Raw genomic sequence first — 57671 nt, 5'->3', positions numbered from 1 at the left:
ACGGAGCAGGTGACCTTGGAGCCGACGCGGGCCGTGCCGGTGACCTTCGGCGCGGTGGTGACCGAGGGCGCGCGGAGCTTGACGGTGAGCGCGACCGCGGCGGAGGTCGAGCCGGTGTGGTCCGCCGGATTCGCGGGCGTGAACTGCGCCTTCAGCGAGTGGGCGCCGACCGCGAGAGTGGTGGTGGAGAGGGACGCCGTACCGTTCGAGACGGTGACGGGCGAGCCGTACGGAGTGGTTCCGTCGAGGAACCGCACAGTGCCGGGCGCCGTGGCGGGCGTGATCTTCGCGGTGAGCTTGACCGCGGTGCCCTGGGTGACGGAGCCGGACGGGGACACGGTGAGGGCCGCCGTCGTCGGCTGCGCCGGAGCGGTGCTCTGGTACGCCGTGTTCGAGGTGAACCAGATGGAGCCCTTGAAGTCACCGTACGTCGTGCTCCCGAAGGCCTTGCGGCAGGTGACCGTGAACTCGTAGCGGCCCTCGAGCGTCTTGAAGCCCGCCGTGTTGGCGTAGTCCCGCATGGTCTCGGTCAGCGGCACCTCGAACCCGTCACCCACGACCGGATAGATGCTGATGTCCGAGTTGCCCACCACGTTCTGGCCCTCGGCCGGGAAGCCCGCGCCGGTCACCGAGACGAGGATGTGGTCCGCGGGCTCGGGGCAGAAGCCCGAGGTCCTCAGGTTCACGCCCGAGGTGTCGGTGCCGGTGGCCGGCGACGGAGTGAGCGTGCCCAGGGTGTCGGCCTGCGCGACGGGCGCGCCGAGCAGCACGAGCCCGCTGAGGACGCCGACGGCGCCGGTGAGCAGCGCGGCGAGCGTCTTACGGGCCGTCATCGGTTGCCGCCGTTCGCGAAAGTGAGCAGTCCGCGGCGGCGGGCCCAGAAGACGGCGGCGGTGCCGAGGCCGATCAGGGCCGCGGAGCCGACGCCGAGGAGTCCGGCCTGGGCGCCGGTGCTGGCAAGGGCGCCGCCCGTACCGCCGGAGGCGACCTCGGTGGAGACATCGGTAGAGCCGCCGGAGGAACCGCCGTCGGAGGCGCCGCCGTCCGAGGAACCGCCGTCGGCCGTACCGCCGTCCGCGGTGCCCGGGTCATCGGGCAGACCGGTGTCGGACGGCTCGACCGAGTCGCTCGGCGCCGGGTCGTCGGTGGGCTCGGTCGTGTCGCTCGGCTCCGTGCTGGGCTCGGTGCTCTGCGAAGGGCTGGGCGAGGTGCTCGTGGGCGGGTCGGAGGGCCCGGCCGGGTCGGTGGCGGTGTAGGCGGTGTTCGAGGTGAACCAGATGGAGCCGGTGAAGTCGCCGTACGTGGTCTCACCGAAGGCCTTGCGGCAGGTGACGGTGAAGTCGTAACGGCCTTCCAGCGTCTTGAAGCCGGCGATGTTGGCGTAGTCCCGCATGGTCTCGGTCAGCGGAATCTCGTATCCCGCGTCCGCGACCGGGTAGATGCCGACCTCCGAGTTGCCGACGACATTCTGGCCCTCGGCGGGGAAGCCCTTGCCCGCCACCTTGACGATCAGGTAGCCGGCCTCCTCCGGGCAGATGGCGGAGGTCGTCAGATTCACGCCCGAGGTGTCGGTGCCGGTGGCCGGCGTCACCTTGACGGTGCCCACCGGGTCGGCGGCCTGCGCGGCGGGCGCGCCGAGCAGCAGCGCACCCCCCGCGGCGGTCAGCAGAGTGGCGGCGCCGAGGGCGGCCGGCCTGGAGAAACGCTTGGTCAGCATGGAGGTCTTCACTTTCTTGGACACGGAGTGGGACACGGAGGCGGCCCCGGAAGCGGGCACGGAGTCAGGCACGGAGGAGAGGGATTCGGAGGCGGCGGGCCGGGTGGGACGCCCGCGCCGGCGGCGCTGCCGCAGCCACACCGCGACGCCCGCCGCGAGAACCAGCAGCAGGGCGAACAGCGCCCAGGGCACGGTCCAGAAACCGGCCGAGTGGGTGGCGCCGGGCAGGGCGGGATCGATGTCACCGCTCACCGGGACCGGATCGACGGTCACCGTCGCCGTCGACCGCACGGCGGGGAACAGATCACGCACGGAGGCGGTCACGGTGACGGAGTTGCCCGGCAGCAGCTCCTTGATGTCATGGACGCCGGGCGCGCGCACCGGTCCGGTGACCGCGTTGCGCACCCGTACGGTCTGCCGCGCGCCGAGCCGTACGTTCCCGGTGTTGCGCACCGTGTACGTCACCGTGGCCGAGCCGCCGCCGAACGGATTGAACGTTCCGTCGTAGGTCGCCTTCAGGTTCTCCACGGTGAGCTTCGGCTTGAGCTCGCCGGCCACCCTGATGTGGACCCGCGCCCCGACGCGCTGCTCCACGGCGACCCGGTCGCCCTCGGCACCGGTGCCCGACGAGCTGAGCGCGGCGACGATGCCCGCGGCGTGATCACCCGGGCTCGCACCGCGCGGAACGGTCAGTGTGAAGGGCACGATGACGCGCGAGCGGGCCGGGATGACCACACTGCTCTTCTTGACCACGACCCAGGTACCGGCGTCCTTCGACGGGCGTCCCGCGGCCAGCAGGTCGAATCCGCCGTCGGCGGTGTTGAACGCGTCGCTCGCGTAGACCTTCAGCTTCAGCGGCCTGGTGCTGTGGTTGAGGACGGCGAGATGGTCCTGGACCGCGGCGCCGGGCGTGGCGCTGTACGAGAAGCCGCTGCGCCGGTCCGGCTTCTTGGGGCCCGAGGGCTGCACGCCGAAGGTGGTACGGCCCTTGCCGTCCTCGGCCGGGGCCGACGCGTGGGCGCCGGGAGCCGCGGTGAGGGCGAGAAGGCAGGCGAGGAGGCACGCGAGCAGCGCGGTGACGAGGGTGCGGGCACGGAGGCCGCGGGCCAGGAGGGTGGTGGTCATGTCGGGGCGTCCGATCGGGGCCGTTTCTTCAGCGGTGAGGTGGCTTCGGTGACGTGAAGGCTTGACGTGGAGGCTTCGGTGATGTGGGGCTTCGCAGTTCGCAGGAGGAGATGTCGTCGGGCAGGGCAGTGAGGATGGGCGGGACGGGTGGGGGCACCCGTCCCGCCCACCTCAGCGACCGCGAGATGCACGGTCAGACAGCGGTCAGATGGCCGTCAGGGTGAGCGTGGCGGTGTACGTGCCGGCCACCGTGGACGTCGGGACGTTGAGGTTCAGATCGGCACCGAGGTGCGAGGTGCCGAGGCCCTTGCCGTTGGCGAGGGTGTGCGAGGACTTCAGTCCGGCCGTGCCGTTGTCGGCCGGCTCGGCGCCCGCGGCGGCACCGACCTGCGCGCCGGCCGTGACGGTCTGGCCGGAGACATGGTCGATGACGCTGGGCGTCCAGCCGAGGTTCTGGCCGTTGATGGTGTGCGTGGCGCCGTCGGAGAAGTCGGTCACCTGGCCGCTGACGGTCCAGCCCGGGTTACCGGCGCGGGTGTCGGTCAGGGTGACCGGGTTGAGCGCGCCCGCCGTGGTCAGCAGTTCGCCGTTGGCGTCCAGCTGCGGCGAGGGCAGGGTGACGTGCGGGTCCTCGACGCTGATGACCAGCGCGCCGGACTCGACGGTGGTGGTGATGTCCTCGGAGGTGGAGACACCCGCGAAGGCACCGATCTTGAACGGGACGTTGCCCGAGTCGGAGGCGAGGTACGCGGCGCTGTTCTGCGGCACGAAGGTCGCCGTGAAGGAGTGGTCGCCGGGAGCCAGGCTGCTCGTGGTGAGCGCGGCCTGGCCGCCCGTCACCGGGACGGTGCCGAGCGTGGTGGCCGTACCGCCCACGGTGTCGGTGAACTTCACCGAACCCGCCGCGCCCGCGGGCGTGACGGTCGCGGTCAGCGAGACCGGGCTGAACTGCTCGGCGGTGTCCGCCGGGGACACGGCCAGCGCGGTCGTGGTGGCCTTGGCCGCCGCGGCGTTCACCTGGTGGGTGACCGCCGTGGAGACGGAGGCGTTGTACGAGCCGCTGGAGGGCGTGAACTCGGCGGTGAGCGAGTGGCTGCCCGCCGTCAGGTTGGTCGTGGTCAGCGTGGCGGTGCCGCCGGTGACGGCCACCGGGCTGCCCAGCGCGGCGGCGCCGTCACGGAACTGGACCGTACCGGCCGCGCCCGCCGGAGCGACGGTGGCGGTCAGCGTGACCTGGTCGCCCTGCTCGGTGGTGCCGGACGGCGAGACCGCGAGGGCGGTGGTGGTGTCGACCTTCACGTCCGGGTCGTTCGCCTGGTACGCCGTGTTCGAGGTGAACCAGATCGAGCCGTTGAAGTCACCCAGGCTGGTCCCGTTGAACGCGGTGCGGCAGGTGACGGTGAACGCGTACTCGCCCTGGAGCGTGCTGAAGCCGGCGATGTTGGCGTAGTCGCGCATCGTCGACGACAGCGGGATGAGCATGCCGCCGGCGGCCGTGGTGTTGTACGTCTCGATCGGCGCGTTGCCGACCACGTTCTGGCCCTCGGCCGGGAAGCCCGAGCCCTTGACCGAAACGATGACGTACGAGGCGGTGTCCGGGCAGGCACCGGAGGTGGCGAAGTCGATGCCCGACTCGTCGGTACCGGTCTTCGGGTTGATGTCGATGGTGCCGATCTCGGCGGCCTGCGCGGACGGCGCCACGACCAGGCCGGCCGCGAACACGGCGACAGCCGTCACGGCAGTCGCGGCGAACGCCCGCACGGATCTGCGGGACGACACGGATCTCTGGGAAAACACGCTGGAAAGCTCCTTCTCCGTAATCAGGAAAACCGTGTCGGGGTCAGGGAGTCTGCTTGGACGTGTCGCCACAGTCCGGGCTGGTCGCGAAGCCATAGGTGTTGATCACGCCGGGCTGCTTGCAGACAAGCGAGTCCTTGCCGACGAAGACCGTGCTCCAGGGAGCCGTGGCGATCTTGCTGGTCGGGATCACGTTGTAGACATCACGCTTGACGGAGAAGTCGCTGTTGAGCGTCGTGGCGCTCTTGCCGTCGATGGAACCGAGCAGCGCGCGGCCACGGACGTCGGCCACGGTCTGCGAGGCCTGCGCGATGTACTGCGCGATGGAGAACGGCACGATGGACTTGTCGTCCAGCACGCGGCCGTCGTGCTCCTGGATCGGGGTGTTGTTCTTCTTGTCCTTGATGCAGGGGTACACACCGGCGACGACATCCGCGTCGGTGATGCCGACCTGGGCCTCCCAGAAGCTGCGGGTGCCGGAGCCGGCCTGCGGCAGCAGGACGTTCAGGTTGTAGTTGGGGCCGGCGCCCACGAAGGCCGGGTCACAGTGGTAGATCGCCTTCAGATCGGCCAGGGTGAGCTTGCGCGGCAGCACGCTGGAGGGCGTGATGGCGTACGAGACACCGTCGACCGCGAACGGGACATAGGTGAGGCCCGGGTTGGCCGCGCCCAGGCTCAGGCTCGACGACCGCGCGAAGTCCAGGCAGCCGTCATTGGCCTGGAGCGAGTTCAGCAGCGCGGTACGGCCGGCGCCGGAACCGTTCGGGCGGGTCATGGTGCACTTGTTGTTGACCGCCGGGTCCTTCGTGGTGATGCTCGCACCGCCCACGGCGTTGTACGAACCGAGCACCTTGGTGCCGTTGATGGTGACGACCTGGGACAGGCCGTTCAGCACGTCCTGCGTGGTGTCCGAACCCACGCCGGAGAGCTGCCGGTAGGTGGGCGTACCGCTGGGCTCGGCGGAAGCGACGGTGCCGAAAGTGGCCGCGAGCAGCAGCGCTCCGGCTGCGGCCGTCAGGATCTTCTTCTTGTTCACCTTCGTGTACCCCTCAGATAGGCTTGCGCCTGGTGTTGAAACCGCGATCGCTCGCGGGTGGCCGGGTTCCGGCCGTTCCGGAACATCCGGCCACCGGCCGGGGGTGGTGGCTGCCGCCCCCGGCCGGTCGTCTCAGGTGGTGTCGTCCTCCCGCCTCAGTGACCGCCATCCGGCCGCGACGACCGGCGCCAGCCTCGGCAGGAGCGGGCCGCCGATGGCTGCCGCGATCCCGGTGATGAGGACGATCAGCACGACATAGCGCACGGCTCCCAGCGCCCAGGGCGGCGTCGGCGAGGAACTCGCCTCGGCCGCCGCCGGCTTCGGCGACGCGGTGGAGACGCCGCCGGACGGAGCGGGCTTCGGGGAGCCGGAGGGCGCGGCGCTCCCCGCGCCGTCACCCGCGGGAGCGCCGCCCGGTGTGCCGGCCGCGGCACCGCCCGTACCGGAAGCGGCTTCTCCGCCGCCCGCCGCTCCCCCGCCGCCGCCCGAGGCGGACCCGGAACCCGTGGAGTCCGGGCCGTCCTCCGGCGGGGTCTTCCCGGCCTGGGCCGCGATGGTGGCGGCAGCCTGGACGGTCTGGGCGCGCAGCGCCTTGGGCAGCGGCGCGTATCCCTCGGGCAGCTCGCCCGCCGCGACACCGGGCCGCTGGCCGTCGCCCGCCGCGTAGGTGAGGAACTCGGCGTAGTCCTTGCCCTCGGCGGCGGTCAGCCGGGAGGGCACGGTCGCCGCGTAGGTGAGCGAGGTGAGCGGATAGGCACCCTTGGCCTTGGTGGCGGGCGCGGCCTCGGCCACCGACTTGACCGGTCCCGGCCGCATCGCCGCCTGACCCGCCAGCAGACCCGCGGTGGTCGGCGCGACATACTGCCCGGTGCCGTTGCGGAGCTGGGCCGGGATCAGTCCGTAGCGCAGGGCCGTCGCGCTGTCGGCCAGGGCGAGCATGGCGCGCTGTCCGGCCGGCTGCGGCGGGTCCTTCTTGTACGCGGGCGGGGTGGTGGTCTTGTCCCAGGAGGTACGGGCCAACGAGTCACCACGGCCCGCGGCGCGGGCGGCGCCGTGCATGTCCAGGGTGTACGGATGCTTGTCCTGGATGCAGAGCGGATTGTCGGGATGGTCCTCGAACTCCTGGCAGAACGGATCGCTCTTGGGGAAGTGGTCGACCGGAAGATCGAGCTTCTTGTAGTGCGGGTTGACCGTCATCCCGGAGTTGGCCGCGTCACCGTACTTGCCCTTGTTGTCGGGGGTGCCGTCGAGGAACTCGCGCGCCGCCGGATCCTGGTCCACCCAGTTCCACAGCAGCCGCGCGGAGTCCGAGAGCGCCTCGGGCACGAGGATGTCGCCGAACTTGCCGCCGAAGTCGAGATGGGCGTACTCGGGGTTGAGCCGGGTGAACTCCGGGTCGCGGCCCAGGTTGAACGGATTCTTCTCGGTGCTCGGCGCGAAGCGGGAGTTGCCGTCCTGGTACGACTCGGTCAGCAGCTTGGCCACCAGACGCTGGCTGAGCTTGAGCGAGGTGATCCTGCGGCCGTTGCGCGCCTTGACCTCGTCCGGTGCGGAGGTCGGCGCCTGGCTCTCCACGAGAAAGCCGATGGTGAGTCCGGACAGGGCCACCGGCGCGTACACCGGTGTCTGGTCCGCCGGTATCTGATCGGCGGTGGCCGGCTCGTTCAGGAACACCATGCCCGGGGTGCCCGAGCCGAGCTTCCCTCGCGCGGTCGTGTCGGTCACCTGGGCATAGCCGAAGATCGTCTTGCCGCCGGTCTGGCACAGGGCGGGCTGCCAGCGGCTGACGACCTCGGCGACCATCTCGTTGCCGAGGGTGGGACGTTCGTCGGCGCCGAGCGGGCAGAAGTTGCCGAGCGGCTCGAAGTGCAGCGGGACGACCAGCCGCTGGGCCCAGTTGGTCGCGGAGAGCGGCGAGGACTGGAGGAGGCCGCTGGACTGGGCCGTGTACCGGGTGCCGTTGACCTCGGTCTCGCCGCGCGGTACGACCACCAGCCAGCACTGCCGGCCCTCGGTCTGGGCGGTGTCCCCGGCCTCGGCCTCGCCGCAGCCGAGACCGGGTGCCTCCAGGGCGGTCTGGGCCTCGAAGTACACCTCGCCGGTGCCGTCGGGGTTGGTACGGGCGTACGGGACCTCGTTGGTGGTGTTGGAGTCGAAGAAGTCGTTGGAGTTGCCGGTCGGGGTGATCTGGCCGCCCACCGAGTGGAACGCCACATAGGAGATTCCGGAGGGCGACGGAGGCGGCAGGGTCTGGTTCTCGTCGGAGAGAGAGCCGTAGCTGAGCTGACGGGTGTTGGTGTACGCGCCCGCCGCCTGGTTGCCGGATCCGGGGCCGAGCGCCGAGGAGCCGCCGAACTGGCACTGCTCCGGGTCGGGTCCCGCCTTGTCGTCGCCCCAGCACTGCATGATCTGGAGGTAGTCGGCGGCGTAGGCGGTGTCCGAGACGGTCGGCGTCGCGCCGGTCCAGGAGACCTTGACGACCTGGTTGACCAGATGCCTGGTCTGCTCGACCTTGACCTTGAGCTTCGCGAAGTCGCCCTTGCCGGTGACGGTCACCGGTGAGCTGCCCGAGGCGGGATTGTCGGCCGCGCCCGCCGCGTCGGCGCCCGCGCCGACGAAGGCACCGGCGCTCAGGGCGCAGCAGAGCGCGAGGACGGCGACGGTGAGCGCCCGGTGGGCACGGGTGAACCGCGCGCTGATCCGGGTGCGGCTGATCCGGGTGCGGGTGGACTCGGTGCCGGTGTTGGGGCCGGTGCCGGTGGACTCGGTTCCGGGGATTCTCATGACGTCTGCTTCCTCGCCGTCAGATAGCGGGACAGCAGCGGAGGACCGACCGTGACCGCCACCAGCAGCAGGGCGGCCAGCACCATCAGGGCGAGCCGTACTCCGCCGCTGATCGTTCCCGAGGTGGAGACGGGCACGGCGAACGCGTCGCCGCCCGTGCCGACTCCGGCCGCGTCACCGGCACCGCCGGCGTCGGCGCCCGCCGCGATCGGCTGGCCGGTGTCCGGGTCGATGGCCGCTCCCGCGCCGCCTCCGGTGTCCGCGCCCGGTGTGGCGCCGCCGCCGGACGCGCCCCCGCCCGAGGTTCCGGAGGTTCCCGTACCGCCCGAGGCCGCCGTACCACCACCGGAGGCGCCGGAGGTACCACCACCACCGCTGCCGCCCGAGGCACCGCCCGAGCCCGCACCGCCGCCGCCCTGGGTGACGGTGGGCTTCTTGTCACCGCCGGTGCCGGTGGCGCACTGCGTCGGGCCCTTCTTGTCACAGGCCTGCGGGAAGGGCGCGCTCTTGGCGAGGGTGTTGGAGCCGTCGGCGGAGAAGGTCGGGTTGTGGCAGTTCTTGATGTTGACGTTCTCGACGTCGACGCCGGGGATCCTGCGCACCTGTTCGAGCCCGGCCTCGACAAGGTTCACCGGCAGCGGGGAGTAGCCGAGGTTGTCGACGTGCTGCTGTCCCTGGCAGAGGAAGTAGTACGCGAACGCGCCGAGCGTCTTGCCCTTCTGGGCGTTGAAGTTGGACTCCACCTTCGTCGGCACGATCATGTAGCTGTAGCTGGACAGCGGATAGTTGCGCCTGTCCTTGCCGTTGTAGACGTTGTCGAGGATCTGGGTCAGATACTTCGGGGACGAACTGTTCTTCTCGATCTGCGCGTTGAGCAGGGCCACCGCGACGTTCTTGGCGGTCGGCTCGGTGTAGTAGCCGGCCGCGTTGAGCACCTTCACCACCGGAAAGCTGGTGGTGTAAACGGCGTACGAGTACTCGACGTAGGTGATCGTGCCGATGTTGCCCGCCTGGGCGACATAGCCGGAGACACCGTTGGAGCCGGACTGGGCGACAAAACCGCCGCCCGGCACCAGCGGGTAGTTGGAGGTGGCGCCGCAGGGCGTGCTCCGTCCGGCCTTGGCGCAGTAGCCGTTCCAGATGGACGGGTACTGCTTGCTCATCCAGGTGGTGAGCTGGGCCGTCGTACCGGAACCGTCGGAGCGGACCACCGGGACGATCCTGCGGGCCGGGAGCGAGGCGGCCAGGGCCGGGTTGTCGGCCTTGATCGCCGCGTCGTTCCACTGCTTGATGCCACCGGTGAAGATCTTGGCGAGGACCTCGCCCGACAGCCGCAGATTGGTCACCCGCTGGTTGCCGATCTTCAGGTTGTACATGAACGACGTACCACCGGCCACGATGGGCATGTAGGCGTACTTGCGCGGCGGCGGCGAGTCGACGACGCCCGAGTCCGTGATGCCGTACGGGATCTCGGAGACGCCGTAGTCCACGGTGCCGTTGCGGAACTGGTTGCGGCCGTCCGAGGAGCCGGTGCCGTTGTAGTTGACCGTCATGCCGTACTGCTTGACGTTCGCCCGCCACTGGTCCAGCGCGTTCTGGCTCCAGGTGGAGCCCGCGCCGGAGATCGGTACATAGGTCGCGGCGGCGGCGGGGACGGGCTGGACGAGTGCCAGCAGCACCAGCGTCACAAGGGCGAGGGCCGCCAGGGCGGCGCGGACGCGTGGGCCTGGCAGCGGCGCCGGAAGGGTTCCGGACATCGGGAGACGACTCCTGTCGGTGGGGCGGGGCGGTTCTCGGTGGCTCGGCAACTCGACGGTGGCTCGGTGGCTCGCGCGTACGGGGTGGTCGGCCTGGCGGTCCGTGGGTTGTGGGGCGGGAGGCCGTGGGCCGGAGGCCGGGCGGCGTCCCCGGCCCGGAGAGGCGGGCCCGGGAGCTCGGTTGCCCGGCTCAGGTGCTCAGTTGCTCCATCGGCCCGGCCGGTCCGGGTGGCTCTGGTGGCCGGTCCGTGTACGTACTCCCGTCGGACCGTTCCACATACGTCCCTCCGCCCGGCCCGCTCTTCTGCCCTCCGCCCATCCGCTCGGCGTCACGGCGGGAGGCGAGAACCCGGCGGTGCGTCTGACGCCGGGTCAGCTCTCCGGGACCGCGTCCGCCGATGATCCTGGCGACGACGAAGAGCAGCAGCACCAGTCCCATCAGCAGCGCCGCGGAACCGAAGCCGCGGGCGATGAAGCTGGGCTGCGGGGACCGTACGAGTTCGAAGGTGGCCAGCGGCAGCGACACCTGCGGGCCGTGCAGCGGGTCGAGGTTCATGTCGGTGGTGTATCCGGCGGTGAGCAGCACCGGAGAGGTCTCGCCGATACCGCGCGCCGTGCCGAGGATGACGGCGGTGGTCAGCCCGGAGCGCGCGGTGGGCAGCACCACGGTCCACACGGTCCGCCACTGGCTGGCGCCGAGCGCGAGGGACGCCTCGCGCAGCGAGCCGGGCACCAGCCGGATCACCACGTCGGAGGCGCGGATGATGATCGGCAGCATCATCACTCCGAGGGCGAGCGCCGCGGCGAGTCCGGACTTCTCGAATCCGAGAAGGAGGATGACGGTGGCGTAGATGAACAGACCGGAGACGATCGACGGCAGCGCGGTCATCGCCTCCACGATGGTCCGTACGAACCGGGCGTAGGTGCCGGGGACTTCGCTGAGGAAGACCGCGCAGGCCAGTCCGAGCGGCACGGTGATGGCCAGGGAGATGGCCATGTGCTCGATCGTGCCGGCGATGGCGTGCAGCATGCCGCCGCTGGTGAGCGGCTGGACGGGCCCGGTGCGCGACATGTCGTCGGTGAAGAAGTTGAGATGCGGCAGCGCGGACCGGCCGCGCCACAGGGTGTACGCGACGACGAAGACGAGCGCGCCGACGACCAGCACGGCGAGGCTGTGGATGACGACCGCCGCCGCCCGGTCCCGTACCGCCATGCCGTTCTCGGCGAAGGACACCAGCACGGCGTACAGACCGACGAAGAACAGATAGGCGACGACGACGAAGCCGAGCGGCCCGTCGAACGGCGCAATGCGCGTAAACAGTACAACCGTCAGCCCGAGCGCGCCGGCCAGGGCGCCGAGCAGCGCACGGACGTCGCCCGCGCGCACGGTGGAGGTGGAGCGGCGGACTTCGGGTCTGCCGGTCCCGTCCGGCAGGCCCGGACGGACGGTGAGAGGGACGGGCTCGGCGGCCGAAGCGGGATCGGCGGCGGAGCCGGTGGTGGTGGAGGTGGTGTCGGGCGGCTGCACGGAGGTGGTGGTCCGGTTCATATCAGGCCTCCGTCCCGGCCCCGGAGCGGCTGCGGGCCACGATGGAGGAGGCGACGAAGTTGACGACGAGCGTCATGAGGAAGAGGGCGAGTCCGGCCGCCATCAGCGCCGACATACCGAAGTCGCTGGCGGAGCCGTACCGCAGGGCGATCAGCGAGGAGACGGAGTTGGTGCCGTTCTCCAGGATCCGCGGCTGGATGACAAAGGCCGGCGAGATGATCATGTAGACGGCGATCGTCTCGCCCAGCGCCCGGCCGAGACCGAGCATCGTGCCGCCGATGACACCGCCGCGCCCGAAGGGCAGGACGACCGTCCTGATCACTCCCCAGCGGGTCGCGCCGAGCGCGTACGCGCCCTCGCGCTCGCCGACGGGCGCCTGGAAGAACGTCTCGCGCATCACCGAGCAGGCGATGGGCGTGACCATGAGCGCCACCACGATCCCGGCGATGAACGTCGAGGAGGTGTAGACGGTCGTGGTCGCGAGCGGGTCGCCCGGGTCGGCGCCGTTGACCTTGAAGATCGGGATCCAGGAGAAGTACGTGGCGATCCACCGCGACAGACCCACGATGTGGGACTGGAGGAAGAACGCGCCCCAGAGCCCGTAGACCACGCTGGGCACCGCGGCCATCAGGTCGATCAGGCTGACCATGGTCCGCCGTACGCGCCGGGGCGCGTACTCGGAGATGTACAGCGCCGTGCCCATGGCGAGCGGCAGCGCGAGAGCGATGGCGACGAGCCCGATCAGCACCGTGCCGGTGAGGACGGCGGCGATACCGAAGTGATGGGAGTCGGGCTCCCAGGCGGAGGTGGTGAGGAAGGAGCCCTTGGAAACGCGCAGGGCCTCCCAGGCGCGGTAGCCGAGGAAGGTGCCGACGAGCAGCATGATGAGGAGCACCACACCGCCGCTGCCCCGGGCCAGCCCGCGGAAGAGCTGGTCGGGCAGGCCGGCGGAGCGCTTGATCGCCCGTGGCTCGTCATTCGTACCGAGAGCGGGTGCCGTGAACGTCATCGGGCACCCGCGCCTGCGGTACGCGTCTTCGGGAACTCCGGCAGGAAGCTCGGCGGCCGGTCACCGGGCGGGTGCGGCATACGCCTGGCCGAAAGAGACACCAGACCGGGCGCGAGCTGCGCCTCGGGCACGGCCTTCACAAAGTTGGCGAGGCTGTAGTGGCACTCGCGCTGGCGCTGGTACGACCGGCCGGCGAGGGCGACCGAACGTCCGTCGAGGTCGAGCCGCCAGATCCAGAGCCCGGTCGTCTCGGAGACGGTGACGACTGGCCGGGCCCTGGACATGCCTTCGCGCAGTGTCTCCACGGCGGCACGGCAGGCGACCAGTCCGGGCTGGCTCTCCCAGCCCTGACCGAGACCGCGATTGTTGGCGCCGAGCAGACGCCACACCACCGAGACGGTTCCCGTCTCGGTGTCGGTTCTCGGTACGAACAGAAAGCGCGGGTGATTCATGGCCCAGCCCCCCTCCCGGGCGCCCTCCGGCGGCCGGCAGATATTGGCCGATTCCCATCACCGGCCGACCTGACCATCACGGAGCCCGGAAGAGCGGCGGGCACGCATGCATGAACACCGGACATCCGAAAAAAGAACGAGGTGTGCAGGCACCGCGCAGGCAGCGGGCATCACTGGATCATCACGCGCCGAGGGCGCGTGGAGCCGGCCTGGCCGCGTCGAGCGGAAGGCAGGTTCTGCTTGTACCACCTCACGGGGTTGTACGTCACTTCTGTCTCGGATTGGATGGCGCTGATCCAATCCGGCCGACACCGCCGTCCACCGCCCGCGCCACCGCCCGTACCGCACCTCCGCACCTCCGCCGACGTACCTCACCCATCGACCCACCGGACGAACGGACCATGCAGCCCGACTCCCCATGGCGGTTACCCGACTTCCGCGCGCTGTTCACCGCGGTGGCCCTCAGTCAGCTCGGCACCAATGTCGGCTATGTGGCCGTGCCGCTCATCGCCGTCTCCGCGCTCGACGCGAGTCCCGGTCAGGTCGGGGCGCTGGCCACGCTGAGCACCGTCGCCTTTCTGCTCATCGGTCTGCCGGCCGGAGCGTGGGTGGACCGGATGCGCCATCGGCGGGTACTGATCGCGGCGGATCTGACCAGGGCCCTGGTCTTCGCGACCGTGCCGGTGGCCTGGTGGCTCGACAGTCTTACGCTCGGCCATCTCTATCTGGTCGTCCTGCTGAGCGGCTGCGCCACCGTCTTCGCCGACGTCGGCTCGCAGAGCGTCCTTCCGCAGCTCGTTGGACGTGAGGGCCTGGTCCGGGCGAACGCCGACATCAACACGCTCATGGCCGCGGGCAATGTGGCGGGCCGCGGCGCGGGCGGCGGACTCGTCACACTGCTCACGGCACCGGTGGCCGTGCTCTTCACCGCCGTGGCCTACCTCGGCTCCGCCCTCGGGCTCACCGGTATCCGCAGGACTCCGGCGCCGCCCTCGCCCGGTCCCGGCCAGGCCACCCGGCTCCGGGCACAGATCGCCGAGGGCGTACGGCATGTCTTCGGCAACGGCGAGCTACGGGCCCTCGCGCTGACCGCGGCCCTCGGCAACTTCGGCTCGCAGATCATCAACACCATGCTGCCGGTCGTCTTCGTCAGGGAACTCGGTTACTCCGGAGGCGCGTTGGGCCTGTTCTGGGCCGTCGGCGGAGCGGGCCTGCTGCTCGGCGCCCGCTGCGCCCGGCCCGTCGCCGCCCGGCTCGGCTACGGCCGCACTCTCGGTATCGCCGGACTCTGTCTGGCGCCCGCCGGACTGCTGGTGCCGCTCGTCGACCGCGGGCCCTGGCTCGTCGTGGCCGGGACCGGCTGGCTGCTGGCCATGTTCAAGGTGGGCATGGACAACGTACTCGGAGTCAGCCTGCGCCAGCGGATGACCGCGCACTCGCTCCTCGGCCGTATGAACGCCACCTTCCGCTTCCTGCTCACGGGCGCGCTCGCCATCGGCGCGGCGGTCTCCGGCGTGGTCGGTGAGCTGACGACCGTACACACCACGCTCTGGGTGGGCGGCGCCTTCCTGGCGACCGCCTTCCTGCCGGTCTTCTTCTCACCGGTCCGCACCCGACGCGCACTGCCGGAGCAGCGGACGCAGGACGCGCCGGCACGGAGGGAACCTACCGCCGCGACCGAGCCCTGTCCCGAACCCACATAGCCGCGGGCGTTGATTCATGCGCGGGCGTACGGGTGGTGCGCGTGCGTACGGGTGGTGCGCAGGGTCGGAATTAAGTCAGTCGCTTGCTTTACTCCAGCAAGGACAGTTAACTGATCACGTACTCAAGCCCGGCCTCAAGGAGGATGTGCGATGGGTCATGACGAGAGTGATCAGGTGCTCAGCTATCCGCTGCCCGGCGCGACCGCGCTGGAGCCTCCGGCAGAGTGGGCGGACCTGCGGGACAGGTGCCCGGTCGCCCGGGTGAAGCTGCCCAGCGGCGACGAGGCCTCACTCCTGACGCGCTACGACGACGTCAAGCAGGTGCTGTCCGATCCGCGGTTCACCCGTCAGCTCGACGCCCCGGACGCCGCGCGCGTTTCGGCCAATGAGTCGGGTGGAGTGTTCAACAGTTCGCTGGCGAGTTCCATCCCGCAGACGGGCGAGGGACATCAGCGGTGGCGGCGGATGCTCACCAAGTGGTTCACCGCCAAGCGGATGGCGGCGCTGCGGCCGGAGATCGAGGCGATGGCCGACCGGCTCATCGACGAGATGGTGGCGCACGGCCATCCGGCGGATCTGAAGGCGAGTCTCGGGTTCCCGCTGCCGGTGTGGGTGATCTGCGACCTGCTCGGCGTCCCCGACTCGGACCGGGACAAGTTCGCCCACTGGTCCGACACACTGCTCAATCTGACGCGGTACGAGCAGCCGGAGATCGACGCGGCGCAGAAGGAATTCGCCGAGTACATGGCTGCCCATATCGTGGCCAAGCGGGTGAAGCCGGGCGAGGATCTGCTCAGTGAGCTGATCCTCGGTACGGATGCCGACGGCGGCGGTCTGTCCGACGCCGAACTGGTGGGCACGGGCCAGGGACTGCTGGTCGCCGGGCACGAGACCACGGCGAACATGATCGGGAAGATGATCGGCATGCTGCTGGCCGACCGGCGGCTCTGGGAGCAGCTGGTGGCGGACCGGTCGCTGGTGCGCACCGCGGTGGAAGAGGCGCTGCGCTTTGACGCCAATGCCGGATTCGGCATCCCGCGGTACATCGGTGAGCGGATCGAGGTCTCCGGAACCGTGCTGCCGGCGGGTACGACCGTGGTGTGCAGCATGGCCGCCGCCAACCGTGACGACGCCGCGTTCGACGCCGCCGCGGAGATGGATCTGACCCGGAGTCCGAACGTTCATCTGACCTTCGGCGCCGGCGCGCATTCGTGTCTGGGACAGGCCCAGGCCCGTACCGAACTCCAGGCGGTGCTCACGGTGCTGCTGCGCCGGCTGCCCACACTGCACCTCGCGGTCCCGGCGCGGGATCTGCGCCCGGTGGAGGGCCTCGCCGTCGGCGGACTGCGTGAACTTCCTGTGCGGTGGTGACGGTGTCGGGCAGGGTGGTACGGGCGGAGCGCGGCGACGCGACACGGGAGCTGATCCTTGCGACGGCGGAGCGGCTGTTCGCCGAGCACGGTGTATTCGCTGTTTCCAACCGCCAAGTCAGTGAAGCCGCAGGGCAGGGCAACAACGCCGCTGTCGGCTATCACTTCGGCACGAAAGCGGATCTTGTGCGGGCGATCACGCGAAGACACGCCGAGCCGACAGAGCGGCTGCGCCTGCGGATGGTGAACGAGGCCGGCGGTTCCACGGATGTACGGGACTGGGTGGCCTGTCTGGTGCGTCCGGTGACCGAGCATCTGGCCGCGCTGGGCAGCCCTACGTGGTACGCGCGGTTCGGCGCGCAGGTGATGACCGATCCGGCCCTGCGCGAAATCATGATCCAGGAGTCACTCAGCGCGTCCTCGCTGTACCAGGTCCTTGAAGGGCTCGACCGGTGCCTTCCGCATCTGCCCGGCGAAGTACGGGCCGAGCGCGGTGACATGGCCCGCCAGCTGATGGTGCACATGTGCGCCGAGCGGGAACGCGCGCTCGCCCTGGGCGCCGCGACGCCGCGATCGAGCTGGCACGACGCCGGGACAGGCCTGATCGACGCGCTCGTGGGGCTATGGCTGGCTCCCGTCTCACGCCCTTGATGAGTTTGCGACCTCCCATGTTCTTCACCGAACCGCAGGCAGAGACCGAACCGCACAATCACCGACACACTCACCGGCCCCACACCCGCGCTGCGCTGACAGACACGTACGGCACTGACAACCCAACCGCGGGAGAGCCGCGGACACCCCCCTTGGAGCACTCGATGACCAGTACGGTTCATCCTCCGGTCAGTGAAAGCCCGTCCGGAGTACCGGAGTTCCCGATGGAGAGGGCGGCGGGCTGTCCGTTCGATCCGCCTCCGACCGCGACGGCGAAGCAGAAGGAGGCGCCGCTCGCCAGGGTCCGGCTGTGGGACGGCAGTACGCCGTGGCTGGTGACGCGGTACGCCGAACAGCGGGCCCTGCTCGCCGACCCGCGAGTCAGCGCCGACATCACCCGCCCCGGCTACCCGAACGGCGCGCCGCTCCCTCCCGGCGGCGGATCCATCAGCTTCATCCTGATGGACGATCCCGAACATGCCCGGCTGCGGCGCATGGTGACGGCGCCCTTCGCCATCAAGCGCGTACAGGCGCTGCGGCCGGCCATCCAGAAGATCGTCGACGAGCTGATCGACGCCATGCTGGCCGGCCCGAAGCCGGTCGATCTGGTCGACGCGTTCGCCCTGCCCATGCCCTCCCTGGTGATCTGCGAGCTGCTCGGAGTCCCTTACAGCGACCACGACTTCTTCCAGGACAACAGCAAGACCATCATCAACCGGGACACCGAGCCCGAACGACGCGTCGCCGCCATGCAGGCGCTGAACACCTATCTGGACGAACTCCTGGCCAAGAAACTCGCCGCGCCCACCGAAGACCTGCTCTCCGGCCTCGCCGAGCGCGTCAAGGGCGGGGAGCTGACGCGGCAGGAAGCGGCCCAGATGGGCGTGCTGCTGCTGATCGCCGGACACGAGACCACCGCCAACATGATCGCCCTCGGCACACTCGCCCTCCTCGAACACCCCGACCAGCTCGCCCTCCTGCGCGACAACGACGACCCCGAACTCGTCACCTCAGCCGTGGAGGAACTCCTCCGCTACCTCAACATCGTCCACAACGGCCGCCGCCGCGTCGCCCTCGAAGACATCGAGATCGCGGGCCGGACCGTCCGGGCCGGCGAGGGCCTGATCATGGCCAACGACATCGCCAACCGCGACCCCGACGCCTTCCCCGAACCCGACCGCCTCGACCTCACCCGCGACGCCCGCCACCACATCGCCTTCGGCTTCGGCATCCACCAATGCCTCGGCCAGCCCCTGGCACGCCTCGAACTCGAAATCGTCTACAGCACCCTCTACCGCCGCATCCCCACCCTCCAGCTCGCCACCGGCATCGACCGGATCCCCTTCAAACACGACGGATCCGTCTACGGCGTCTACGAACTCCCCATCACCTGGTAACCCACCACCCCCCACCGAAGGAGACCCCGTGAAAGTCACCCTCGACCAGGACAAATGCGTAGCCTCCGGCCAGTGCGTCGTCGCCGCGGCCGACGTATTCGACCAACGCGACGAAGACGGCATCGCCGTCCTCCTCAACCCCAACCCCACAGCCCAACAAGCCGACGACACCCGCCACGCCGCAGCCGTCTGCCCCGCACTCGCCATCCACATCCAGGAATGACACACCGTCCGAAGTGACGCCCCCGGGCTCGGGAACCAGTCTCCTCGTTCTCCGGCGGAACGAGGAGACTGTGACGCCTGATTCATCACTTTGCGTGACTTTGCGTGACGCACCGTTGTTCCGGGTGCCATGGTGGAGCCATGAAGATGATCAGGGCAACGCTGGCGCCGGGCAGAGGATCGGTGTCATCACCGCCTACTGCAAGGGCACGAACAAGTGTCCCAACTGGATCAACGAGTGACATCCATGGATGAAGAGATCGCGGAGCAGCAGGCGGACATCACCCGTCTGTTGCTTCATCACATCCATGCGCCGCTCATCGGCACCCAGTACATCCGGGGCATCCTGCCCGTGCCGCCGCCCGCCGAGGCCATCCGGATCGTCACCGGCACCGGCCCCGACCACACGCCGGACCGGCTGACCGCCTACGAGATCCCTCTGCGCATGGGCGAGGATCCGGTCATCGCGGGCGAGATCACCGGCATTCTGCGCACTTTGCACACCGGTACCCGTCTCTACTCCAGCGACAGCGTCAGCACCGTGATGGGCATGACACTCGTCCATGTGGACCTGGCGACCGTGGACGGGACCGCCGCCACTCCTGACGACAATGCCCTGATCATCCTGCGTGGCATCGCCTGCCCTTTCACCGAGGAACAGCCGGACCCGCGCCTGCGCGGTTTCCTGTTCCTCGGCCAGGACCGGCTGCGTCTCTATGTCGACACCGAGGACATCCCCGGCGTGATCGCCGCCGACGTCCGCCCGTCCGGCGCCATCACCGCCCTGCTCGCGGCCCTGCCGTCCTTGATCACCGAAAAGGAACGCATAACGCCGGCCGACACCGATCCCCATTGCTCCCACCTGGTGGACCTCACCGACTGGTAGGAGAACGCCGGAGGCCGGCAGCACGGTCGACGCGGCGTGCCTTCGAATGGCCCGACCACCGCGCGTGAGATTCGGCAGGACCGCTCCTTCAGCCCAGTGTGATCCGGGCCGCGACCGGCAGGTGGTCGCTGCCGGTGGCGGGCAGGGTGCGGATATGGCCGACGGTCGCCGAGCGGGCCATGACCTGGTCGATCCGGGCCAGCGGGAAGGCGGCGGGGAAGCTGAAGGCGAAGCCTCGTTCCGGCACGTTCATCCGTGAGGTCAGCGGGGCCAGCGCACGGTCGTCGACCGTGCTGTTGAGGTCGCCCAGGAGGATCACCGTTCTCAGCTCCTCGGCGGCGACAGCCTTGCCCAGCAGGCCGGCGCTCTCGTCGCGCCAGGAGGACGCGAGACCGCTCGCCCGGACACGGACCGAGGGCAGATGCGCGACATACGCCGCGATCTCGCCGTGCGGCGTACGGACCACGGTCCGCAGACCGCGGCTCCAGGCCTCCGCGATGCCTTGGGGTTTGATGTCCAACAGCCGGGTGCCGGTCAGCGGATGCTTCGACCAGAGTCCGACGGTGCCGTGGACCGTGTGGTACGGGTAGTCCGGGGCGAGAGTCTTCTCGTAGACCGCCAGCGCAGGACGCACCAGCTCCTCCAGCGCGATGAGATCGGGCTCGGCGTCGGCCAGGGCGCGGGCCGTGCCCGCCGGGTCGGTGTTCTCGTCGCTGACGTTGTGCTGCACCACGAGCAGGTCGTACGCGCCGGGCTCCGCCACGGGCAGGAGCAGCCCGCCGAAGAGGTACGTCCAGGCAGCCACCGGCAGCAGCAGAGCCGCCGGCGCGACGGCCGAACGGCGCAGCAGCGCCAGGCCGAACAGCACCACGACCACCAGACCGAGCCATGGCAGGAACGCTTCCAGCAAACTGCCCAGGCCGCCGACGGAATTGGGTACGGCCCGGTGAAACGCCAGCAGCCCGGCCGTCAGCACCGCAAGCACGGCAAGCACCCGCCCACGCACCCAGACCGACCGCGCCCTCGCCTCGCCCGGAGCCCAGCGCTCTGCCCACCGGAGCGCCGCCTTCACCGTCGGCGTCGCACCTCTGTCCGTCCGCACCTGCTCCACCATGGCCTCCCGTTCACTTGACCTTGTCCCTCAGGACGAGTCACCAGGTGAATCAGTTTCTGGGACGGCGCACCCCGCCGGTCTCGTCACGCGTTGAGTACGCCCGCGCCCAGGAGCCCGAAGAGCGCCATGCCGATGACGACGCGATAAACGACAAAGGCATTGAAAGAGTGCTTGGCGACGAATTTCAGCAGCCAGGCGATGGAGGCGTACGCGACGACGAACGACACCACGGTGCCGACCGCCAGAGGCAGCGCGCCCACGCCGCCGCCCGTCGCGTCCTTGAGTTCGTACAGTCCCGCACCGGCCAGGGAAGGGATGCCGAGGAAGAAGGAGAGACGAGTCGCGGTGACCCGGTCCAGATCGAGGATCAGACCGGTGGACATGGTCGCGCCGGAGCGGGAGAACCCGGGGAAGAGAAGCGCGAGGATCTGTGAACTGCCCACCAGCATCGCGTCCTTGAGCGAGGTGTCGTCCTCACCGCGCTTGTGCCGCCCTATCTGGTCGGCCGCCCACATCAGCCCGCTGCCGACGATCAGTGACCCGGCCACCACCCACAGCGAGGCGAGCGGCCCTTCGATGAGCGGCTTCGCGACCAGACCGACGATGACGATGGGAATGGTGGCGTAGATGACCCACCAGGCGAACCGGTAGTCGTGATGGTGCCGCTCCTCGCGATTGGCCAGACCGCGGCCCCACGCGGAGACGATCCGCACGATGTCCTTGAAGAAATACGTCAGAACGGCGGCGATGGCACCGACCTGGATGACCGCGGTGAAAGCGACGACCGCTTTGTCGTCCACCGGGATGTCCATCAGCCCTTCGGTGATCTTCAAATGCCCGGTCGAGGACACCGGCAGGAATTCGGTCACCCCTTCCACAATGCCGAGAACAACGGCCTGTCCAATGCTGATGGTGCTCAATTGTTCCGTCCTTGGAGTGTGGTCGACGGGTGCGGCGTGCGGCCTCCGCCGTACGTGACGGCCGACATCACGGGCCGGCGGGCATGCGTGGCAAACTCATGGAAGGCCGCCATCTTCTACGCGCGCGTAGAAGATGAATGTGACTGTAGAGGACGGACGAGGAGGCAGCCAACCTTGGACACGGATGAGCCCTCCGGGGCGTATGAGGCGGACCGCCGCCTGGCGAACGGCAAGCGCGAGGCCGAAGTACTGGCCGCGCTCCGGTCGGCGCCGGGTCCGCTCACGCCCCGGGAAGTGCTGGAGCAGATGGGCGGCGGCCTGTCGTACAGCACGGTGGTGACAATCCTCACGCGGCTCCACGACAAGGACGTACTGGCCAGGGAGCCGCGTGGACGGGCCTTCGCCTACGCGCCGGTCACGGACGAGCCGGGATTCGCCGCCCGCCGGATGCACCAGGCCATGAAGGAGGTACCGGACCGCGAGAGCGTCCTGATGCGATTCGTCGACGACCTGTCCGCCGTCGACGAGAAACTGCTGCGCAGGCTGCTGGACGCCGACCTGGACCTGGACCGGGCCGATCTGGATACGGGAGAGGCAGGCCTGGAACCAGGACAGTAGGAGTCGCCACAAAGACAACCTTGTCCGGTTCTTGAATTGGCAGGTGGCCGGGTACGTGGCAAGACTTGGGCGCGACACGCGAGGGGGACGCGGTGACGATCGAGTTCGGTGTGCTCGGGGAGATTCAGGCGCACAGCGACGGCGTTGCCGTGGATCTGGGTCCGGCCCGGCAGCGCAGTGTGTTCGCGGCACTGGTGGTGGACATCAACCGCACCGTGCCGGTGGATGTGCTGGTCGACCGGGTATGGGGTGTCCGTCCGCCGCAGCGCGCGAAGCCCACGCTGTACAGCTATATGTCCCGGCTGCGGCAGGTGCTCGACACGATGGCGGACGAGGCGTCCATGGACGGGGCATCCACGAACGGGGCATCCACGGACAGGGCATCCACGAACGGGGCATCCATCGCGCGGCGAGCCGCCGGGTACGCTCTGCTCGCCGACCCCGGCGTCGTGGACGTCAACATCTTCAGAGACCTGGTCGGGCAGGCGAGGGCGAGGGACGACGCCGGCGCGGCCACTCTGTTCGAGAGGGCGCTCGGGCTGTGGCGCGGTGAGCCGTTCGCCGGGGTGGACACGCCCTGGTTCAGCTCGCTGAGGGAGTCGCTGCTCGGAGAGAGGCACGCCTGCCGGCTCGACCGTAACGACGTCCAGTTACGGCGCGGGCACCATGCCACGCTGCTCACCGAACTGGCCGCCTGCCACGACGCCCATCCGCTGGACGAGCGCCTGGCCGCCCAGTTCATGCTGGCGCTCTACCGGAGCGGTCGCGCGGCCCACGCCCTGCGCTGTTTCGAACAGGTCCGGCGCGCGCTCGCCGAGGAACTGGGCAGCAATCCGAGCGACGAGTTACGGCGGCTGCACCAGCAGGTCCTCGACAATGACCCGGCGATCGGCGTACCCGCCCCGACGGCCGTCGCGGCGCCGGCAGCCGTCGCCGTGCCCACCACGGGCATCCCGTCGTCACGGGACCGCGCCCTCCCACGCCAGCTGCCGGCCGCCCCACGGTGGTTCACCGGACGGCAGAGTGAGCTCGCGGAACTCGACAAAGCCCTGGGGCGGGCCGGACAGCCCGGCGCGGCGGTGGCGGTGTGCGCCGTCAGTGGCAGCGGCGGCATCGGGAAGACCTCGCTGGCCTTGCACTGGGCGCACCAGAACGCCGACCGGTTCCCGGACGGCCAGCTCCATGTCGACCTTCGCGGTTTCGACTCCTCGGGAGAGCCGCTGGCGTCGGCCGCCGCGGTCCGGGTGTTCCTCGACGCGCTCGGGGTGGATCCGGGTTCGGTACCGGCGGACCAGCAGGCGCTGACCGGCCTCTATCGCAGCCTGGTCGCGGACCGGCGCATGCTGATCGTCCTGGACAACGCCGTGGACTCCGCCCAGGTGGCCGCGCTGCTGCCGGGCAGCACCGGATGCGCGGTCCTGATCACCAGTCGCCGCCGGCTGAGCGGACTCGCGGTGACCCACGGGGCACACCTCGTACCGCTGGATGTGCTGACCGTGTCCGAGTCCCGGGAACTGCTGGGCCGTCACCTGGGCGAGGACCGGCTGGCCGCCGATCCCGGGGCCGTCACCGCCGTGCTGGAACACTGCACGGGACTGCCCTTGGCCATCAGTGTCGTGGGAGCCCGCGCGGCTGCCGGGGCCGGCTTTCCGCTGGCCGCGCTTGCCGAGGAACTCCAGGACGAGTCCGCGCGGCTGGACGCGCTCGACACCGGTGATCTGTCTGCCAACGTCCGGGCGGTCTGTCTCGTGTCGTACCGTGCCCTCACCGGCGAGGCCGCGGAGGTCTTCCGGCTCCTGGGCGCGGCGCCGGGCCCGGAGATCGGTCTGGCAGCCGCCGGAAGCCTGCTCGGCCGTTCACCGTCCGCGGCCCGGGCGGCCCTGCGGGAACTGGAGACGGTCCACCTCGTGGAGCAGCCCGCACCGGGTCGTTACCGCATGCACGATCTGATCCGCCTTTACGCCGCCGAGCGGGCCGCCGAGGACCGGAAAGCGGAGTCCCGCGAGCGGGCGCTGCGGCGTGTCATGAGTTTCTACCTTCACACCGCCTATGCCGGTGACCGGGTTCTCAGCCCGCTCCGGCATCACCACCTGGAACTCGAACCGCCCGTGGACGGCGTGACTCCTCAGCCTTTGGCCGACCAGACGGCCGTCATAGCGTGGTTCCGCGCCGAGTACGCCTGCCTGCTCGCCGCCCAGCGTCTGGCCGAGCGGAACGGGTGGGACGTCCTGGTGTGGCAGCTGGCCCGGGTGCTGGACGGCTTCCTCTGGCGGCAGGGGCGGCTCCATGACCTTGTGGCCCTGTGGCGCACCGGTCTCGCCGCGGCCGAACGCCACGGAGAGGGAAGCGTCCTCGCCTGGGCTCACCGCCGTCTGGCCCACGCCTGGGCCCGCTCCGGCAACCACGACGACGCCGTCCACCACGGTGACCTGGCCCTCGCCGCGGCCGAGGAGGCCGACGACCTCGCCGAGCAGGCGCGCATCCATGACGTCATCGCCTGGTCATGGGCCCGGCAGGGCGACGACCGGCAGGCCCTGGCCCATGTCCGTCACACCCTGCGGCTCCAGCGCCTGGGCCACGACCCGCTGGCGCAGGCGAACGCGCTCAACGCCGTGGGCTGGTACGAGGCCCGTCTCGGTGACTACGAGCAGGCTCTGGCCCACTGCGAGGAGGGCCTGAAGATCCAAGGGCGGCACGGTTTCCGCGACGGGGAAGCCTGCACCCTCGACAGCCTGGGCTTCATCGCCCAGGCCGCGGCCCGGCACCACGAGGCACTCGCCTACTACCGCCGCGCCCATGCCCTCTTCCATGACCTCGGCAACCTTTACGAGGAGGCCAACACCCTCGCCAACCTCGGCGACGTCCATCTCGCCCTTGCTCAGTTGGACGAGGCCCGTCACCACTGGCACCGAGCCATCAGCCTCTACGATGCCCAGCATCGCGCGGAGGACGCACGCCGCCTCCAGGACAAGCTGGACCGGGCAGCCCGCTGAGATCTTCTCGGCCGGACTCGCCGCGCTCGCCGGACTCGTCCGTCGCCGCGCTCACCGCGCTCACCGTGCCGCCGATCCATTGCGAGCGACGGAGCCGACGGCGCCGCTGTCCGCGGTGTTTTTCTGCGTATGTGACATGCGCCGGTATTCGCCCTCGGCGGCGATGAGCTGACCGTGTGTGCCGGCCTGCACGACGCGTCCGTCCCTCATCACCAGGATCTGATCGGCCTCCCGGACGGTCGAGAGCCGGTGGGCGATGATGAGGCACGTTCGTCCGCTCAGGAACGGTCGGAGGCTCTCCAGCAAGGCGCGTTCCGTGATGGTGTCGAGTTGGGACGTCGCTTCGTCCAGAACGACGATGCGGGGTGCTTTGAGCACCAGCCGGGCGATGGCGAGCCTTTGGCGTTCTCCGCCCGACAGATTCACTCCCTGGTCGCCCAATACGGTGTCCAAGCCGTTCGGGAGCCGTTCCACCGCGTTCCATATCTGCGCGACGCGGCAGGCGTCGACGATGTCGTTCTCGTCTGCGAGAGGGCGGGCCAGCTGGAGGTTCTCCCGAACCGTGCCGTGGAGGAGAAATGTGTTCTGGGTGACGACACCCACCGCGGACCGCAGCGATCGCAGTTGCGTACGGCGGACATCCTGGCCGCCGACCTCGATGCGCCCGGAACCGATGTCCCAGGACCGGGTCAGCAGATACGCGAGGGTGGACTTTCCCGCACCGGAGTGGCCGACGACACCCACCGTCGTCCCCGGCGCCGCCTCGAACGTCACTCCGCCCAGTATCTCGCGCGGTGTCCCCGCGGGGACGGTGACGGCGGCGCGGGGAGCGGACTTCAAGGAGGCGAGTCCCGTGGCTGTCTCGTGGGGGTAGGCAAAGGTGACGTCGGTGAACGTCACCGACGTGCCCGGCACGGGTTTCGCGTCTTCGTGCTCCACGATGTCCGGGCTGTATCTCATGATCTCGCGCACACGCTCGAAGCTGACCTCTCCGGCCGCCAATTCGAGTCTGCATCCGGGAAGGGCGGTGAGCGGCCCGTAGATCCTGGCCAGAAGAGCGACCATGGCCACCATCGTGCCCACGGTGAGGGAGCCCCGCGCGACCAGGACGCCCGCCGCCGTGTAGACACCGGTGGTGACGAGCGCGACAAGCAGCGTGAGCGCCGCGCCGAGCTTGCCGTCCAGAACCGCACCGCGCACGGTGACGTCCCGTAACCGGTGGACGTGCTGCCGGAAGCGGTCCGCTTCACGTCGCCGGTCACCGTAGAGGCGGATCGTCTCCGCTCCTCCCGGGCTCAGCCGTTCCGCCGCCATCGAGTCCAGATCGGCGGTCGCGGCCAGTTGCCGGCGCGTCAGGACCCGCAGCGTGGAACCGGAACGCGTGGTCAGGACATGGAACACGGGTGCGAGGCAGAAGACCGCGAGTGCGACACGCCAGTTCAGCAAGAGAATCGCCGCGCCGGCGACGACGAGTGTGACAAGCGCCGACACCACCGTGGCGAGAGTCCGCGTGACGAGGTCACGCACTCCTTGGACATCGCCGTGGAGACGCGAGACGATCGCCCCGGCCCGGGATCCGGCGAAGAACGCGGCCGACTGTTCGTGCAGGTGCTCGTACAGATCGGTTCGCATGCGGGCGGACACTTCTTCCCCGAGCCGCGCGAGCATCCAGCGTTCGGTCAGGGCGGAGCCCGCGGCCACCGCTCCGGCGGCGAGCAGGGCGCCGCCCAGGGCGTAGACGCGTCCCGTGTCACCAGGGATCGCACCGTCGTCGATGAGCCGCTGGGTGAGGAACGCGGGCAGTACCGCCAGCACCGCGTTGCCGGTGATCAGAGCAGCGGCGAGAGCGATGCGCAGGCGGAACACGGCAAGAAAGCTGGAGAGCCGTACGTAGTCGTCGCGCGCCATGGACCTTTTCCTCGGGAGTGAATGCGCCGGGCGGTGTGCCGACGGGCGGCAGGCCGAAGCCCGGCCGCCCGTCGGCGGGCCCGCTCATGTCAACGGGCAGAGCGACTTACCTGGCCGACTTACCTGACTGAGCGTCAGCCACACGCGAACCAGGACGCGTTGGACGGGCGGTTGTCGCCGCACGACCAGAGACTGATGTCGCTGGCCATCGGAGCCGCCTCGACCGATTCCTCGGTGGATTCCATTCCTTGCAGGTCGTACAGACTCATATCTCTTCCTCCATGTCGCCTCCGGTGAGGAGGCACTTCTCCGGGGCCGGTCGGTCCCGGAAGCTGAGTGCGGCCGGTTGCCGCGGTCGTCCCGGCGGGAGTCGTCACAGTCGCGGCGGGAGTCATCACAGGAACGGAAGGCATGCCGGCTTTCCCGCACGGCGCACACCGTGCGCCGCGGCGAGGGCCAGCAGCACCCCGGCACTGCCGGACGCCAAGTCCATCGACAGGCGCAGCAGTTGATCGCCCGGGAAGGCGACGGCATCGTGCCGGCGGAGTGTGTGCCAGTTGAGGCCCAGCATCTGACGGACCACGCTGTCGTCCTCCAGGGGCAGCTGATCGCCATGCCGAGTGGCGTGGAAGAGCAAGGGCCCGCAGCGGCCGTCGAAGAGGCCGGAGAAGACGTAGAAGTCCGAGGAGGCCGCTCTTTCGGCACCGCGCAGCATGTCCTGAAGTGCCGGATCAGGCGTGCTGCGCAGATAGCGCCGCAGTGCGAAACCCACGCCCACACTCCCGGTACTGAGATAGGGGACGGTCCGCCATCCTTCGTTGACGTGCAGTACGCCGACGGTGTCGGTCACGCATCGGCGCAGATCCTGTTCGAGAGCAATCCTGGCCGCGGCCCGATAGGTTTCGCGCCCGGATGCCTCGAACATGGCGGTCAGGAACACGGCCGCTCCGGATGAACCGTGCATCAGTCCCGCCCGTGCACGAGTGCTGCCACCACTCACTTCCGGCAGTTCACCGGCGGCGACGACACGGGAGCCGACAAGGTCCGCGAGATGTTCGGCCTGTTCGCGGTACGTGGGCTCGCCCGTGCGCTCGGCGAAGGCCAGACAGTTCAGCCCGATTCCGGACAGTCCCGAGAACAGGCTGCTGCCCAGCCCTTCGGTGCCTGCGCCTTCGGTGCCCGCGCCGGAGGCCCGCGCCAGCAGTTGGACGGCCTCCTCCTGACGGCCCAGCTCCCACAGAACGTATGCCATCCCGTGAAGCCCGTTGTAGAACCCGGGCGGGATCGGCTCTGTACGGTCCTGGGCCCGCCTGACCAGCCACTCCTCACCCTCTTCGTAGCGAGAAGCGCCGCTGGCCCGCAAGGCCCACAGCACTCCTGCCGCGCCGTGGGCCAGGGACAGACCGCCGCCCGCCGTGAACTGCCCGATGTCCCCGGGAAAGAGACGGTCGGTCCGGCCAGGGGACGCGCTGGCGTGGACGGCGGACGCCAGGGAGTCTCTGAGCTCGGCCCACTGGGACGGGTCGGCCTCGATCCGAGGGCTGGGCAGCCGCCGCGACCGCCTGCCGTTGGCCGCCTTCTCGCCATTGCCACCAGCCTCCTCACCATTTCCACCAGCCTCTCCGAGAGTCGCCACCGCATCGTCGAAGAGGCGGCGATCGATGGAAAAGGTGTCGGCGATCAGGTCGGCGAGATGTTCGGCCTTTCTCCGGTCGAGCCGGATGAGGGTGGTGAGAGGCACATACAGGGCAAGCTGCAAGGCGGCCAACGCATATGCATCGGCCTCAAAACCCTGCCGGTCGGCCGGAGCACCGAATCCAGGATGCTCCAGACTGTGGCGCCGGGGAGTGTCGACCGGCCAGCTCACTTCGAAATCGACAAGCACGGCCCGTATGTCGGCGCCTTCTTCCACCACCATGACATTGAAGGGATGCAGATCGCCGAAGACGATGCCGCGTTTGTGGACCGCTCGCAGGGCCGTCGATACGGCGTCCCACACGCGCTGTGCCCAGCGGCCGTACTCGGCGAACCGGCCCCGGGCCTGGACCGCCCCGCAGATCGGGTTACGCTGCGCATAGAACTGGTTGAGAGGGATCGCGTCGACAAATCCCTCGACGAGGAACTCGTTCTCTCCGAAGCGGCAGTAATCCACCAGCTCGGGAACGCAGGCAAGCCCGCGCAACCGCTCCAGAACATCCCGTTCATTCCGTAGCCGGGCAACGGCATCTCTGCCGCCTGCATCAAGGCCGGCATACGGACGGGCTTCTTTGATGATGAGCCGGCGGCCCGACGCGCGGTGCTTGCCCTCGTAGACGCCGCCTCCGTTGGAGAAATGAACGGCACGGACGATCTCGTAAGGAAACTCGTCAACCTTGAGTTCAGCGCGCCGTTCCAGCTCCGGCTGGAGGAACGGAGGCGGGGACACCCAGTCGGGAATCCGGAATACCGGTCCGCGAGGATCTGGCTCCAAGCTGCCCGAGGGTGTCTCTAAACCGGACTGGACAACGCCGTTCGCGTCGACGTACTTGCGCTCGAGAAACGATCCGTAACGGACGTAGAGCGGTCCGTCCTTCCAGCGCAGATCACTGAGAATGTACGGGCCCTGCTCACCGTCCAGCATGGCGCCGAGCCCGTCCAGGACACGAAGCAGCTCCGCCTCGCCGACGGGATACAGCGTGGCGAGTTTGCCGCTGCCGGCCCGGTCCGCGTACTTGGAGTTCTTGAGCATGTATTCCCGCAGATCGGGAACGAGTTTGAAGGCGATGCGATGTGTGGTGCAGTAGTCCCACACACGGGACGCGACGGAGTCGGCATTCGCCACGGCAGCCGACACATGGACCTTCCATCCCTGGGCGGGCAAGGTGGTCGTGGAAGGAAGACAAGTGATCCAGGCGCCTCTGCGTCGGCGTTCCCAACCGGACGGGAGCGGAGAGCTGTGAACGGACAGGTGGTCCGATTCACTGATGTCAGAGCTGAGTTGATCGTAAAATTCGTGATCGCTCAGACAGAATTCCTGGTATCGCGGATCCATAGCTCCCTCAGCCGTCGGTTCGGGGCCTTCACCCGTACTGCGTGCCACTGACTGTGCACGGGGGGCATTGGCGAAACCTTGCCCAAACCTTGAATCGCCTGTCCGGACCGGCGATACGGAGTCCGGCCGGGCGGATGGCTGGCGTCTTCTCGCAGCGGGCTACTGGTAGCCGACAATGACGATGCCCGGCCCATTCACTCGCATGGGCCGGGCAATCGTGGGCCGGGCAATCGCTCTGCTTACCTGGTCATCTACTTGGTCATCTACTTGGCGATGACGGCGACGGGCGCGTCCCAGTCGTTGCGGTCGACGGTCAGGGTGACGCCGCCGCGGGTTTCCTTGCTGTTGACCAGGTACTGATGGGCGCGGCGGTGGCCGGTGTACAGCGACGGGCTCCAGGGCCAGTCGCGCGTGGTGGTCTTGTCCTTGTCCCACAGCGCGTACCACATGATGTCGGGCAGGTCCGTGCGGTCCTTGGCGGTCGCGACGGCGGCGGCGCTGGTGGATCTGAAGCCGTAGTAGCCGGACCAGTAGTTCTTCGCGTGGACGGCGCGGGTCCAGGCCCGGACGTAGGTGAGGACCGCGGTGTTGCAGGAGGCGTTGGCGATGTCGTACGGCTCCATGTCGAGGTAGAGCGCGCTGCCCGCCGTCATCTTGAGCGCGCTCGCCTTGGCCACCGCGTCGTTGCCGTCCCGGGTGCCCTGGGCCGCGGCGGTGGAGGCGGCGATACGGTCCGGGTTACGGCTGGTCTGACACGGCGGCTGGGCCGCCACGTACAGCGGGACGAGCTTCCAGCCGGACGCCGAGACCGACTTGACCCACGAAGGCGTCAGCTGCGGCTGGGCACAGCCCCGGTTCTTGCCGCCGATATAGACAGCCGCCGCGCCGTAAAAGTTTGAGCTCTTCCACGCCTTCATCGCCGACAGCGAAGGCGCGGTACACGTGTCGAACGCCCGGCCCGCGTACAGCGAAGGCGCGGGCAGCTTCGTCCCGGACGCGGTGCCCGTAACGGCATTGGCGGTGACCGCGCCGCCGGCCGCCAGGACGACGCCCGTGGCCGCCCATGCGAGGGCGCGATTGCGCTTGGACATACGGTGCTTGGACATGATCGATTCCCCCCAAAGGCCGCCGCGGTCCCCTACCGCGACCGGCCTCGGTCCAGGGCCGGTGAACACGGCCGATGGAAAGATTGGACCATCCGCATCCGGCGCCTGGGGCAGCGGGGTGCAGCGTGAGTACAGCGGGCCGTCGGCTCGTAACTCTTGCCGGTTCGTGCCTCTTGCCGGTTTCCGGCAAGGAAACAGACGCTGGAATTGCCGGTGCCATACCCACAGCTCGCGAAAGCACGGCTTGCGAAATCCGGTCAGGGTACGGTGCAACATTCCGCTGTCCCGCTCCACCGATGAAGGAAGCAACAGAACCCGTATGAGATCCCGCATGAGACACCGATACGTTTGGGGAACCGCCGCCGTAGCCGCGGTGGGACTCTCCGGAGCACTCGTACTCCAAGGAGTGACCGGGCAGTCCGAGGACAGTGCCGCCGGTCAGGGCGCGTCCGATCCCGTCAGGCCTCATGCCCGCACCGCAGCGCTGAAGACGGCCGACAACGGCAGCCGCGCGAACCTCAAGCAGCAGGACACCGAGCCGTTCAGCATGCTCGGCATCACCTGGACCGACCCGTCGGCCCGAATAACGGGGACGGTCGAAGCACGTACGCGTGCGACGGGCTCCGGCCGGTGGTCCAACTGGCTGCGGCTGGACGGCGACAGCGGACAGGGTGAAACCGGCGGGAAGGGCTCAGCCGACGGGAAGGGCGGATCCGCGGCCCTGCGCGGAGGCACCGAACCCGCTTGGGTGGGACCGTCGGACGGTGTCGAAGTACGGATCACTGCGGGCGGAAAGACGACCGCCGGACTGCCGGCCGGACTGCGCCTGGACATGGTCGACCCCGGCAAGGGCGCACCGGGCAAGGGCGCATCGGCCGGCATGGAACCCGCCGGGTTCCATGCCGACACCGCCGACACCGCCGTCACTTTGGAAGACCCGACGCCGTCGGCCGACACCGGCGGCCCTGGTGCCGAGCCGTCCACGGACATACCGCCGAGCGACAGGCCCACCGCCTCCCCCACCGAGACCGGGACAACGACGGCTCCGACAACTCCTGCGACTCCGACGCCTCCGGCTCCTTCGAGCAGCACGCCGGGCTCGTCCGCGCCCTCGTCGGCCCCGCCGTCCACGAGCCCGAGCGCGACGGCACCCACGCCTCCGTCGTCCACCGCGCCGCGCCCGACGATCACTTCGCGCGCGGCCTGGGGAGCGGACGAGTCGATCAGCCCTGAAGAGCCGAGTTATCTGCCGGGCGGGAAGATCAAGGCGGTCGTGGTCCACCACACCGCCGAGAGCAACGGCTACACATGCGCCGAAGCCCCGGCCGTCGTGCGCGGTATCTACGCGTATCACGTCAAGCAGTTGGGCTGGAAGGACATCGGCTACAACTTCCTCGTCGACAAGTGCGGCACGATCTACGAGGGCCGCAAGGGCGGTGTCGACCTGCCGGTGATGGGGGCGCACGCGTACGGCTTCAACTCCGAGACCACCGGTATCTCGGTCCTCGGCACATACACCGATGTCGCGCCGAGCGAGGCCGCCATGGTCTCCGTGGCCAGGATCGCGGCCTGGAAGCTCGGCCAGTACGGTGTGAACCCGAGCGGTACCACCACGCTCACCGCGGGTGCGGACGCCACCAACTACTTCGGCAAGTCCTGGGCCGCGGGCGCGCAGTTGAGCTTCCCGGTCATCCACGGCCACCGCGACGGCTACAACACCCAGTGCCCCGGCAACCAGTTGTACGACCGGCTGGCCACCGTACGGAGCTGGGCCGCGGGACCGGTCACCGGCCTTGCGATCAAGTCCGTCACCGGCGCCGGCCTCTCCGGTACGACGTACTACACGCGGGCCGGGATCACCGTGAACTGGTCGGCCACCACACCGGCGTCGCTGATCTCGAAGTACGAACTGCTCGTCGACGGCAAGACCGCGGCCACCACCGCGGGCAGCGTCACCTCGGCGAAGGCGACCCTGGCGGTGGGCACGCACCAGATCCAGGTACGCGCGACGCACCAGTCCGGCAAGACCGCCGTGTCGGCGATCGCCACGGCCGTCGCCGAGACGACGGCGCCATCCTTCCCCACGAAGCCGAACCTGTCCCTGCGGACCGGCACGGTCAACACCACCGCCGTTCCCGTCAAGCTGAGCTGGAAGGCCACCGACAACGCCGCGCTCAAGGAGGTCAGACTGACCGCCCCGCTCGCCGCCACGTACGGCCCGACGACCACCAGCGCGAACCACACCAGCAAGTCCGGCGCGGCCACCTCGTGGTCCATGACGGCCTACGACCACGCGGGCAACAGCGCCACGTCGTCCGTCTCAGGCACGCCGGTCATCCTCCAGGAGACCGCCGCCACCAAGTCCGGCACCTGGACCACCAAGTCCTCCACCAGCTACCTGGGCGGCAAGTCCTACTCCAGCTCGACCAAGAACGCCTCCCTGAGCTGGACCTTCACCGGCCGCTCGGTCGCCTGGGTCGTCTCCCGGGCCTCGACCTCCGGCCAGGCCCACATCTACATCGACGGAACCAAGACGGCAACGGTCGACCTCAAGTCACCGACCACCAAATACCGCGACGCACTGTGGACCAAGACCTGGCCCACCAGCGCGAAACACACCATCAAGATCGTGGTAGCCGGCACCACAGGCCGCCCGGCCATCACAACGGACGCCATCGTCTACCTGAAGTAGCCAACGCCCCCACACAGCTCCCCGGACCACCCACCAGCGCTCCGGGGAGCTGTGGCCCGACTCGATGACGGCGCGAACCAGCCCGATCGGCCACCCTCCGAAGCGAATCCCCGGCCCCACCGGACCCGGAGGAGCGCCGGGTCAAACCTTGATGACGGTGACCCGTCCAGCGCACAGGGCGGTGAGGTCCTCCGGATCCGAGGTGAGGATCGTGACCGGTTCGGGAGCGGCGAGGGCGGTGGCGCCGAGCATGGCGTCGATGGCGTACTTGTGCCCATGCAGGCCGGCGTTCGCCAGAAGGGCTGCGGCGTGGCGGGCGATGGGCTCGGTGACGGGCTCGACGACGAGGCGGGAGAGAGTCCACTCCAGGGCAGGGCGATTGATCCGGGGGTGGACCACTTCCACGAGAGTGGCGGCGGAAGTGATCACCCGTAGGTCATCGGCACGGGCGAGGGCGAGCCAGGCGGTGACCGTGCGGTCGCGCAGGACGGCCTTGGCCAGCCCCTCGCTGTCGAGGACCAGAGTGCCGCCGGGCACGGCGGGCGAGCGACTCACGCGGCGTCCGCCCCACCCTGCGCCTGATGCCGACGGGCCTGCTGAAGCTGATCGCGCAGGGCCTGGACTTCCTCGTCCGCGATGGGTCCGTGCTCAGCCTCCGCGACCGCGATGAGCTCGTTGAGGTTGTCCCGCTCAATCTGGCGCGCGACGGCCGCCGCGACGTAGGCGGACAGCCCGGACGGGCCGCTGCGGGCCTTGGCGGCTTCAGCGATGTCACGCGGCATGGTGATCGAATATTTGCCGGTGGGCTCACTCATACCACTTATCCTACCTCTCATACCCCACCCATTGCCCCGGTACCTTCGGCGGCGCCACCTGAACCTGCACTCTGATCCAACGACATGAAAAAGACCCCCTGCTCAGCGTTCCCGCTGGTCAGAAGGTCTATCCGGAAGTGCCCCCGGCAGGATTCGAACCTGCGCACACGGCTCCGGAGGCCGTTGCTCTATCCCCTGAGCTACGGGGGCGTATCGCTGTGGTGGCGACGGGTGAAACCCTACCAGCTTCGGTGGGGTGGCTGTGAACAGGTATTTCCGGGGCGGTGGCGGGCGGGGCGGGGTCAGGCTGAGGAGCGTTTGGTTCTGGTGGGGGCGGTCTTCTTGGTGGGCGTCTTCTTCGCTGTGGTCTTCTTGGCCGCCGTCTTCTTCGCTGGGGTGGTCTTCTTGGCCGCGGTCTTCTTCGGCAGCTCGGTCACCTCCGCGACCTCGCTCTCGTCGCCGCGTGCCTGTTTCGCCGCGCGTACGCTGTTCTCCAGCGCCGCCATCAGGTCGATGACCTTGCCGCCGCCGGCCTCCGCCGGTGCGTGTTCCGGTGCCGGTGCGCCCTCTGCCTTGGCGGCGATCATCTCTTCGACCGCCTCGCGGTAGTCGTCGTGCAGCGAGTCGAGTTCGACCGTGCCGAGAGTGTCCATCAGGGCGTCGGCCAGGTCGAGTTCGACGTCCCGTACGGTCACCTCGGCCTCGGGCGCGACGCCCTCCGGGGCGCGGATCTCGTCCGGCCAGAGCAGGCCGTGCATCGCGATGACGTCGTCGACCACCCGCAGCATGCCGAGCCGCTCGCGTCCCCGCAGGGCGAATTTGGCGATGGCCACCTTCTTGCTGCGTTTCAGCGCCTCACGCAGCAGGATGTACGGCTTGGCGGCCGGGACGCCGCTCGCGGAGAGGTAGTACGCCGCATCCATCTGGAGCGGATCGATCGAGTCCGCCGGCACGAACGCCACGATCTCGATCGTCTTCGCCGTCGGCAGCGGCAGCGCGGCCAGGTCCTCGTCCGTGATCGGGATGATCGAGCCCCCCGCCTCCTCGTATCCCTTGCCGATGTCCGCCGCCGTCAGCTCCTTGCCGTCCAGCTCGCAGACCTTGCGGTAGCGGATACGGCCGCCGTCCTCCTTGTGGATCTGGCGGAAGGAGATGGAGTGGTTCTCGGTGGCGTTCACCAGCTTGATCGGGATGCTGACCAGTCCGAAGGAGATCGCACCGTTCCATATGGATCGCACGTTCCATCCCTTTCATCCGTTAATCATGAGATTTATGGGATTCTCATCGTATGACGCCGATCACAGTGGTGGACGGGCGGCGCCTCTCGCTCAGCAATCTGGAGAAGGTGCTGTACGGCGCGACAGGCACCACCAAGGGCGAGGTCCTGCACTATTACGCCCGGACGGCGGGCCCTCTCCTGGCCCATCTCGCCAACCGCCCGGTCTCCTTCCTCCGCTACCCGGACGGGCCCGGCGGCCAGGTCTTCTTCACCAAGAACCCACCGCCCGGCACGCCCGGCTGGGTACGCGTCGCCGAGGTGCCCAGAAAGACGGCGGACAGCGGCAGACAGGTGGTGGTGGAGGATCTGCCGACGCTGATGTGGGCGGCGAATCTGGTCGTGGAGTTCCATACGCACCAGTGGCAGGCCGATACGCCCGGCCACGCCGACCGGCTGGTCTTCGACCTGGACCCGGGAGCGCCCGCCACGGTCGTGGAGTGCTGCGCGGTGGCGCGCTGGCTGCGCGAACGGCTGGGCGAGGACGGCCTTGAAACCTATGTGAAGACCTCCGGCTCGAAGGGCCTCCATCTCCTGGTACCGCTGGAGCGCGCGCCGTCGGCCGATGTCTCGGCGTACGCGAAGGGCCTGGCCGTCGAGGCCGAGGCAGCCCTGCCGGAGCAGGTGGTCCATCGGATGAGCCGCTCGCTGCGCCCGGGAAAGGTTTTCGTCGACCACAGCCAGAACGCCGCGGCGAAGACGACCGCCGCGCCCTACACCCTGCGGGCCCGGCCGGAACCGACGGTCTCCACGCCCGTGACCTGGGACGAGATCACGGACTGTACGGCAGCCGAGGAGCTGGTCTTCCGGTCGGCGGACATCGCTGCGCGGCTGGAACGGTACGGAGACCTCCTCGCCCCGCTCCTCGATCCGGGCCACGCCGGGCCACTGCCGGAGACATAGCCCCACCCGGTGGTGTGGCGCGAGCCACCACTACTACACCGACAGCCATGTGTGGCGATCGCGGGCCGTCGCGTACAGGGCCTCGATGTCCGCCGGTTTGAGTACGCCTCCGAGGGACGCCAGCGTCGAGATCTCGGTGTCACGCAGGATCCGTACGTCCGACGAGGACGGCACCGCGTCCAGCCGGGACGCCTCGGCCACGGCGAGGACCGGGCGTACGGCGGTCGCCAGGGCGAACGAGGCGCGCTCGGCCGCGCGACGGGCCCAGCGGAGGTGAGGCTGCGGTTGGGCACGGCCCGTACGGACCATGGGATCGGCGATTCGGACCCGCCGCCCGCACGCGGCGACGGTACGTACGGCCAGGACGCCGGCCGGGCCGATCGCGAGATGGTCGATACGGGCGCCGGCGCCGGCCCCGGGGAGCGGTATCGAGTGCAGCACCCGCCAGCCCGCGGCCTCCAGCCGGTCGAGATGGTCGCCGAGGAGTTGCTGGGCGAGGAGTTCTCCGTGCCGTGGATCCCTGCGATATGGGTCCCTGCGATATGGATCACCGCGATGTGGGTCCCTGCGACGTAGGACCGTCGGCCATGTGTCCCGGCCCCATGTGCCCGTACTCCATGTGCCCACGCCCCAGGTGCCCCGGCGGAACCACCCATGCCGTTCGGGCGCCGGAAGCGCGTCCAGTTCCGCGTGGAGCGCCTCGCCCGGACGGTTGGGCGCGAGGTCGTCGTCCGGGTGGAGGGAGAGCCGGTCGAGATCGGCCGGCGTCGGTATCGGCGGCGGTCCGACCGCCACCTCACCGGTGATGTACGGCGCGAGGGCGGCCAGCACATCCTCGCGGGCCGCGCCCGGGAGCACACTGATCCGCCCGCCGAACCGCCCATCGGCCTGCCCACCACCGGTCGGGCCACCGGCCGGGCTGTCCGCGTCAGCGGCGCCGTCGTACCAGGCGACGGCCGTACCGTCCGGCAGACTCACAAAGAGCCGGTCGCGGCCTCGGACACGGACCGGCGTGACACGTAATCGGATCGTCATGCCACCTCACCCCCATTGCCACCATGGGAACAGTCACCGGCCCGCGGAAGCAATAGGTCACGCCGGCTGCCGACTGCCGCCCGCCACCACCTACCCGCCCGCCACCGCCGCCGTCATCTCCGTACGGCAGTCTGGGTAGAGGGAGCAGACTCTCCCCGACGCTCCCGTCCCGGGCGCGTGTCTCGCGGAAGGAATCGCTCACATGATCATCTTCGGTACCAAGGGCTATCTCTACCAACTGGCCATACTGACGCTGGTCTGCGGCCGTTGCGGCAATCCCTCCGCGCATACGCTCAAGAAGCGCGTCACCAAGTTCACGCTGTTCTTCGTGCCGCTCTTCGCGTTCTCCACCAAGTACGCGACCCAGTGCACGTTCTGCGGCGCCGAGCAGCAGGTGACGAAGGAGCAGGCCGACCAATTGCTCGCCCAGAGCACCGGCCAGGCCGGCGGCAGTCCCGCGCACAACCGGACGGAGCAGCAGAACCCTTACCAGCGCTGAGCCGACGCACTGAGCCTCCGCCGAGCCGACGCGCCGAGCCAGTGCGCTGAGCCCATATGGCGTGAGCACCCAGAGTCACAAATTGCGGACATTGAGTAGCGAACCTAGCGTGAACCACGCGAGTCATATGCCGGAATCACCGGCTCCTCGCCCTCAGGTCCCAGGAGTCACCATGCCCGTGCGTTCGCCCGGCCGTACCGCCGCCGTCCTCACCGTCTCCGCGCTCGCCGCCACGACTCTCGCCACCGTCTCCGTCGCACCCGCGTTCGCCGCGCCCACCGCCGCCGCATCCGCGACCACCGGACCGGTACCGGTGGCCGCCGATGAGCCGGCGGGCAATCCACCGCCGAAGTCGCAAACCGACGCCCAGGGCCTCGGCAGATACAGAGGCAAGGTCGTCGCCAGGACCGGTCTTCTCCTCCGGGACAAGCCGACGCGCAGCAGCAGAGTCGTCGGCGAGCTCGAATACGGCGACATCGTGCGCATCTTCTGCAAGGTGGAGGGCGGCAGCGTGGACGGAAACAACCGCTGGTACCTCCTCGCCGACGGCAGCTGGGCCTGGGGATCGGCCAAATACATCCGCAGCCTGGGCGAGACACCGCACTGGTGCTGACACCGCGCCCAGCCGCCCGCTCCGCACACACCGCGCCGCGCCCAGCCCCGTACCCAGCCCCTTACTCCGCCGCCCCATGTCCCCGCCCCACATAGGCCCGCACCACACGAAGTAAGCACGGCATGCTTTACGACTCCACATAAACGGACATAAGGCATGCCGCCTTGCTACGTTTCGATCCATGACCGCAACGACGAGGGACACTCCCCCGCCCGAGCCCGGCCTCCGCAAGCGCCGCGGCGTCGAACTCTCCCTCCTCGTCTGCGCCGTCCTCATCTCCGTCTTCGGCTATGTCAGTGTCGGTCTCGGCAAATACGGCGCGCTGCCGCCCGACGCGGCCGGATACGGCGCCGGGCTGGGCATGCTCGCCCTCCTCGCCCATATCGCGGTCCGTCTCCGCGCGCCGTACGCGGATCCTCTGCTGCTTCCCATCGCGGTGCTGCTCAACGGTCTCGGCCTGGTGCTGATCCACCGGCTCGACCTGGAGACCCCGAACGGCATCGCGGCGCCGACGCAGTTGGTGTGGTCCACGTTCGGCGTCGCGCTGTTCATCGCCGTCGTCGCCTTCCTGCGCGACCACCGCACGCTCCAGCGCTACGCGTATCTCTCTGTCGCCACCGCCCTGGTGCTGCTCATCGTGCCGATCTTCTATCCGGCCGTGAACGGCGCCAAGATCTGGATCAGAGTCGGCGGGCTCTCCTTCCAGCCCGGTGAATTCGCCAAGATCCTGCTCGCGGTCTACTTCGCCGCGTATCTCGCCGCCAACCACCATGTCCTCGCCTACACCGGCCGCAGGATCCGCAAGCTCCATCTGCCCACCGGACGCGTCCTCGGACCGATCGTCGCCATCTGGGTGATCAGTGTGATGGTCCTCGTCCTCGAACAGGATCTGGGCACCTCGCTGCTCTTCTTCGGGCTCTTCGTGATCATGCTGTACGTGGCGACCGGACGCACCGGCTGGATCGCCGTCGGCCTGCTGCTCGCCGCCGTCGGCGCCTTCGCGGTCGGTTCTCTGGAGCCGCATGTGCACAGCAGAGTCCAGGACTGGCTGCATCCGTTCGCGTCCATCGAGGAAGGGCGCGGGCCCGGCCAGCTCGCCCAGTCGCTCTTCGCGTTCGCGGCGGGCGGGCTGTCCGGTACGGGCCTGGGCCGCGGCCAGTCCATTCTGATCGGCTTCGCCGCCAAGTCGGACTTCATCCTCGCCACCGCGGGCGAGGAGCTGGGCTTCGTCGGGCTGGCCGCCGTCTTCATGCTGTATGCGCTGCTGGTCGCCCGCGGCTACCGGACCGGCCTCGTCCTGCTCGACCCGTTCGGCCGACTGCTCGCCACCGGGCTCGCCTCGATCCTCGCCCTTCAGGTGTTCGTCATCGCGGGCGGAGTGATGGGCCTGATCCCGCTCACCGGTATGGCCATGCCCTTCCTCGCCCAGGGCGGCTCGTCGGTCGTCACCAACTGGATGATCGTGGCGCTGCTCATCCGGCTCAGCGACTCGGCCCGCAGCCCACGCCCGGAGCCCGCGCCCTCACTCACGCCCGAGTCCGAGCCCACACCCGAGTCCAAACCCACGTCCGAGCCCACGCCCACGCCCGCGCCCGCGCCCGGGTCCAAGCCCAGGCCCACGTCCAAGTCCAAGCAGACCGGAGTCGTCACGCCCGCGATCCTGGACCCTGGAGCCGGAGTGGTACGACCGGTGATCCGCGAGGACGACCGGTGATCCGCCATATCCGGCGCACCGCCCTCTTCTGTCTGCTGCTCCTCGTCGCCCTGCTGCTCAACGCCGTCAGAATCCAGCTCGTCGACGCGGACTCCCTCGACGGCAATCCCGCCAACCGCCGTGCCTCCGTGCTCCGTTACGCCCAGCCGCGCGGTGACATCCTTGTGGACGGCAAAACCGTCACCCGCTCCAAGGACACCCGGGAGCTGCTGCGTTACGAGCAGAGCTACACCCAGGGACCGCTGTACGCGCCGGTCACCGGCTACGCCTCCCAGACGTACGGCACGACGCTGCTGGAGAGCGCCGAGGACGACGTGCTCTCCGGTACGGAACCGATGCTCGCGCCCTTCCCCTTCTGGAACGACTTCACCCGCAGTCGGCAGCCCGGCGGTTCGGTCGTCACCACCATCAAGGCGTCGATGCAGCGGGCCGCGTACGACGGACTCGCCGGGCGGCGAGGCGCGGTGGCGGCGATCGAGCCGACCACGGGCAGGATTCTGGCACTGGTCAGCAGTCCGTCGTACGACCCGGGTTGGCTCTCGGGCACCGGCAGGAGTGTCACCAGCGCCTGGACCCGGCTGACCGGCGAGGAAACCCAGCCGATGCTCAACCGGGCGATCCGGGAGACCTATCCGCCCGGTTCGGCCTTCAAGATCGTGACGGCGGCGGCTGCGCTGGAGTCCGGAACGGTCAGGGACGCCTACGCGCCGACCGGTATCGAGGAACCGTTCATCCTGCCGGGCACCAGGACCAGACTGCCCAACGAGGCGGTCGGCTGCGGCCGGGCGTCGCTCGCGTACGCCATCAGATGGTCCTGCAATACGGTGATGGCCGGGCTCTCGGTGAAGGTCGGGCCGGACCGGATGGTGCGCACCGCGGAAGGATTCGGCTTCAACGACACCGGGCTCAGGATTCCCTCCCGTGTCGCCGCCTCCCGTTTCGACACCCGGATGAGCGACGACGAGCTGGCGCTGTCCTCCATCGGGCAGTTCGACACCCGGGCCACTCCGCTCCAGATGGCGATGGTCGCGGCGGCGGTCGCCAACGGCGGCGATCTCAGACACCCGTATCTGGTGGACCGCGTCACCACCTCGGACGGCGACATCGTGTCCCGTACGGGCGAGCGGATGTACCGGCGGCCGATGAGCCCGGCCACGGCGCAGCAGCTACGGCAGATGATGATCGACTCGGTCAGGGACGGTACGGGCACAAAGGCGGGCATTCCCGGAGTGACGGTCGGCGGGAAGACGGGCACGGCCCAGCACGGTGTGGACAACTCCGGTCTGCCGTACGCCTGGTTCATCGCCTGGGCACAGGCCGAGGACACGGTCCGGCCGGCGGTCGCGGTCGCGGTGGTCGTGGAGGACGCGGCGGCCGGGCGGGCGGACATCAGCGGCGGCGGGAACGCGGCGCCGATCGCACGCGCGGTGATGGAGGAGGCGCTGCGAGACTGAGGAGGGAGACCGGGCGCGAGGGCGCTGGGGCAGGGGGTGTGCCTATGACGGAGTTGGTCGCGGAGGCGTTGGCGCGGATCGAACGGCTCGATCCGGAGCTGTGCGCGTTCATCGAGGTGTGGGACGACGAGGCGCCGGCGCGGGCGCGCACGGTGGACCGGCGGCTGCCGCTCGCCGGAGTGCCGTTCGCGGTGAAGGGACCGTCCGGGATCCGGTCGTACGCGGCGGAGCGCCTGATCGCGGCGGGCGCCGTGCCGGTGGGCTCGACGGCGGTGCCCGGGCCCGGAACGTACTGGCAGACCTGGGGGCAGGGCAGACACGGCCGTACGGTCAATCCGTACCGCGCCGACCGTACGCCCGGTGGATCCTCGGCGGGCTCCGCGGTGGCGGTCGCGGCCGGGATGGTGCCACTGGCCACCGGCAGCGACGGAGCCGGCTCGGTCCGGATCCCGGCCGCCTGGTGCGGCGTGTTCGGGCTGAAGACGACGAACGGGCTGCTGCCCTCGCCGGACCGTACGGGACTGGCCTCGGCGGGCGTACTGACACGGTCGGCGGCGGAGGCACGGCCGTATCTGCGCTGTGTGCTCGGCGCATACGAACCGGCTTACGACCTGACTGACGACTTGGCTGACGAACCGACTGCCCTGTCCCTGCCGGTGCCCGCGGTCTACTCCCCCGATCTGGGCTATGCGCGGCCGGATCCGGAGGTGGCCTCGGTGGTACGGGCGGCGGTGGAGCGGCTGGTGACGGCGGGAGTGGTACGGCTCGTACGACCGGAGGACGCGCGGTACGCGGAGGCGCCGCGCGCGCCCAACGACCTGCTGCCGCCCAACGACCTGCTGACGCCCAACAATCCGCTGACGCCCGCCGATCCGTTCGTACTCCTCGATCCGCGCGAGGCCTGGACGACATTGCGCGGCGGCGAAACGTCCAGAACCGCCCGGGCACGGGCGGCGGAGGTACGGGCGGAGAACGACCGCAGGCTCGACGCCCTGTTCGCCCGGGCGCCGCTGCTGCTCACGCCGGTCACACCGAACCGGCCGCATGGCCACGAGGGCCCGGGCGAGCTCTACTCCACCGCGCTGACCTGGGCGTTCAATCTGAGCGGGCAGCCGGCGGCAAGCATTCCGGCCGGTTTCACGGCGGACGGCTGCCCGGTCGGGCTGCAACTGGTCGCGGCCCGGGGAGCGGATGCCGCGCTGCTCGACATGGCAGTCGCGGCGGAGAAGCACGCGGCGCCCTGAGCGGCCAGGCCTATGCCTGAGCGGCCCGGCCTGCGCCTGAGCGGCCCGGCCTACGGCAGCGGCTCCCACAGTGGCAGCGGCTCCCGGCGCTCGCGCCACTGCGCCGGGACCGAGCCCGTTCCCGTACGGGCCGCGACGATGCCTCCGGTGATGGCGCAGGTGGTGTCCACATCACCGAAGCCCTCGGCCGTCGACCAGAGCGCGGCCGGCAGATCGTCACGGTGGCGGGCCGCCGTCCAGACCGCGAACGGCACGGTGTCGTCCGCGCGGATCCGCCCGCCGTTGCCGAGCACATCGGCGGCCTTCCACGGCTCGGTGGTGAAGGGCAGTTCCGCCGCCCGCGCGAGACCGTCCCGTACCGGGCCCTCGGGCGTGGCCTCGGCCACCGCCGCCACGGAGAGTTCGGACCGTACCGACAGCGCAGCCGCCACGGCGACCGCCACCGCGCCCGCTATCCCTTGCGGATGGGCGTGCGTCACCTCGGCGGAGCGTACGGCCTGCTCGGCGACGCGTGCGAGGTCGGCGGCGAACCAGGCGCCGAGCGGCGCCACCCGCATCGCCGCGCCGTTGCCGAGGCTGCCGCCCTCGAACAGCCCGGGAGCCAGAGTGCGCCAGCTCTCCGGCTCGGCGAGCAGGGCCGGCAGCAGCGTGTGCATCCCGTGCCCGTAGCCACGGGCCGGATCCGCGTCGTAGGTGAGGGCGAAGCAACTGGCCAGCCGGTCCTGGTCGATGGCGCCGTGCTCATGGAGGACGCGCTGGACCGCGAGGGCCATCGCCGTGTCGTCCGTCCAGTGCCACTCCAGCTCCTGCGGCGTGAGCCTGGCCTTGATCTCCGCGTGGGCGCGCGGGCGTTCACGGAAGAGCGGGAACCAGCGCTCGCCGAAGGCATCGCCCAGCGCGAGCCCTTCGAGACTGCGCCGGGCCGCCGCTCGGTCGGCGGGAACTCGGTCGGCGGCTGTGTGTGGGGTGGTCATAGGGGCCATCGTGCCTCCCGAAGGCGCGTGATGCGCCATATTCGGAGTCCGCGGCCGGTCCGCGACCGGCGCCCGGCCGACGCCTGACCGGCCGCCAGGTGCGGTTACGCTGCCGACATGACCGCGTCCGCAACACCCGCGTACCGACGGCTCAGCGTCGAGGAGCGCCGTACGCAGCTTCTCGACGCGGCGCTCACGCTCTTCGCGCACCGGGCTCCCGAGGATGTCTCCCTCGATGATGTCGCGGCGGCGGCCGGAGTGTCGCGACCGCTCGTCTACCGGTATTTCCGAGGCGGCAAGCAGGAGTTGTACGAGGCCGCGCTCCGCTCCGCCGCCGACGAGCTGGAACTGTGCTTCACCGAACCGCCGGTGGGACCGCCGACCGAGCGCCTCGGGCGCGTACTGGACCGCTATCTCGCCTTTGTCGACCAGCACGACGCGGGATTCAGCGCGCTGCTCCAGGGCGGCAGCGTGTGTGAGACGTCCCGGACGACCGCGATCGTGGACGAGGTACGACGGGCCGCGGCCGAACAGATCCTGCTCCACATCGGTACGGGCCGGACGGCTACGGACCGGGCAGCCACGGACCGGCCCGCGCCGCAGCCGCCGGGAGCGCGGCTGCGGATGATGGTGCGCACCTGGATCGCGGCCGTCGAATCGGCGTCGCTGATATGGCTGGACGAGGAGAAGCAGCCGCCCGCCGCCGAACTGCGCGACTGGCTGGTGGACCATCTCATCGCGCTCCTGGTCGCCACGGCGGCCACGGACGAGGAGACCGCCGCGGCCGTCGACGCGCTGATGGCGTACGAGCGTCCGGACGGTCCTGTGGCCACGCTGGCCCGCCGCGTGATCCCCAGGGTGAACGGCGCCGCACGGCTGCTCTAGGGCCGCTTCAGAGGTGTCGGGGCCGGGTGTCGGGCCGTACCGGAGCCGCACTCCGCCCGGTCTGAGCGAGACTGGGCCCGTGAGAAGCGAAGACACCCTTTTTGTCGGCGGCCCGATGGACGGGCGCGTACTGCCCGTGCTGACGGGACCGACCGGGCATCCGCCCAAGTGGTACGAGATCCCGGTGCCCGACGCGGACGGCGGGCCGCCCACCGTACACACCTACCGGCGCGCACCGGCGAGCTACAGCAAGCGCCTTGGGCTGCAGCGCGGATGGAAGTACGAGTACATGTCCGCGGGCCGTGAGCGCCGGAGGCTGAAATGGCCCTGGTCGAAGCCGGGCGGTCCCTCACGCGGGTGATGCTGTTGCGCCAGCCCGCCCATTAATGGGCTATTCGTACGTCATCTCACCTCATCATCGCCTAGTGCTGGACTCTCCATCCCGCAACCGGAGGTGATGACATGTCAGGAAGAGTGCTACGAGCGGCCTGTACGGCGGCACTGGCCACCGCGACGGTCCTCGCCGGACTGCCCTTCGCGTCGCACGCCGTCGCGGAGCCGGGCGACGACACGGCATCGGGCACCTCGGCGTCCGCGTCGGCGTCTCCTTCTCCGTCCCGGGACAAGGGCGGGACGGACGATCTGGATTCCGAAAACCCAGAAAACCCAGCAGCTGATGGGGCGTCAGAAGCCCCGGAGGGCGCCGAGGACGGAGCCGTCGGCGCCGGAGCGCCCGCCGACACCGCCGCCCTCGACGCCGCCGCCCTGGAAGCTTCCCTGGACGCCTCTCCGCCACGAACCGTCTCCGAGATGCTGAGCCGCCTCCGGCTTCTCTACCGGCAGGCCGAGCAGGCCACGGAGGCGTTCAACGCCACCGAGACCGAACTCGCCCGGCAGCGCGCCGAGACCAAGCGGCTCACCGCCGCCCTCGCACGGGCCCGTACGGCCCTGGCCCTGAGCCGCGGCGACGCGGGCCGGCTGGCCCGTCGGCAGTACCAGGGACAGTCCGAACTCTCCGGCTATCTGCGGCTGTTGCTCGCCCGCGATCCACAGCAAGCCCTGGAGGAGAACTATCTGGTGAGGCGCACCGCACGCACCAGGGCCCATACGATGGCGCGGCTCGCCGCCACCGAGAAACGCGCCGCCGCCCTGACAACGGCATCCCGCGAGGCCCTCGGCAAGCAGCAGGCGCTCGCCACCAAGCAGCGCAAGCAGCGTGACATGGTCAAGTCCAGGCTCCTGGACGTCGAGAAGCTGCTCGCCTCGCTCAGCGGCAAGCAGATCGCCGCGGTGGCCGCGCTGGAGAAGGCCGGTACGGACGAGGCCCAGCGCGAACTGCTCGCCTCGGGCGCGCTCGGTGAGGGCATCGGCGCGGGCATCGGAAAAGGAACGACGACACAGGCGGGCGCGCCCGGAGCACCAGGAGCGCCCGGAGGCGAGGCGGGCAGAGCGCCCTCGGCCAAGGGCGACGAGGCGGTGCGCTACGCCGTCGAGCAGATCGGCAAACCGTACGAATGGGGCGCCGAGGGACCGGACACCTACGACTGCTCCGGGCTGACTCAGCAGGCCTGGGCGCGCGCCGGCGTGAGCATCCCGCGTACCAGCCAGGAGCAGTGGGACGAGCTCCCTCAGGTCTCGCTGCGCGAGCTGCGGCCCGGCGATCTGGTGATCTACTTTCCCGAGGCCACCCATGTGGCGATCTATCTCGGCGGCGGGATGGTGATCCAGGCGCCTCGCCCGGGCGCCCGTGTCAAGGTCTCGCCGATCGCGGCGAACCCGCTGCTGGGCGCCGTACGGCCGGATCCCGAGGCCCGCTCGCTAAATCCCGGCGCGTACTCACCGCCGGAGCTGCCCGAGGGCGCCATGGACGGCGCGGACACCGGCTACAACCAGGGCTGACGCACGGGAGGCACGGCAAGCTGGGCGGGCACGACGGACGGCCCGATCAGACGCCGGCCGCGCCCGCCGCGCCGACCGCGCCCGAGACCTCCGCCAGATACGCGTTCGTCTTCTCGGGCTCGTAGAAGAAGTTCTCGAAGTCGGCCGGATCGTTGAAGCCGTTCGCGAACCGGTCGGCGACCGGCGGGAGCCCGCCCGCCGCGCCGATCAGATTGAGGACATGCTCCGGCGGTACGCCCAGCATCGCGTTCGTCCACTTCGTGACATGCCGCGCGGTCTCCCAGTAGCGGTCGAACGCCGTCTGCATCCACGTCTCGTCGAACGGCCGGTCGCCGTGCGCCACGATCGACTCCAGATACGAAGCGGCGCACTTGGACGCCGAGTTGGAGCCCTGTCCGGTGATCGGGTCGTTGGCGACGACGACATCGGCGACACCGAGGACAAGACCGCCGCCGGGCAGCCGTCCGACCGGATGGCGCACGGTCGGCGCGTACCGTCCGGCGAGCGTGGCGTTGGCGTCCGTCAGCTCGACCTTCGTGGCGCGCGCGTACTCCCAGGGCGTGAACCGTTCCATCAGCTCCAGCGTGAGCGAGAGATGCTCGGCGGGATCCTTGATGCCCCGGAAGACATCGAGCGGACCGCCGGGCACGCCCTCCCAGAAGAGGATGTCCGCGCGGCCGGAGGTGGTGAGCGTGGGCATGACGAACAGTTCGCCGACGCCCGGCACCAGATTGCAGCGCACGGCATCGTAGTCCGGATGCTCGGGACGCGGGCCCAGACCGTGGACGTACGCCACCGCGAGCGCGCGCTGCGGTGTGTCGTACGGAGAGCGGGAGGCGTCGCGGCCGAACATCGAGACCAGTTCGCCCTTGCCCGCGGAGACCAGCACCAGATCGTACGTACGGGAGAAGTAGTCCAGGTCGGAGACGGCCGCGCCGTGTATCACCAGCTGGCCGCCGCGCTGGGCGAAGGTCTCCATCCAGCCGGCCATCTTGACGCGCTGGTCGACGGACTGCGCGTATCCGTCGAGCGTGCCGACCCAGTCGACCGCACGGGTGGAGTCGGGCCCGGTGACCGAGACGCCGAGACCTTCGATCCTCGGCGCCTGCGACTCCCAGAAGCCGAGCTGGAGATCGCGCTCGTGCTGGAGCGCCGTGTGGAACATGCACTGTGTGGACATGACCCGGCCGGACCGGATCTCGTCCGCCGTGCGGTTGGACATCAGGGTGATCTCGTAGCCCCGCGACTGGAGGCCGAGGGCGAGCTGAAGCCCGGACTGGCCGGCTCCGACGACGAGTATCTTCCGCATGGCGGGTTCTCCGTTTGCGTACGTGATGCGAGTTCGAGCTTCGGGACGCGGCGCCCGCCCGGGACGCGGCGGGCGCCGTCGGCCCGCCGGGCGCTATTCCGGCGAGGCCGCGAGCGCGTGGCGTACCAGCGTGAGCATCGACTCGACGACCGTGATCCGTTTGCGCGCGTCCATGATCAGTACGGGGATCTCGTCCGGAATCGTCAGCGCGTCCCGTACATCCTCGATGTCGAACGGCTCCGAGCCCTCGAAGTGGTTGACCGCGACGACATAGGGCAGCCCGCAGCTCTCGAAGTAGTCGAGCGCCGGGAAGGAGTCCGCGACGCGCCGCGTGTCGACCAGGATGACGGCGCCGATCGCGCCGCGCACCAGGTCGTCCCACATGAACCAGAAGCGCTCCTGGCCCGGTGTGCCGAAGACATACAGCACCAGGTCGTTGTCGAGCGTGATCCGGCCGTAGTCCATCGCCACGGTCGTGGTGACCTTGTCGGGCGTGGCGCTGAGATCGTCGGTCTCCGCGCTGGCCTGCGTCATCAGGGCCTCGGTCTGGAGCGGCGGAATCTCCGAGACCGTGCCGACGAAGGTCGTCTTGCCGACGCCGAAGCCGCCCGCGACCACGATCTTGGTGGCGATGGGCGCACGCGTGCGGTCCAACTGCCATGCCTTGAGCTCTTCTTCGGGCTCGGTCACGAACGGCGGAGCCATGACACCGGAGGCGGTCGCGCCCGAGGCGGTCACACCCGACGAGGCCACGCCCGAGGCAGTCATACCCGAGGCATTCGCACCCGAGACCTTCGCACCGGCGGTGGTGACACCAGCGGCAGCGGTGGCGTCAGAGACGGCGGAGTCCACTCAGCACCCTTTCCAGCAGCGCGTGGTCGGGCTGGCCGGTTCCGTACCCGGTCCCGTACACACGGATCTTTCCCTGGTCGGCCAGGTCGCTGAGCAGCACCCGGACCACTCCCAGCGGCATCTTGAGCAGTGCCGACACCTCTGCCACTGTACGCATGCGCCGGCACAGCTCGACAATCGCCCGCATCTCCGGCATGACCTTGGAGGACGCCCCGCCGTCCGTCAACTCCTTGCGCTCGTCGGCCGCTTCGATCGCGGCGACGAAGGTCTCGACGAGCAGGACGTGTCCGAAGCGGGTACGTCCGCCGGTGAGCGAGTACGGACGGACCCGGGCCGGCCTGTGGTCCCCGCCCCGTACGGGGAGCCGCCTGCCCGGTTCGGTGGGCGGCGTCATTTGGCGCTCTCCGTCGGCTCCATCGACTCCGTCAACTCCATCGACTTGCGCAACTCGTCGCGGAGCTCCGGCGTCAGCACATGTCCGGCGCGACCGACGAACAGCGCCATGTGATACGCGACCACACTCATATCGCAATCAGGTGTGGCGTGCACACCCAGCAGCGAGCCGTCGCTGATCGCCATGACGAAAACGCTGCCCTCCTCCATGGCGACCATGGTCTGTTTGACCCCGCCGCCGTCCATCAGCTTCGCCGCTCCCACGGTCAGACTGCCGATGCCCGAGACGATGGTGGCCAGATCGGCGCTGGAGCCGCGAGGGCCCTCCTGACGCACGGTGGTGGCCGCCTCGGTGTTCAGCCCCGGGTCGGAGGAGAGCAGCAGAAGTCCGTCGGACGAGACGACGGCGACCGAGTGGACTCCTGGCACCTCCTCGACGAGATTGCTCAACAGCCAGTGCAGGTTACGGGCTTCGCTGCTCAGTCCGAATGTGCCGGTCGCAGTCAACTGCGTGCCTCCTCGACTGTTTCCCCCGCCTCATCGGTATGTACTTCGGTCCGCGCTGCGGGCGCTGTCTGCTCCGTGAATTCGGCCTCGACATCGCGTCGGCCTTCCTTCGCGCCTTGGTGGAAGCCGCCGAGCCTGCGGCGCAGGGCTTCCGCGTCGACACTGCCGGTGCGCTCGGTGGGCGCGGCGGCCGGTGTGACTGTTCTCGGGGTGCGCTTGGGCAGCCCCTTGCCGGTGATGCGCTCCCGCCGGGGAGCGGTCAACTCGCCCGGCTCGGAGCCGATGTGCGTGTCTGTGGCGGTGTCCGGCTCCGGGGTCAGGGTCGGGGCCGGGTCCGGAGTGGCGGGCGCGCCGGGCCGGCGCGGGAGCCGCATCGTAAAGGTGTCCAGATCGGCGCCGACGGTCCCGGGCTCGCCGTCGGCGACGCGCTCATGGCGCTCGGGACCGATGGCGTACGGGCCGGGCAGCGGCGCGGCGTCGGGTACGGCGAGGGCCGCGGCCGGCTCGAATCCGCGCTCCGGCTCCGGATCCGGCTCGAATCCACGCTCGGGCTCGGGCTCGTGCTCGTACTCGGCTTCAAGCGCAGGCTCGGGCTCGGCTTCAAGCGCGGGCTCGGGCTCGTACTCAAGCTCAGGCGCCGTGAACTCGTCCTCGTCCAACTCGGATGCGGCCTCGGCGCCGGAGGTTTCCGGCTCCGGCTCCGCCTCGGCGGACTCCGCCTTACGGATCGCCTCCTCCGCCGCCGCAACCAGCGGATCCGGTGCCGAACGCCCGGGAAGCGCATTGGAGTTGGCCTCCGCCGCCGAGCCCGGCAGATGCAGCGCGGGCGCCGCTCCGGCCGTCCGTGCCTGGTGCGGTGCGCCGGCCGGCGGCGAGGCGGGAAGCAGGGCCTGCGGGAGTACGACGACCGCCGCCACACCGCCCTGCTGGTGCTCGCGCAGCTCGATCCGTACGCCATGGCGCGCCGCGAGCAGCGCGGCGACCCGCAGACCGAGTCCCTCGCCCTCGATCTCGCTTCCGTACCGCTTTCTGGCCCGGCCCTCGATGCCCTCGGACTCACCGGTGTCCTTGGCGTCCTCGGGCTCGGCGAGCCGTGCGTTCAGCTCGGCGAGCCGGTCCGCGGACATACCGATGCCCTGGTCCTGGACGGAGAGCATCACCTCGCCGCCCTCCAGCAGCCAGCCGGAGAGCTGGACCTCGGCGTCGGGCGGCGAGAAGGAGGTGGCGTTCTCCAGCAGTTCGGCCATGAGATGGCTGAGGTCGTCCGCGGCGAAGCCGGCGACCTGGGCGTGCGCCGGCAGCGAGTGGATCGTGACGCGCTCGTACCGCTCGATCTCGCTGACGGCGGCGCGCAGGACGTCCACGAGCGGTACGGGCCCGTTGGAGCCGTGGCCGTGCTCATGGCCGGCCAGCACCAGCAGATTCTCGCTGTGCCGGCGCATGACCGTGGCCATGTGGTCGAGCTTGTAGAGCGTGTCGAGCTGCTCCGGCTCCTGCTCGCGCTCCTCCAGCCCTTCGATCACGGCGAGCTGGCGCTCCACGAGGCCGAGCGTACGCAGCGAGAGATTGACGAAGGTGTGGTGGACGGTGTGCCGCAGCCGCTGGAGCTGGCCGCCGATCTCGGCCGTACGCTCCTGGAGTTCGGCGCGCTGCGCGACGACCTTCTCGCGCGCGGCGATCAGATCGGTGCGGTCGCCGTCGAGCGTCTCGGCGCGGGCGGAGAGTTCGAGCAGCTTGCCGTGCAGGCCGTTGAGGGACCGTACGACCTGGGCGAACTCGTCGTTGCGCCCGGTGAACCTGACCGGTTCCTCGGTCTCCGGCGCCGCCGCGAGCCGGGCCGCGCCGATCCGTACGACGGCGAGCGGCCTGGTCAGCGTACGGGCGACGGCGGTGGACACACCGACGGCGATCAGCAGACAGCCGCCGAGGAGCGCGATCCGCAGTTCGAGGCCGGTGACGGCGTCGTCGCGGAGCAGTTCGAGACGCTCCAACTGGCTGGAGCCGAGCCCGGACTCGACGCCGCGCATCTGGTCGATCCTGGCGGAGAGCGCGGCCTCGACCTTCGCCTGGTCGGCCTCGCGGTCGGCGTCGGAGAGCTCGGGCCGGTCGGTGAGCCGCGTCAGATAGCCCTCGGCGGTCTTGACGTCCGGTCCGGTGACGGTGGCGGTCAGGGACTCGCGCGCCTCGCTGTCGGCGGTCTGGTCGAAGTCGGCGAGGGCGGCGAGTTCACGGACGCGCGACTGCTGGGCGGTGGCGCTGAGCTCGTCGCGCAGCTGGTCGTTCTTCTTGCTGTCCGAGTCGGCCGAAGGCTCTACGAGGAGTCCGGTGATCGGGTCGTACTGCGGCGCGGAGTCGGTGGGCGCGGGCACGGCGAGCGCGGCCAGCAGCAGTCCACGGGAGGCGGAGGCCTGTTCGACGGCGCGGCCCAGCGCGCCGGGCGCGCGGGTGCCGTCGGCGGCCTCGGCCGGAGTCTTCTCGGCCAGTTCGTCGGCGAGCGCCTGGAGCTTGGCGATGACGTCGGAGTACGCGCGGTACGCCTCCAGGGCCGAGCCCTTGCCGGTGAGGGCGGTACGGCGGATGGAGGGAACGGTGGAGAGGTCGTGCAGCAGACCGGGAGAGGCCGAGGCGGCCGTACGTATCTCGTCGATCTGGCGGTCGACGCGGGCGCTGCGGGTGTCGGAGATGGTGTGCTTGCCCTTGTCACCGCCGCCGGAGTTGGAGCCGGTGCCTGTGTCGCCGGAGCCGGAGTCGGTGCTGCCGCCGGAGCCCGCTGTGTCGCCGGAGCTGGAGCCGGTGCCGGTGCCGTCGGCGGAGCCTGTCCCGTCCGGCTGTGTCTCCCGGCCCGCGGCGATGAAGACGACGACCTCGTCGCGTTCGTCCGCGAGGGAGTGGGCCAGGACCACGGCCTGCTGGTTCAGCTCGGCGAGAGTGACCAGACTCTGGGCGTCGTTCAGCTCGGCGGAGGCGGTCAGCACGGCGGGCGCGCCGGCCGCGACGACGGTGATACCGAGGACGGCGACACCGGCGACCAGCCTGCTGCGTACGCGCACGCGGCGCCCTTCTCCGGCCGTACCGCTCGCGGCGAGACCGTTCGTAGACGTGGGCACAGACGCAGACGCAGGCACGGGCGTGCTGCTCGCGCTGTCGGCCCGGCCTTTGCGGCCCTTGCTCTTAACGGACTTGTCCTTGCCGGACCTGCCCTTGTCGGACTGCTTGTCCGTCCCGGCCATGCCTACCGTGGCCTTGCCGGTCTCAGCCTTGGTCGCCCCGCCGCGCGTGACACCGTTACCCCGAGGCCGCTTCTTCTGCACCGGTGCTCGCATTCTTGTACTCGTCCGCCCATGAAGCAGAGGTGACGACCGGTCACAACGAGAGAGCCCCCACCCCTGGTACGGCTTCCGACCATTCCAGCGCATGTGCGAGGGAAGCACGTATCGGCCGCTCCGCCACCCGAACGAGTGAACATCACGAACGAGTTGGCAAACAACTCTTCCCAGCCGAGGCCCTGCCGGAACCTGGCGTGCCGGGTGGACCTTCTGGACATGCTTTGGCAGGATGCGCGCCCGCAGCTTCCCCGATGCGCCCTTTCCCATCCCGTCCCGGTCCCGTTCGGCGTTCATTCTGACCGAATGACAGTGGTTGACCAGGCCGTACGAGTCCATCGACAGCGCGTGCAGAGACCGTGAAGGAGTCATGCGGTCCGCCGGGGGAATCGTGCAGACTGGACATCATGCGCATCGAACTGGCCAGCGTGCCGGGGGCCGCCGCGAGGCCCAATGAGGACTGGACATCCGTCGCTCTGCCCGCCGCCGGCCGGGGCGGAACGCTGGTCGTCCTGGACGGGGTGACACCGCCGGCCGGGGACGACGGTTGTGTGCATGGTGTGTCCTGGTTCACCTCCCGGCTCGGCGGAGCGCTCGCCGAACTGTCCGGTTCCCGCCGGGATATGACGCTGGCAGAGGTCCTCGGCGTATCGATCACGCGTACGGCGGACGCGCATCGCGAAACATGTGACCTTTCTCACGTACGTACCCCTCAGGCCACCGTCGTACTGGCGCGTTGGGGCCCGGACGAGGTCGAGCATCTGGTCCTTTCCGACTCGACGCTGCTGCTGGAGTCGCCGGACGGCGGTGTACGGGCGGTGCTGGACGACCGTCTCGACCGCGTCCCGCGCGAGGTGCTGCGCTCGGTCGCCTCGACGGACGCGCTGCGCAACGCGGAGGGCGGTTTCTTCACGGCGGCGGCCGACCCGGCGGTCGCGGCGAAGGCGGTGACGGGCCGTACGCCGACGGCGCGGGTACGGTCCCTGCTCGCACTGACGGACGGCGCGGCCCGCTGGGTGGAGGTGTTCCGGGAGGGCGGCTGGGCGGACTGCCTGGCGCTGGTACGGAAGAACGGCCCGCAGGAACTGATCGACCGGGTCAGAGCGGCGGAGTGGGCGGACCCGGACGGAGTGACGTTCCGCAGAGGCAAGACGAGCGACGACGCGACGGTGACGTACGTGGAGCTGTGACGGCGGGGGCGGGGCGGGCCAGTCGGGGCAGCCGGGGCAGCGGCGGGCGGTCGGGGGCAGGCCTGGGGGCGGCCGGGGCTGCGGCGGCCGGTCAGGGGCAGGCCTGGGGGCGGCCGGGGCAGCGGCGGGCGGTTGGGGGCAGGCCTGGGGGCGGCCGGGGCGAGGTCGGCCAGGGCGGCCGGGGCGAGGTCGGCCGGGGCGGCCGGATCCACGAGGGGGACCACCCTCGTGACCCGCGGTCCCGGCCCCGCGCCCAGCCGTCGCTCCCCGCCGCCTCAGCTCTTCGCGCGCTAGCTCTCCGCGCGCTCGTTGAGGTGGTGGAGCAGCCGGGCCAGCTCGGCGATCTCCGCGCGGTCCCAGTCCGCCAGCTTCTGTACGTACAGCTCGCGGCGGGCGTTTCTGACCCGTCGGAAGCGGGACGTGCCCTCGTCGGTGATCCGGATCAGCCAGGCGCGGCCGTCGGCCGGATCGGGCTCGCGCGTGACCAGGCCGAGCGTCTCCAGCGCGCGGAGCTGACGGCTCATCGTGGCCTTGCCGACACCGAAATACGCGGCCAGTTCCGTGGCCCGCTGGCTGCCGGCCTCCTCCAGCCGTACGAGCAGGCCATAAGCCCCGGGCTCCAGCTCGGGATGGACCTCGCGCGCCACCTCGCCGGAATTGGCACGGGCGCGGCGCAGAAAGACGGCCAATTCCCTTTCCAGGGCCAGGAATTCCTGGTCCACACCACTCCACCGGCCGTGCTCCGGCTCATTTCCCGTACCACTCCCGTGCACGTCAGCACCCATCGCGCGCTTTTCCGCCCCTGAAAGTTTCTTTCGCCGACGGCTGTTGCCGCGACCCGGTCAGTATTTCGCAGGTTTATTCCGGGGGCAGCCGCGTGGCGTGCTTCCGTCAACTGGTCTACATGCGTAGCGTTATGGGTGACATGTCCATCTCCACCCCATGTCATCCGATTCACGCGCTCCCACTCTCTGCCCCCCCACGAGGTCTTCGGAGGCACGAAATGCCCGTGCACAGATCCGGAACGACCGGCCGCGCGCTCATCGCCGCGGTCGCCGCGCTCCTCACCACTCCCGCGCTCCTCCTCGCCCGGCCGGGCGGGGCGAGCGCGGCCGACATCCCTGCGGATCCGCCGGCCGAGACGTCGACGGAGACGTCGGCGGAGACGCCCGTACGAGGCTCGGCCCATATGGGCATGGGCATCATCGAACACGACGGCCAGGGCGCACTGCCCCGTACGGACCGCGCCCCGCAGACCGAGGGCGTGGATGTCTCCGGGCACCAGGGCAACGTCAACTGGGCGGCCCTGTGGAGCAGCGGGGTGGAATGGGCCTATACCAAGGCGACCGAGGGGAGCTCCTACAAGAACCCGCACTTCACGCAGCAGTACAACGGCGCGTACAACGCAGGGTTGATCCGTGGCGCGTACCACTTCGCCGCGCCCGACGGCTCCAGCGGCGCGCACCAGGCGGACTACTTCGTCGACAACGGCGGCGGCTGGTCGCGCGACGGCAGGACGCTGCCGGGCGTGCTGGACATCGAGTGGAACCCGTACGGCGCGGCCTGCTACGGCAAGACGCGGGACCAGATGGTCGACTGGATCGGCGACTTCCTGGACACCTACCGCTCCCGCACCGGCCGCGACGCCGTGATCTACACGGCCACGAGCTGGTGGAAGACCTGCACCGGCAACTATCCGGGCTTCGGCGCCACGAACCCGCTCTGGCTCCCCCGTTACAGCACGACGGTGGGCGAACTGCCCGCGGGCTGGGACTTCCACACGATCTGGCAGTACACCAACAAGGGCCCCATCGTCGGCGACCACAACAGATTCAACGGCGCCCTGGCCCGAGTCCAAGCCCTGGCCAACGGCTGACCACACCCCCGCCCCACACGGTCCCGGTCCACCTCCCGACCGGGACCGCCGTCATGACCGCACTCATGACCGCACTCATGGCCGGACGCGCAGCCACACGGGAGCGGATCCGGTCTTGAAGGCCAGCCATACGGTTTTGCCGACGACGTGCTCGGTGACTCCGAAGTCGTCTGCCAGTTCGTTCGCCAGTTGCAGCCCGCGTCCGGTGCATTGATCCGCCTCCGGGTTCAGCACCACCGGGCATCCACCACCGCTGTCGCTCACCTCCACACGTACGAGCAGTCCCTCCACAGTGAGCCGGACACGGAACTCCCTCCCGGGTGGAACCCCGTGAAGCAGGGCATTCGTAGCGAGCTCCGAGACGCAGAGCCGGATGTCGTCGTGCCGGTCGGAGACGCCCCACTCAGTCAGCGTGTCGAGGGCGAAGTCACGAGCCGAGCCGACCGAGGTCCGGGCTCGGGGAAAGCGTCGCTGCCGTGACAGAGACACGGCGCATCACCGCCTTGATCCTGGGCTGTACGATCCAGAGCACCGCACTTCTATTCACGAAAAGCAGCAAGGTGGGCCCTGAGCGGAACAGCGAGTGACTCACTTACTGTGTAAAGCAGCAAAGTTGGACCGGCACGGGCAGCGCGGAGGACGTCATGAGTGTGGGCGAGTGGGTCAGCACCTCGATGCCGTATGTGGCGGCGCGGGGAGCCGGTCAGGGCGACGCGTGGAGTGCAGAGACAGCCGCGCGGGGGCGGCGGGGTGGGCAGCGGATCGTGTACGCGGGAGAGGTGCCGGCGCCGGCGGACGTGGCGGAGTTGCTCGGTGTGGCCGAGGGCGAGGCCGTCGTCGTCCGCAGGCGGGTGATGTACCTGGACGAGGAGCCCTGCGAGCTGACCGACACCTATTACCCCGGGTCCGTCGCCCGTGGCACCCGCCTCGCCGGTACGGCGAAGATCCCCGGCGGAGCCGTCACCCTGCTCGCCGAACTGGGACACGTGGGCGTACAGGTCAGGGAGGACGTGACCGCCCGGATGCCCAGGCCGGAGGAACAAGAAACCCTGCACACCGGCCCGGACGAGCCG

47 protein-coding genes, 1 tRNA gene and 1 pseudogene (2 of these 49 cut by a window edge) are annotated in these 57671 nt (G+C 69.8%); 21 read left to right on the top strand and 28 right to left on the bottom strand.

Annotation, left to right across the window (positions count from 1 at the left end; genetic code table 11):
* The 9 genes from ACFV6H_RS00990 to ACFV6H_RS00950 all read right to left on the bottom strand — a co-directional run.
* Positions 1–833 carry the 5' portion of an Ig-like domain repeat protein gene (locus tag ACFV6H_RS00990; RefSeq protein WP_384784252.1) on the bottom strand. Its footprint begins 460 nt before the window's first position, so 833 of the gene's 1293 nt are visible here — the first part of the coding sequence; it begins with the start codon at positions 831–833; its stop codon lies beyond the left edge, outside the window.
* Positions 830–2842: a hypothetical protein gene (locus ACFV6H_RS00985; protein ID WP_385536982.1), complete on the bottom strand. Its 2013-nt coding sequence runs from the start codon at positions 2840–2842 to the stop codon at positions 830–832. The genes ACFV6H_RS00990 and ACFV6H_RS00985 overlap by 4 nt, the downstream gene beginning before the upstream one ends.
* 204 nt (positions 2843–3046) lie before the next feature.
* On the bottom strand, positions 3047–4639 hold the full coding sequence (locus ACFV6H_RS00980; RefSeq protein ID WP_385536979.1) for an Ig-like domain-containing protein: 1593 nt from the start codon (positions 4637–4639) through the stop codon (positions 3047–3049).
* A 43-nt stretch (positions 4640–4682) separates the two neighbouring features.
* Positions 4683–5675 carry a hypothetical protein gene (locus ACFV6H_RS00975; RefSeq protein ID WP_385536976.1) on the bottom strand — a complete coding sequence of 331 codons (993 nt, stop codon included), beginning with the start codon at positions 5673–5675 and terminating at the stop codon, positions 4683–4685.
* Positions 5676–5807: 132 nt separating this feature from the next.
* Complete coding sequence (locus tag ACFV6H_RS00970; protein ID WP_385536973.1) at positions 5808–8459, bottom strand: hypothetical protein; 2652 nt, start codon at positions 8457–8459, stop codon at positions 5808–5810.
* On the bottom strand, positions 8456–10216 hold the full coding sequence (locus ACFV6H_RS00965; protein ID WP_385536970.1) for a phosphate ABC transporter substrate-binding protein PstS: 1761 nt from the start codon (positions 10214–10216) through the stop codon (positions 8456–8458). Before ACFV6H_RS00965 ends, ACFV6H_RS00970 begins: the two co-directional genes overlap by 4 nt.
* A 190-nt stretch (positions 10217–10406) precedes the next feature.
* Entirely contained in the window at positions 10407–11765 is a 1359-nt protein-coding gene (gene pstA, locus ACFV6H_RS00960) for a phosphate ABC transporter permease PstA (protein ID WP_385536967.1), read from the bottom strand.
* A gap of 1 nt (position 11766) precedes the next feature.
* Positions 11767–12774, bottom strand: coding sequence for a phosphate ABC transporter permease subunit PstC (gene pstC, locus ACFV6H_RS00955; RefSeq protein ID WP_384784238.1), 1008 nt, complete (start codon positions 12772–12774; stop codon positions 11767–11769).
* Positions 12771–13226, bottom strand: coding sequence for a hypothetical protein (locus ACFV6H_RS00950; protein ID WP_384975979.1), 456 nt, complete (start codon positions 13224–13226; stop codon positions 12771–12773). Before ACFV6H_RS00950 ends, pstC begins: the two co-directional genes overlap by 4 nt.
* A 401-nt stretch (positions 13227–13627) precedes the next feature.
* On the opposite strand from ACFV6H_RS00950, the gene ACFV6H_RS00945 reads away from it, so the two are divergent.
* The 6 genes from ACFV6H_RS00945 (at position 13628) to ACFV6H_RS00920 (ending at position 19455) form a co-directional block, all read left to right on the top strand.
* The gene (locus ACFV6H_RS00945; RefSeq protein ID WP_385536962.1) at positions 13628–14929 is read left to right on the top strand and encodes an MFS transporter; all 1302 of its coding nucleotides are present in this window, start codon (positions 13628–13630) and stop codon (positions 14927–14929) included.
* 150 nt (positions 14930–15079) lie between these two features.
* Positions 15080–16300, top strand: coding sequence for a cytochrome P450 (locus ACFV6H_RS00940; RefSeq protein ID WP_385536959.1), 1221 nt, complete (start codon positions 15080–15082; stop codon positions 16298–16300).
* A 2-nt stretch (positions 16301–16302) separates the two neighbouring features.
* Positions 16303–16950 (top strand): TetR/AcrR family transcriptional regulator, encoded by a 648-nt coding sequence (locus ACFV6H_RS00935; RefSeq protein ID WP_385536957.1) that lies wholly within the window; start codon positions 16303–16305, stop codon positions 16948–16950.
* A gap of 164 nt (positions 16951–17114) precedes the next feature.
* Complete coding sequence (locus ACFV6H_RS00930; RefSeq protein ID WP_385536954.1) at positions 17115–18347, top strand: cytochrome P450; 1233 nt, start codon at positions 17115–17117, stop codon at positions 18345–18347.
* 28 nt (positions 18348–18375) lie between these two features.
* Complete coding sequence (locus tag ACFV6H_RS00925) at positions 18376–18570, top strand: ferredoxin (protein ID WP_093590809.1); 195 nt, start codon at positions 18376–18378, stop codon at positions 18568–18570.
* Positions 18571–18816: 246 nt separating this feature from the next.
* Entirely contained in the window at positions 18817–19455 is a 639-nt protein-coding gene (locus ACFV6H_RS00920; protein ID WP_385536949.1) for a hypothetical protein, read from the top strand.
* An 88-nt stretch (positions 19456–19543) separates the two neighbouring features.
* On the opposite strand, the gene ACFV6H_RS00915 is transcribed toward ACFV6H_RS00920, so the two are convergent.
* Together ACFV6H_RS00915 and ACFV6H_RS00910 are read right to left on the bottom strand one after the other, a co-directional pair.
* Complete coding sequence (locus tag ACFV6H_RS00915; protein WP_385537891.1) at positions 19544–20449, bottom strand: endonuclease/exonuclease/phosphatase family protein; 906 nt, start codon at positions 20447–20449, stop codon at positions 19544–19546.
* A gap of 203 nt (positions 20450–20652) precedes the next feature.
* The gene (locus ACFV6H_RS00910; protein WP_385536946.1) at positions 20653–21489 is read right to left on the bottom strand and encodes an undecaprenyl-diphosphate phosphatase; all 837 of its coding nucleotides are present in this window, start codon (positions 21487–21489) and stop codon (positions 20653–20655) included.
* Positions 21490–21663: 174 nt separating this feature from the next.
* Here ACFV6H_RS00910 and ACFV6H_RS00905 point away from each other — a divergent pair, with 174 nt between their 5' ends.
* Together ACFV6H_RS00905 and ACFV6H_RS00900 are read left to right on the top strand one after the other, a co-directional pair.
* Positions 21664–22107, top strand: coding sequence for a BlaI/MecI/CopY family transcriptional regulator (locus tag ACFV6H_RS00905; RefSeq protein WP_385536944.1), 444 nt, complete (start codon positions 21664–21666; stop codon positions 22105–22107).
* A gap of 92 nt (positions 22108–22199) precedes the next feature.
* Positions 22200–25100, top strand: coding sequence for a BTAD domain-containing putative transcriptional regulator (locus ACFV6H_RS00900; protein ID WP_385536941.1), 2901 nt, complete (start codon positions 22200–22202; stop codon positions 25098–25100).
* Positions 25101–25160: 60 nt separating this feature from the next.
* On the opposite strand, the gene ACFV6H_RS00895 is transcribed toward ACFV6H_RS00900, so the two are convergent.
* The 4 genes from ACFV6H_RS00895 to ACFV6H_RS00880 form a co-directional block, all read right to left on the bottom strand.
* Entirely contained in the window at positions 25161–27008 is a 1848-nt protein-coding gene (locus tag ACFV6H_RS00895) for an ABC transporter ATP-binding protein (RefSeq protein WP_385536937.1), read from the bottom strand.
* A gap of 134 nt (positions 27009–27142) precedes the next feature.
* Positions 27143–27277: a SapB/AmfS family lanthipeptide gene (locus tag ACFV6H_RS00890; RefSeq protein ID WP_384975999.1), complete on the bottom strand. Its 135-nt coding sequence runs from the start codon at positions 27275–27277 to the stop codon at positions 27143–27145.
* 125 nt (positions 27278–27402) lie between these two features.
* The gene (lanKC, locus tag ACFV6H_RS00885) at positions 27403–30039 is read right to left on the bottom strand and encodes a class III lanthionine synthetase LanKC (protein ID WP_385536933.1); all 2637 of its coding nucleotides are present in this window, start codon (positions 30037–30039) and stop codon (positions 27403–27405) included.
* Between the two features lie 263 nt (positions 30040–30302).
* Positions 30303–31145, bottom strand: coding sequence for a glycoside hydrolase domain-containing protein (locus ACFV6H_RS00880; RefSeq protein ID WP_384976003.1), 843 nt, complete (start codon positions 31143–31145; stop codon positions 30303–30305).
* A 331-nt stretch (positions 31146–31476) separates the two neighbouring features.
* Here ACFV6H_RS00880 and ACFV6H_RS00875 point away from each other — a divergent pair, with 331 nt between their 5' ends.
* Positions 31477–33837, top strand: coding sequence for an N-acetylmuramoyl-L-alanine amidase (locus tag ACFV6H_RS00875; RefSeq protein ID WP_385536929.1), 2361 nt, complete (start codon positions 31477–31479; stop codon positions 33835–33837).
* 141 nt (positions 33838–33978) lie between these two features.
* On the opposite strand, the gene ACFV6H_RS00870 is transcribed toward ACFV6H_RS00875, so the two are convergent.
* From ACFV6H_RS00870 to ACFV6H_RS00855, 4 genes are all read right to left on the bottom strand, one after another.
* A complete protein-coding gene (locus ACFV6H_RS00870) occupies positions 33979–34392 on the bottom strand; it encodes a PIN domain-containing protein (protein ID WP_384976006.1) in 414 nt (137 codons plus the stop codon).
* Positions 34389–34652, bottom strand: a complete 264-nt coding sequence (locus ACFV6H_RS00865; protein WP_384976008.1) for a CopG family transcriptional regulator — start codon at positions 34650–34652, stop codon at positions 34389–34391. The genes ACFV6H_RS00870 and ACFV6H_RS00865 overlap by 4 nt, the downstream gene beginning before the upstream one ends.
* A gap of 138 nt (positions 34653–34790) precedes the next feature.
* Positions 34791–34862, bottom strand: a tRNA-Arg gene (locus ACFV6H_RS00860).
* Between the two features lie 92 nt (positions 34863–34954).
* Positions 34955–35890, bottom strand: a complete 936-nt coding sequence (locus ACFV6H_RS00855; RefSeq protein WP_385536924.1) for a Ku protein — start codon at positions 35888–35890, stop codon at positions 34955–34957.
* A gap of 50 nt (positions 35891–35940) precedes the next feature.
* On the opposite strand from ACFV6H_RS00855, the gene ligD reads away from it, so the two are divergent.
* A complete protein-coding gene (gene ligD, locus ACFV6H_RS00850; RefSeq protein WP_385536921.1) occupies positions 35941–36831 on the top strand; it encodes a non-homologous end-joining DNA ligase in 891 nt (296 codons plus the stop codon).
* A 33-nt stretch (positions 36832–36864) separates the two neighbouring features.
* Here the strand turns inward: ligD and ACFV6H_RS00845 are convergent, their stop codons facing one another.
* Positions 36865–37866, bottom strand: coding sequence for a nuclease-related domain-containing protein (locus ACFV6H_RS00845; RefSeq protein WP_385536918.1), 1002 nt, complete (start codon positions 37864–37866; stop codon positions 36865–36867).
* Positions 37867–38068: 202 nt separating this feature from the next.
* Between ACFV6H_RS00845 and ACFV6H_RS00840 the strand changes: the two genes are divergently transcribed.
* From ACFV6H_RS00840 to ACFV6H_RS00820, 5 genes and pseudogenes are all read left to right on the top strand, one after another.
* Positions 38069–38365 carry a zinc-ribbon domain-containing protein gene (locus ACFV6H_RS00840; RefSeq protein WP_385536916.1) on the top strand — a complete coding sequence of 99 codons (297 nt, stop codon included), beginning with the start codon at positions 38069–38071 and terminating at the stop codon, positions 38363–38365.
* A gap of 172 nt (positions 38366–38537) precedes the next feature.
* Positions 38538–38978 carry an SH3 domain-containing protein gene (locus ACFV6H_RS00835; protein ID WP_384976056.1) on the top strand — a complete coding sequence of 147 codons (441 nt, stop codon included), beginning with the start codon at positions 38538–38540 and terminating at the stop codon, positions 38976–38978.
* A gap of 181 nt (positions 38979–39159) precedes the next feature.
* Positions 39160–40491, top strand: a pseudogene (locus ACFV6H_RS00830) (FtsW/RodA/SpoVE family cell cycle protein); the annotation flags it as partial.
* Positions 40492–40688: 197 nt separating this feature from the next.
* Positions 40689–42146, top strand: coding sequence for a penicillin-binding transpeptidase domain-containing protein (locus ACFV6H_RS00825; protein ID WP_385536911.1), 1458 nt, complete (start codon positions 40689–40691; stop codon positions 42144–42146).
* Between the two features lie 44 nt (positions 42147–42190).
* A complete protein-coding gene (locus tag ACFV6H_RS00820; RefSeq protein ID WP_385536908.1) occupies positions 42191–43390 on the top strand; it encodes an amidase in 1200 nt (399 codons plus the stop codon).
* A 50-nt stretch (positions 43391–43440) separates the two neighbouring features.
* On the opposite strand, the gene ACFV6H_RS00815 is transcribed toward ACFV6H_RS00820, so the two are convergent.
* Positions 43441–44364 (bottom strand): ADP-ribosylglycohydrolase family protein, encoded by a 924-nt coding sequence (locus tag ACFV6H_RS00815; protein WP_385536904.1) that lies wholly within the window; start codon positions 44362–44364, stop codon positions 43441–43443.
* A 117-nt stretch (positions 44365–44481) separates the two neighbouring features.
* On the opposite strand from ACFV6H_RS00815, the gene ACFV6H_RS00810 reads away from it, so the two are divergent.
* The 3 genes from ACFV6H_RS00810 (at position 44482) to ACFV6H_RS00800 (ending at position 47148) form a co-directional block, all read left to right on the top strand.
* Positions 44482–45249, top strand: coding sequence for a TetR/AcrR family transcriptional regulator (locus ACFV6H_RS00810; protein WP_385536901.1), 768 nt, complete (start codon positions 44482–44484; stop codon positions 45247–45249).
* 79 nt (positions 45250–45328) lie between these two features.
* Positions 45329–45610 (top strand): hypothetical protein, encoded by a 282-nt coding sequence (locus ACFV6H_RS00805; RefSeq protein WP_093595945.1) that lies wholly within the window; start codon positions 45329–45331, stop codon positions 45608–45610.
* 101 nt (positions 45611–45711) lie between these two features.
* Positions 45712–47148 carry an NlpC/P60 family protein gene (locus tag ACFV6H_RS00800; RefSeq protein WP_385536896.1) on the top strand — a complete coding sequence of 479 codons (1437 nt, stop codon included), beginning with the start codon at positions 45712–45714 and terminating at the stop codon, positions 47146–47148.
* A gap of 46 nt (positions 47149–47194) precedes the next feature.
* Here ACFV6H_RS00800 and ACFV6H_RS00795 read toward each other — a convergent pair whose 3' ends face one another.
* The 5 genes from ACFV6H_RS00795 to ACFV6H_RS00775 all read right to left on the bottom strand — a co-directional run bounded on the left by ACFV6H_RS00795 (position 47195) and on the right by ACFV6H_RS00775 (position 53439).
* A complete protein-coding gene (locus ACFV6H_RS00795; protein WP_385536893.1) occupies positions 47195–48457 on the bottom strand; it encodes a styrene monooxygenase/indole monooxygenase family protein in 1263 nt (420 codons plus the stop codon).
* Positions 48458–48550: 93 nt separating this feature from the next.
* Positions 48551–49162 (bottom strand): ATP/GTP-binding protein, encoded by a 612-nt coding sequence (locus tag ACFV6H_RS00790; protein ID WP_176732539.1) that lies wholly within the window; start codon positions 49160–49162, stop codon positions 48551–48553.
* Positions 49163–49289: 127 nt separating this feature from the next.
* A complete protein-coding gene (locus tag ACFV6H_RS00785) occupies positions 49290–49703 on the bottom strand; it encodes a DUF742 domain-containing protein (protein ID WP_093595933.1) in 414 nt (137 codons plus the stop codon).
* A complete protein-coding gene (locus ACFV6H_RS00780; protein WP_384784186.1) occupies positions 49700–50209 on the bottom strand; it encodes a roadblock/LC7 domain-containing protein in 510 nt (169 codons plus the stop codon). Before ACFV6H_RS00780 ends, ACFV6H_RS00785 begins: the two co-directional genes overlap by 4 nt.
* A complete protein-coding gene (locus ACFV6H_RS00775) occupies positions 50206–53439 on the bottom strand; it encodes a nitrate- and nitrite sensing domain-containing protein (RefSeq protein ID WP_385536888.1) in 3234 nt (1077 codons plus the stop codon). The genes ACFV6H_RS00780 and ACFV6H_RS00775 overlap by 4 nt, the downstream gene beginning before the upstream one ends.
* A gap of 500 nt (positions 53440–53939) precedes the next feature.
* Here ACFV6H_RS00775 and ACFV6H_RS00770 point away from each other — a divergent pair, with 500 nt between their 5' ends.
* Positions 53940–54722: a protein phosphatase 2C domain-containing protein gene (locus ACFV6H_RS00770; RefSeq protein WP_385536885.1), complete on the top strand. Its 783-nt coding sequence runs from the start codon at positions 53940–53942 to the stop codon at positions 54720–54722.
* A gap of 290 nt (positions 54723–55012) precedes the next feature.
* Here the strand turns inward: ACFV6H_RS00770 and ACFV6H_RS00765 are convergent, their stop codons facing one another.
* Positions 55013–55507: a MarR family winged helix-turn-helix transcriptional regulator gene (locus tag ACFV6H_RS00765; RefSeq protein ID WP_093603670.1), complete on the bottom strand. Its 495-nt coding sequence runs from the start codon at positions 55505–55507 to the stop codon at positions 55013–55015.
* A gap of 218 nt (positions 55508–55725) precedes the next feature.
* Here ACFV6H_RS00765 and ACFV6H_RS00760 point away from each other — a divergent pair, with 218 nt between their 5' ends.
* The gene (locus tag ACFV6H_RS00760) at positions 55726–56598 is read left to right on the top strand and encodes a lysozyme (RefSeq protein ID WP_385536881.1); all 873 of its coding nucleotides are present in this window, start codon (positions 55726–55728) and stop codon (positions 56596–56598) included.
* A gap of 75 nt (positions 56599–56673) precedes the next feature.
* Here ACFV6H_RS00760 and ACFV6H_RS00755 read toward each other — a convergent pair whose 3' ends face one another.
* Positions 56674–57087, bottom strand: coding sequence for an ATP-binding protein (locus ACFV6H_RS00755; protein WP_385536878.1), 414 nt, complete (start codon positions 57085–57087; stop codon positions 56674–56676).
* Positions 57088–57242: 155 nt separating this feature from the next.
* Here ACFV6H_RS00755 and ACFV6H_RS00750 point away from each other — a divergent pair, with 155 nt between their 5' ends.
* Positions 57243–57671, top strand: the 5' portion of a protein-coding gene (locus tag ACFV6H_RS00750; protein ID WP_385536875.1) for a GntR family transcriptional regulator. It continues 114 nt past the right edge of the window; the window shows 429 of its 543 coding nt (coding positions 1–429); its start codon is at positions 57243–57245; its stop codon lies off the right edge, out of view.

The organism is Streptomyces sp. NPDC059743 (assembly GCF_042732975.1).
Classification (GTDB): domain Bacteria; phylum Actinomycetota; class Actinomycetes; order Streptomycetales; family Streptomycetaceae; genus Streptomyces.
This window is presented reverse-complemented; position numbering and strand designations above follow the sequence as displayed.

Coding starts and splice junctions, on each gene's coding strand:
- ACFV6H_RS00985 (WP_385536982.1), bottom strand. CDS start 2,842: ATGACCACCACCCTCCTGGCCCGCGGCCTCCGTGCCCGCACCCTCGTC.
- ACFV6H_RS00970 (WP_385536973.1), bottom strand. CDS start 8,459: ATGAGAATCCCCGGAACCGAGTCCACCGGCACCGGCCCCAACACCGGC.
- ACFV6H_RS00965 (WP_385536970.1), bottom strand. CDS start 10,216: ATGTCCGGAACCCTTCCGGCGCCGCTGCCAGGCCCACGCGTCCGCGCC.
- pstA (WP_385536967.1), bottom strand. CDS start 11,765: ATGAACCGGACCACCACCTCCGTGCAGCCGCCCGACACCACCTCCACC.
- pstC (WP_384784238.1), bottom strand. CDS start 12,774: ATGACGTTCACGGCACCCGCTCTCGGTACGAATGACGAGCCACGGGCG.
- ACFV6H_RS00950 (WP_384975979.1), bottom strand. CDS start 13,226: ATGAATCACCCGCGCTTTCTGTTCGTACCGAGAACCGACACCGAGACG.
- ACFV6H_RS00945 (WP_385536962.1), top strand. CDS start 13,628: ATGCAGCCCGACTCCCCATGGCGGTTACCCGACTTCCGCGCGCTGTTC.
- ACFV6H_RS00940 (WP_385536959.1), top strand. CDS start 15,080: ATGGGTCATGACGAGAGTGATCAGGTGCTCAGCTATCCGCTGCCCGGC.
- ACFV6H_RS00930 (WP_385536954.1), top strand. CDS start 17,115: ATGACCAGTACGGTTCATCCTCCGGTCAGTGAAAGCCCGTCCGGAGTA.
- ACFV6H_RS00920 (WP_385536949.1), top strand. CDS start 18,817: ATGGATGAAGAGATCGCGGAGCAGCAGGCGGACATCACCCGTCTGTTG.
- ACFV6H_RS00895 (WP_385536937.1), bottom strand. CDS start 27,008: ATGGCGCGCGACGACTACGTACGGCTCTCCAGCTTTCTTGCCGTGTTC.
- ACFV6H_RS00890 (WP_384975999.1), bottom strand. CDS start 27,277: ATGAGTCTGTACGACCTGCAAGGAATGGAATCCACCGAGGAATCGGTC.
- lanKC (WP_385536933.1), bottom strand. CDS start 30,039: ATGGATCCGCGATACCAGGAATTCTGTCTGAGCGATCACGAATTTTAC.
- ACFV6H_RS00880 (WP_384976003.1), bottom strand. CDS start 31,145: ATGTCCAAGCACCGTATGTCCAAGCGCAATCGCGCCCTCGCATGGGCG.
- ACFV6H_RS00875 (WP_385536929.1), top strand. CDS start 31,477: ATGAGACACCGATACGTTTGGGGAACCGCCGCCGTAGCCGCGGTGGGA.
- ACFV6H_RS00865 (WP_384976008.1), bottom strand. CDS start 34,652: ATGAGTGAGCCCACCGGCAAATATTCGATCACCATGCCGCGTGACATC.
- ligD (WP_385536921.1), top strand. CDS start 35,941: ATGACGCCGATCACAGTGGTGGACGGGCGGCGCCTCTCGCTCAGCAAT.
- ACFV6H_RS00845 (WP_385536918.1), bottom strand. CDS start 37,866: ATGACGATCCGATTACGTGTCACGCCGGTCCGTGTCCGAGGCCGCGAC.
- ACFV6H_RS00840 (WP_385536916.1), top strand. CDS start 38,069: ATGATCATCTTCGGTACCAAGGGCTATCTCTACCAACTGGCCATACTG.
- ACFV6H_RS00835 (WP_384976056.1), top strand. CDS start 38,538: ATGCCCGTGCGTTCGCCCGGCCGTACCGCCGCCGTCCTCACCGTCTCC.
- ACFV6H_RS00820 (WP_385536908.1), top strand. CDS start 42,191: ATGACGGAGTTGGTCGCGGAGGCGTTGGCGCGGATCGAACGGCTCGAT.
- ACFV6H_RS00815 (WP_385536904.1), bottom strand. CDS start 44,364: ATGACCACCCCACACACAGCCGCCGACCGAGTTCCCGCCGACCGAGCG.
- ACFV6H_RS00810 (WP_385536901.1), top strand. CDS start 44,482: ATGACCGCGTCCGCAACACCCGCGTACCGACGGCTCAGCGTCGAGGAG.
- ACFV6H_RS00800 (WP_385536896.1), top strand. CDS start 45,712: ATGTCAGGAAGAGTGCTACGAGCGGCCTGTACGGCGGCACTGGCCACC.
- ACFV6H_RS00795 (WP_385536893.1), bottom strand. CDS start 48,457: ATGCGGAAGATACTCGTCGTCGGAGCCGGCCAGTCCGGGCTTCAGCTC.
- ACFV6H_RS00790 (WP_176732539.1), bottom strand. CDS start 49,162: ATGGCTCCGCCGTTCGTGACCGAGCCCGAAGAAGAGCTCAAGGCATGG.
- ACFV6H_RS00785 (WP_093595933.1), bottom strand. CDS start 49,703: ATGACGCCGCCCACCGAACCGGGCAGGCGGCTCCCCGTACGGGGCGGG.
- ACFV6H_RS00775 (WP_385536888.1), bottom strand. CDS start 53,439: ATGGCCGGGACGGACAAGCAGTCCGACAAGGGCAGGTCCGGCAAGGAC.
- ACFV6H_RS00770 (WP_385536885.1), top strand. CDS start 53,940: ATGCGCATCGAACTGGCCAGCGTGCCGGGGGCCGCCGCGAGGCCCAAT.
- ACFV6H_RS00765 (WP_093603670.1), bottom strand. CDS start 55,507: ATGGGTGCTGACGTGCACGGGAGTGGTACGGGAAATGAGCCGGAGCAC.
- ACFV6H_RS00760 (WP_385536881.1), top strand. CDS start 55,726: ATGCCCGTGCACAGATCCGGAACGACCGGCCGCGCGCTCATCGCCGCG.